Raw genomic sequence first — 47,143 nt, 5'->3', positions numbered from 1 at the left:
TACACACGCCCCGGGGGGCGGCGGGTGCGCCCGGGGGCGGGCGGGCTCCCTGATTCGCCGCTGCGGGGCCGGGGGGGGGGGGGGGGGGGCCCCCCCCCCCCCCGCGACCTGTGCCACGGACCTCTCAGGCGTCGAGGCCGATGTTGAAGGCGGCCTCCAGGTCGTGCTGGGAGTAGGTGCGGAAGGCCACGTGGGTGTCGGTGGCCTCGACGCCGGGAATCTTGCTGATCCGGCCCGGGATGACGTCGGCGAGGTCGTCGTGCCTGGCCACCCGGACCATGGCGATCAGGTCGTACGTACCGGTGACGGAGAAGACCTCGCTGACGCTGTCCAGCGCCGCGATGGCCTCGGCGATCTCGGGAATCCGGTCCACGCTGGTCTTGATGAGCACGATCGCGGTGATCACGGCTGGCTTTCTCCCTCGGTGGCCGCGGCTGGAGCCTTCACTCTATCCGCACGTCGGTAGCGCCCCCAGGCATAGAGGAAGCCGAGGGCGAAGCCGGCCACATGGGCCAGATAGGCGACGCCCGGCCCCCCGTCGCTCGCGCCCCGGACCGCCAGCCACTGCAGGACGAACCAGAAGATCAGCACGATCCAGGCGGGGAAACGCAGCGGCAGGAAGAAGAGGAACGGGAACAGGCTGGTGACCCGGGCCCTCGGGAAGAGGTAGAGGAAGGCTCCCAGCACCGCCGAGATGGCCCCCGACGCGCCGACCAGCGTCTGGTCGGACGTGGCGTGCGCGGCCGCGTAGGCGACCAGCGCGAGGCAGCCGCAGCCGACGTAGAAGAGGAGGAACTCGATGCGGCCCATGCGTTCCTCGGCCATCGCCCCGAACACGTACAGGAACAGCATGTTCCCGAGCAGGTGCAGCCAGCTGCCGTGCACGAAGAGGGCGGTGAGCGGGGTGAGCAGGGCCCGCCCGGAGCCGTCCCACAGCTCTCTCGGGATCACCCCCCAGCGTTCGAAGTACCCGGCCTGGGCGGCGAGCACGGCATCGGCATTCCCGTGCGGCGGGTGGAACCCGGACAGCGGGCCGAGCACGAAGATCAGGCAGCACGAGGCGATCAGGGTGTGGGTGACCAGCGGCCCGCCGGGGGTGACCGTGCGCAGGAGTCCGCCGGTCACCCGGCCCGCCGCGACGCGCAGATCGATCATGAACAGAGCATGACGCACATGGAGGGAACGGGACAGGCCGCCTCGCCGTGTCGGCGGTACACGGCGAGGCCGTAGGGTTGCGGCAGGACATCCGCAGTTCGACGGCGCACCGCGAGATCCTTGAATCAGGCAGCACGTGGCTCGACGAAAGAGGACGCAACGATGACGACGGTTCCGCAGCCGACCGACGGGACCCGCTGGCGCTGCACGCTCTGCGGAAACCTCACGCGCTTCGACGTGACGCGCTCCTCGAAGGTCGTCGAATACGTTCATCTCGACCTGGCCGGGGAGGCAACCGTCGAGGAACGCGAGGTGGTCAGTGAGACCATCGAGTCGGTGCGGTGCCGTTGGTGCAACGCGGTGGATCAGATCGAGCTGGTCGCCAGGCCGGGCGCCGACTCCTGACGGAGCCGTGCGACAGACATGTGATTTGGGGTGACGGATGGTGGAGCAGCCCGCTAGCGGTGCCGAGTCGGCCGAGGCGGCCGACGGCGTCGTCGAGGCGCTCGACCGCCCGCTGCCCGAGGGAGTGCGGCGGCGGGTCGTCGCGCTGGTGTCGGACGCCTTCGGCGGCCTGACGGTCTCCGAACTCCCGGCTCCGCTGAGGCAGTACGCCCGTTTCACCCCGACCCGGCGGGCCAAGTTCGCCGGAAACGCCATGGCGGCTGCCCTGGCGGGCGACGCGTCGTTCCGGCAGCGGATCGGCGAGCTGCTCAAGGAGGAGCAGCCGGAGCTGGCCGCTGCCCTGGAGTCCGGGTCGCCGCCCGCCGCCGCCGACCCGGTGGACGTCGCCGCCGCCGCCTATGTGCTGCGCCCGGCCGGCTGGGTGAAGCTGGTCGCCGCCGCCGGTGAGGAGGCCCAGCGAGCCGACGCCGAGCGCGCCGACGAGGCGGGCCGCCGCGAGCTGGAACGGCTGCGCGAGGAGCTCGTCCAGGCCCGCTCCCAGACGAAGAGCGAGACGGAACGGCTCCGCGCCGAGCTGGATGCCGCCCGCAAGGAGGCCGAGTCCCTCCAGCGTAAGCTGCGCAGCGCGGTCAGCGACGTCAGACGGGGTGAGGCCGCGCTCCGCCGCAGCCGGGCCGAGACCGATGCCGTGCGCGCGGAGTCGGCCGCCCAGGTCTCCGCGGCGGAGAGCGAGACCCGTCGGCTCAAAGTGCGGCTCGGCGAGGCCGAGGCGTCCGTCGAGGCGGCGCGCAGGGCCGCTCGGGAGGGTCGCTCGGTCGAGGACATGCGGCTGCGACTGCTGCTGGACACGGTGCTCGACGCGGCCCGAGGGCTACGCCGGGAACTCGCCCTGCCCCCGGCCTCGATCCGTCCGGCGGACGGTGTCGACGCGGTCGAGCCCGGCCGGATGTCCCCCAAGGACATCGCCGCCAGGGCCCTCTCGGAGACCGATCCGGCCCTGCTCGACCAGTTGCTCGCGCTGCCGCAGGCGCATCTGATCGTGGACGGCTACAACGTCACCAAGACCGGATATCCGCAACTGCCGCTGGAGAAGCAGCGGCTGAGGCTGCTGGGCGGTCTCTCGGTGCTCGCGGCGCAGACCGGCGCCGAGATGACCTGTGTCTTCGACGGGGCCGAACTCGCCGCCCCGGTACTGCTCGCACCGCCGCGCGGCGTCCGGGTGCTGTTCAGCAAGCCGGGCGTGACCGCCGACGAGCTGATCCGTCAACTTGCGCGCGCCGAGCCGTCGGGCCGTCCGGTCGTGGTGGTCTCCACCGACCGCGAGGTCGCCGACGGAGTGGCGAAGGCGGGAGCCAGGCCCGTTGCGTCCGCCTTGCTCCTGAAGCGTCTTTCGCGCGTCTAGTGCCTGATGCGGCACTGGTGAAGTTTGCCGGAACTCGGCGGAAATCGGGCAACGGACCGTCAAATCGCAGCTACGCCCTGTGCGAAGCAGGTAAAGAAGTACCTGATGCAAGGAGTTTTTACCGGCGAGGATTTGAACTGATCACAAGTTGGTCACTAGGGTCAGGCCTCGAACCTTCGCACGGTTGATCACCCACCCGGGGTGACGGCGAAGGAACCGCCGAGTCCGTGACGTGCACGGAGCCGGGGATTCATCTCCCCCACAGCCCGGTAGGCGGCTCGAGGAAGAAGGAGCTCGCCTCCGTGGCGTCCCACCGTCGTCCCAAGAAGCCGAGCCGCGCCCGTGTGACCGTGCTCACCGCGACCGCCGCCGCAGCCGTCGCCCTGACCTCCCAGGCGGCCCAGGCCGACCCCAAGCCCTCCAAGAGCGAGGTCAAGGCGAAGGTCGACAAGCTCAACCACGAGGCCGCGGGCGCCAACGAGCAGTACAACGGGGCCAAGGAGCAGCAGAAGAAGCTGGAGAAGGAAGTCGGCGCGCTCCAGGACAAGGTGGCCCGCGGCCAGCAGGAGATCAACAACCTGCGCAACGGCCTCGGTTCGCTCGCCGCGGCACAGTACCGCTCCGGTGGCCTCGACCCCTCGGTCCAGCTCTTCCTCTCGTCCGACCCGGACAGCTACCTCGACAAGGCGTCGGCGCTCGACCAGCTGACGGCCACGCAGGCCGAGACGCTCAAGAAGATCCAGGAGAAGCAGCGGTCCCTCGCGCAGGAGCGCAAGGAGGCCCAGGGCAAGCTGGGCGACCTCGCGGACATCCGCGAGACGCTCGGGGCGAAGAAGAAGAAGCTCCAGGACAAGCTCGCCGAGGCGCAGCGCCTGTACAACACGCTGACCGCCGCCGAGAAGGCGAAGTTCCGCGACCAGGAGCAGCGCGCCAGCCGCGACTCCGACGACCGGGTCGACCTGGGCAACGAGGCCCCCGCCTCCGCCCGGGGCTCCGCCGCCCTGAGCGCCGCCGGCACCCGGGTGGGCAAGCCGTACGTCCCCTCCGGCACCGGCCCCAACTCCTTCGACTGCTCCGGGCTGACCCAGTGGGCCTACGCCCAGGCCAACGTCCAGATCTCCCGGGTCACGTACACCCAGGTCAACGACGGGGTCCGGATCGGGCGCAGTGCGCTGAAGCCCGGCGACCTGGTCTTCTTCAACAACACCTCGCACGTGGGCCTCTACGCGGGCAACAACACCGTCCTGCACGCCCCGTACCCGGGCGCGTACGTCCGCTACGAGTCGATGAACACCATGGGCAGCTTCCAGTTCGGCGTGCGCGTCGGCTGACGCACGCCCGAACGGGCGAATTCCCACACCCCCGCACCACCGTCCGCCCCGTCGGAGACCACAGGTCACCGGCGGGGCGGAAGCGTCGGCGCGACCCGATCACCCGGCGAGGTCCTTGGTCGCCGCGTGACCGGGCGACTACTGTCTGCCTGCTGTGCGGCTCCGGTCGTCGGTCCGCCCTTCCGGGCGGCAGGGGCCGCGCACATCTGCGTACAGCGGAAGGGAGTGCGGCGTCCTGTGGTGTCCCATCGACGTTCCTCACAGTCCGGCCTCACCCGGGGTGCCCGGGCCACGGTCCTGTCGGCAGCGGCGGCGACCGCGGCAGCCACGCTCGGGGTGGTCGACGCCAACGCCGACCCGCAGGAGACACCAGGGGCGGTGAAGGCCCGGATCGACCGGCTGTACGCCGAGGCCGAGCACGCCACCCAGCAGTACGACCGGGCCGGTGAGAACGCCGAGCGGCTCCGCGGCGAGGCGGACCGGGCGCGGGACCGGGCGGCCCGGGGCCAGGAGGACGTCAACCGCATGCGCACGGCGCTCGGTTCGCTCGCCGCCGCACAGTACCGCTCCGGCGGCCTGGACCCCACCCTCGCCCTGCTGCTCTCCTCCGACCCGGACACCTACCTCGAACGGGCCGCCGCACTGGACCGGCTGACCACCCGTCAAGCTGCCGAACTGCGCGAACTCCGGCAGGCCCGGCGATCGCTCGCCCAGACCCGTGCCGAGGCCGATCGGGCACTCGCCGACCTGGAACGCAACCGGGAGGCGGCGGCCCGGCACAAGCGGACCGTCGAGCGCAAGCTCGCCCTGGCGAAGAAGCTGCTGGCGACGCTGCCCGGGACCGACCGGGCCGAGTTCGAACGGGCCTCGCGCTCGGGCCGTGACGACACGTCCACGGCGGTGGCCGGTCTGCCGGCCGGATCGGCACGGGCGGCCGTCGCCGTCATGGCGGTCCATCAGGCGCTGGGCCGGCCGTACGTCTGGGGGGCCAACGGGCCCAACTCCTTCGACTGCTCCGGGCTGATGCAGTGGGCCTACGCCCGGGCCGGCGTCGGCCTGCCGCGCACCTCGCAGGCCCAGCGGTACGCGGGGCGCATGGTGCCGCTCTCCCAGGCCCGCCCCGGCGACCTGGTCGTCTACCGGGCCGACGCCAGCCATGTCGCCATGTACGTCGGCAACGGCCAGGTCATCCACGCCCCGTACCCGGGTGCCCCGGTGCGCTACGACCCCGTGGGCATGATGCCGGTCTCCTCGGTCACCCGCGTCTGACCGTTCGCCCGCCCCGAGCGGTTCGCCCGTGCCCGGCGCCTCGCCCGCGGACCGTCGGCGGCGTGTCCGGACGTTCACCCGGGACCGTTCACCCGATTCCGGCCCGTACCCTCGTCCGGGTGAATGGGAGCGCCCGGTGGGGCACCTCGCCGGGGGGACGCGGCGCGCGGCGGCGCGCGGCGCGGGTCCTGCTCGCCGGGCTGCTGCTCGTCCCCGGCTGCGCGGCGCCCGGCGACGACCCCGGGCCGGGCTCCGCCGTCCGCGAGGTGGGCGCCGTCCTGGACCGCCGGGCCGCCGCCGTGCGGGCCCACGACCCGGACGCCTACGCGGCCGTGGCGGACCCCCGTGCCACCGGGCTGCGCGCGGCCCAGCGGCGGGAGCTGGACAACCTCGCGGACGTGCCGCTGAGCTCCTGGACGTACCGGATCACGGAACTGACCGCGCAGGGCCCCGACCGGGCGACCGCCGACGTCCGGCTGAGCTACCGGATCACCGGCCACGACTCCGCCCCGGCCACCGCGGACCGGGTGCTCGATCTGCGCCGGGACCGGGACGACGGCCGCTGGTACCTCACCGGCGACCGGCCGGACGGGGACGGCACCGCACAGCTCTGGCAGCAGGGCCGGGTGCGGGTGGTGCGCGGCACGCACAGCCTCGTCCTCGGCGTCGGCCGCCCCGCGCGCGAGCTGCGGGAGATCGCGCGGACCACCGACCGGGCGGTGCCCGCGGTCTCCGGCGCCTGGCCGGAGCGCTGGCCCGGCCGCGCGCTGGTGCTGGCACCGCGCACCGTGGAGGACATGGCGGCCCTGCTGGGCGCACCGGCGGCGGACTACCGCGGCATCGCGGCCGTCACCACCGCGCGCACCGGCGACCCGGACCGGGCCCCCGCGGACCGGGTGATCGTCAACCCGCAGGCTTACGGCACGCTCGCCGCCCTCGGGCAGCGGGTCGTCCTCACCCACGAGATCACCCACGTCGCCACCCGGGCCCGCACCACGGGCGCCACCCCGGTCTGGCTCTCCGAGGGCTTCGCCGACTGGGCGGCCTACCGCGCCGAGCACCGCACCGCCGCGCAGGCCGCGCCCGAACTGGCCGCGGCGGTCCGGCGCGGAGAGCTGCCCGGCGCGCTCCCCGCGGACGAGGACTTCGCCTTCGCGGGCGACGCGGCGCGCCTGGCGAGGGCGTACGAGGGTGGCTGGCTGGCCTGCGGGCTGATCGCCGACCGATGGGGCGAGAAGCGGCTGTACGCCTTCTACCGGGCCGTCGGGGAGCACCGGGGGCGGGACGGGGCGGTGGAGCGGGCCCTGCGCGAGGTGCTCGCCACGACCCCGGGGGAGTTCACCGCGCTCTGGCGGGACCATCTGCGTACCCGGCTCGGCGGAGAGCCTGCCGGGTGACCACCGACACCGCGCCCGGAGCCGGTCTCGACGGTGGGCGCCTTCCTGCGGGACGCCGGACCGGTCAGGAACCGATCGGCGCCCTCTCCCGGCCCGCGCGGTCGCGGCCGACGGCCGGGCGCCCGTCGTCGTCCCGGGTGCCGGGCACCGTCAGCCGCCACAGCCGCCGACAGGCGATCAGCGTCGCCGCCACCAGCAGGCCGTTGCGCAGGAACATCAGCGTCACGCCCGTCGCGTCACTGGCCACCACGTGGCCGAACCCCAACGGGAACTCCGCCTGCGTGACCCCGGTGGCGAGCAGCACCAGCCCGGCGGGCAGCCCCATCCGGCTGCCCGCGAAGACCAGGCAGACCGCCGCCAGACCGACCAGCCACAGCAGGTACTGGGGACTGATCACCCGACTCGTGGTCGTCAGCAGCAGGACCGCCGTGAACGCCGCGTCGGCCGGCGTGTTCACCCGGAAGCGGCGGGCGCGCAGCCGCCACACCACCAGCCAGCCGAGAGCGGCGACGGAGAGGCCGAGGGCGAGCGTGCTCACCAGGGGCACCTGCGGCCCCAGGAATTCCATCGAGCCGTAGTTCAGCTCCACCCGCCCCGGCCAGCCGAACTGGCGCCACACGTGGAACACCAACGCCCCCAGCGACTCGACCTCGGTGCCCCGGTCGCGCTGGAAGTCGAGGAAGGCGAACGCGCCGGGCATCGCCAGCGCGCATCCCAGCAGCAGTCCGGCCGCCGTCATGGCCGCGGTCGTCCATGCCCGGCGCGTCGGGCGGCCGGGCGCGGTGCCCACGAGGATCAGCGCGGGCCACACCTTCAGCAGCGCGCCGACCGCGGCCAGCGCCCCCAGGACCCGGGGATGCCGGACGCCCGCCGGCAGTGCCGCCACCGCCACCGCCGTCACCATGACGTCGTAGCGGGCGTACGCGGTCGTGCCGAGCAGGGGGACTCCCGCCACCCACACCCAGGCCCCCGCCGCCGACCGTCCCTCGCCGCGCCCCGCATGCAGCAGCAGCCCGAGCACCAGCCCGTCGCACAGGAGGGCGAGGACGAAGAAGGCAGTGGCGTAATCCAGGAAGGGCAGCAGGGCGGGGGAGAGCACGGCGAGCGCCGCCAGGGGCGGGTACTGCCAGGTGACGTCGGAGTGCGGGTACGCGCCGCTGCCCAGGACCTCCGACCAGCCGCGGTAGATGACCGAGACATCGCTGGTCACGTCCGGTCCGGGCAGCGCGACCGTCTTCGTGACGCAGAGCAGCAGCACGATCCGGGTGAGGGCCCACACCGCGGGGGCGAGCCGCGCCGCCGTCGATCCCGTCATGTTCGTCCCGTCCGTTCCGTGTGGGTGCGTGCTCGGTCGTACGCCGCAGATCCGAACGGGTACCAGCGGCCATGATGCCCGTCCGCGCCGGGCCGGCCGTCGGGGCCCGCCCGGCGAAGTCGTCGCGGCGGGCCGCCGGGTACTGTCGGCCGGGATGGACAAGACCCTGATCGTGACCAACGACTTCCCGCCGCGCTCCGGCGGTATCCAGGCGTTCCTGCACAACATGGCGCTGCACCTGGACCCCACGCAGGTCGTCGTGTATGCCTCCACGTGGAAGCGGACCCCCGAGGGCCTGGAGGCCACCGCCGCCTTCGACGCGGAGCAGCCGTTCACCGTCCTGCGCGACCCCACCACGATGCTGCTGCCCACCCCCCGGGTGACCCGGCGCGCGGTGCGGCTGCTGCGCGAGCACGACTGCACGTCCGTGTGGTTCGGTGCCGCGGCACCGCTGGGGCTGATGGCGCCCGCCCTGCGGCGCGCGGGTGCCCGGCGCCTGGTCGCCACCACCCACGGGCACGAGGCGGGCTGGGCGCAGCTGCCCGCCGCCCGGCAACTCCTTCGAAGGATCGGTGACGGCACCGACACGATCACCTATCTGGGTGAATACACCCGCTCCCGGATCGCCTCGGCGCTCAGCCCGGCCGCGGCGCGGCGGATGGTCCAGCTGCCGCCGGGGGTCGACGGGAAGACCTTCCGGCCGGACTCCGGCGGGGACCTGGTGCGGGCCCGGCTCGGGCTCGCGGACCGGCCCGTCGTGGTCTGCGTGTCCCGGCTCGTGCCGCGCAAGGGCCAGGACACGCTGATCCGGGCGATGCCCGCGATCCTCGCCCGGGTCCCGGACACCGTGCTGCTGATCGTCGGCGGCGGACCGTACGCCGAGGACCTCAGGAAACTCGCCGTGGAGACGGGCGTCGGCGCATCGGTTCGCTTCACCGGGCCGGTGCCCTGGGAGGAACTGCCCGCCCACTACGGCGCGGGCGACGTCTTCGCCATGCCGTGCCGCACCCGCCGCGGCGGCCTCGACGTCGAGGGACTCGGCATCGTCTTCCTGGAGGCGTCGGCGACCGGTCTGCCGGTGGTGGCGGGCGACTCGGGCGGTGCACCCGACGCCGTGCTCGACGGCGAGACCGGGTGGGTGGTGCGCGGCGGCTCCGAGGAGGACGCCGCCGACCGGATCGTCGCCCTGCTGAACGATCCGGAGCTGCGGCAGCGGATGGGGGAGCGGGGCAGGGCCTGGATCGAGGAGAAGTGGCGCTGGGACCTGCTGGCCGAGCGGCTCGGGGCACTGCTCTGACGCGGTGCGCGAGTCGATACGACGCGCGGTGCGGGGCGACACGGCCCGAGGCGCGCGGCGACACGCGGACGGGGCCGGCGCGATGTGCGCCGACCCCGTCCGAAGGCCCGTACGGCTCGCGGCGGCCGATGCCGGAGAGCCTCCAACAAAATGGCCCGACGGACCGGATCTGCCCGGGTCAGCCCTGGTAGATCGCGTCGATCTCGTCCGCGAAGTCCTTCGCCACCACGTTCCGCTTGAGCTTCAGCGACGGGGTGATGTGGCCCGCCTCCTCGGTGAACTGGGCAGGCAGGACACGGAACTTGCGCACCGACTCCGCCTTGGACACCGCCGCGTTCCCGTCGTCCACCGCCCGCTGCACCTCGGCCAGCAGCTCCGGGTCCTCGCGCAGCGACCGGGCCGTCGAACCGGCCGGCTTGCCGTGCTCCTCGGCCCAGCGGCCCAGGAACTCCTCGTCCAGCGTGACCAGCGCGCCGACGAACGGCCTGCCGTCGCCGACCACCATGCATTCGGCGACCAGGGCGTGCCCGCGGATGCGGTCCTCGATCACCGCGGGGGCGACGTTCTTGCCGCCCGCCGTGACGATGATCTCCTTCTTGCGGCCGGTGATGGCCAGGTAGCCGTCCTCGTCGAGCGTGCCGATGTCGCCGGTGTGGAACCAGCCGTCGGCAAGGGCCTCGGCCGTCGCGGCCTCGTTGTTCCAGTAGCCGGTGAACAGGTGCTCGCCGTGCAGCAGCACCTCGCCGTCGTCGGCGATCCGGACGACCGAGCCGGGCAGCGGCTGGCCCACCGTGCCGATCTTCTGCCGGTCCCACGGGTTGAAGGCGGTGGCCGCGCAGGTCTCGGTGAGGCCGTAACCCTCCAGGACGGTGAAGCCGATCCCGCGGTAGAAGTGGCCCAGCCGCTCGCCCAGCGGGGCGCCGCCGGAGATCGCGTACTCGCCGCGCCCGCCCAGTACCGCGCGCAGCTTGCCGTAGACCAGCTTGTCGAAGAGCCTGTGCTTCAGCCGCAGGCCCAGGGACGGGCCCTGCGGGGTGCCCAGCGCACGGCTGTACGCGATCGCCGTGCTCGCGGCCCGGTCGAAGATTCCGCCCTTGCCGTCGGCCTGCGCCTTGGCCCGCGCCCCGTTGTAGACCTTCTCGAAGACGCGCGGCACACCGAGGATCAACGTTGGCCGGAACGAGGCGAGGTCATCGGTGAGGTGCTTGATGTCCGGTACGCAGCCGAGCTTGATCGGGGCCATCACCGAGGCCACCTCGACCAGCCGCCCGAAGACGTGCGCGGTGGGCAGGAAGAGCAGCACCGAGCACGGACCGGTACGGAACAGCGGCTTCAGCCGCTCCACCACGTTGCCGCACTCGGCGAAGAAGCTGCGGTGCGTGAGCACGCAGCCCTTGGGGCGGCCGGTGGTGCCCGAGGTGTAGACGATGGTGGCCGGGTCGTCCGCCTTGGCGCTCGTCATCCGCCGGTCCACGGTCTCGTCTGGGACGTCCGCGCCCGTCTCCGTCAGCCGCGCGATCGCGTCCGCCTCAAGCTGCCAGACGCCCTTCAGCGCGGGCAGGTCCTCCCGGACCGATTCCACGGAGGCCTGGTGCGCCGCCGACTCCACGACGCACAGGACGGCGCCGGAGTCGCCGAGGATCCACTGGATCTGCTCGGGCGAACTCGTCTCGTACACCGGGACGGTGACCGCCCCCGCGCTCCAGATCGCGAAGTCGAGCAGCACCCACTCGTAGCGGGTGCGGGAGAGCAGCGCCACCCGGTCGCCGGCCTCGACGCCCGCCGCGATCAGCCCTTTGGCCACCCCTCTGACCTCGGCGAGGAACTGGGTGGCGTCGACGTCGGCCCACCCGCCCGCCACCTTGCGGCTCATCACCGCCGCATCGGGATGCTGAGCGGCGTTGCGGCGGATGAGATCCGTCAGGTTGCCGTCCGAGGGAACCTCGTACAGGGCCGGAAGGCTGAACTCGCGCAAGACTGCTGCTCCTCATCGGGCTCCGGTGCCACGGCTCTGTGTGACGCACCGGCTGCGGTCCAAGATAGGCAGATGCTCATCGGTGGAAGTGAGCATGACTGGACTGCCCGGACGTTACCCACCAGTACTCAGTTCCCGATAGAGGGTTCCGGTCAGATGTCTTATGCGTCACATACAACGGTGGTCCTTGGCCGCACAGTAGTCCACCCGCCGCGACCGGCCCCGGTGCCCTCGTCCGCGAGAGCGGCCCGGTTCGGGCGTTCCGCACGGGGTCGGTATCGCGACCGGCGGCACCAAGGGCTGTCCCGTATATCCATGGCGGGCGCGCGACGACAGTTTCGGCACCTCGCCGCGTTGTCGGAACGTCCGCATACATCCAGTATGCGGACGCCCCTCCGCCCTGCGATGCACCACATCTGACGCCGCGCACCGGTCCACCACCGATTGCGGGACAGCCCTTAGGGTGGCCGTCATGCCTGCCGCACCGAGTCTCCGTGAAAGCCCCGACGCCCGGCGCACACGCCTCCACGTGGTCAGCGACGTGCACGGCAACACCGAAGCCCTGGCCCGTGCCGGTGACGGCGCGGACGCCCTGATCTGCCTGGGCGACCTGGTCCTCTACCTCGACTACGCCGATCACTCGCGCGGCATCTTCCCCGACCTCTTCGGCGTGGAGAACGCCGACCGGATCGTCGAACTGCGCACCGCGCGCCGCTTCGAGGAGGCCCGGGAGTTCGGCCGCACGCTGTGGGCCGGCATGGACCGCGACGCCGCGATCGTCTCGGCGGTGCGCAAGCAGTACGCCGAACTCTTCGCGGCCTTCCCCACTCCGACGTACGCCACCTACGGCAACGTCGACCTCCCCCACCTGTGGTCCGAGTACGCCCAACCGGGCACCACCGTCCTGGACGGCGACCGCGTCGAGATCGGCGGCCGGGTGTTCGGCTTCGTCGGCGGCGGCCTGCGGACCCTGATGAACACCCCGTACGAGATCGACGACGAGGAGTACGCGGCCAAGATCGAAGCGGTCGGCCCGGTCGACGTGCTCTGCACCCACATCCCGCCCGACATACCGGAGTTGACCTACGACACGGTCGCCCGCCGCTTCGAACGGGGCAGCCGGGCCCTGCTCGACGCCATCCGCCGCACCCGCCCCCGGTACGCGCTGTTCGGCCACGTCCACCAGCCGCTGGTCCGCCGGATGAGGATCGGCGCCACCGAGTGTGTGAACGTCGGCCACTTCGCGTCCACCGGCAGGCCGTGGGCCCTGGAATGGTGAGGTCCCCGCGCCGGACCCCGGAACGCGGTGCCGTGCGCACGCGATAGCCTTCTGACGGCAGGCATCTGCCGACGCACCGGTCACACCGCACTGGAGGAGCCACAGCGATGGCTGAACACACCAGCTCGACGATCACGATCGAGGCGGCACCGGCCGACGTCATGGGAGTGATCGCCGACTTCGCCCGCTACCCGGAGTGGACCGGCGAGGTCAAGGAGGCCGAGGTGCTCGCCGCCGACGACCGGGGCCGCGCCGAGAAGGTCCGCCTCGTCCTCGACGCGGGTGCCATCAAGGACGACCACACCCTCGCGTACACCTGGACCGGCGACCACGAGGTCAGCTGGACCCTCGTCAAGTCCCAGATGCTGCGCGCCCTCGACGGTTCCTACGTGCTCGCCCCGCTCGGCGGCGACCGCACCGAGGTCACCTACCGGCTCACCGTCGACGTCAAGATCCCCATGCTCGGCATGATCAAGCGCAAGGCCGAGAAGGTCATCATCGACCGCGCCCTCGCCGGTCTGAAGAAGCGCGTCGAGTCCGTCCCGAATGCCTGACCCGGTGCGTACGGTTCTCGTCACCGGCCCCGGCGGCGCAGGCCGTACCACGGTCGCGGCGGCGACCGCACGGGCCGCCGCCCGCACGGGCCGCCGCACCCTGCTGCTCTCCGCCGACGCCATACCCGGCCTGCCCGGACACACCGAACCCACCGAGGCCGCCGACGGCCTGTGGTCCGCCCGCATCGACTCCGGCGAGCACTTCAGGAACGAACTCCTCGCCCTCCAGGACCGGGCCTCCGGCGTGCTGGACCTGCTCGGCGGGAACCGGCTGGACGGCGAGGAGATCACCGAACTCCCCGGCAGCACCCCGCTCGCCCTGCTGCACGCGCTGCGCCGTGCCGCCGTCGGCGACTGGTCGGAGGCGGGGTACGACGTCCTGGTCGTCGACCTGCCGCCGCTGGGCGAGGCGCTCGCCGTGCTCGCCCTGCCCGAACGGCTGCGCCGCTACCTGCGCCGGCTGCTGCCCCCGGAGCGCCAGGCCGCGCGCGCCCTGCGCCCGATGCTCGCCCAGCTCGCCGGCGTGCCCATGCCCGCCCAGTGGCTGTACGAGGGCGCCGCCCGCAAGGACGCCGAGCTCGCCCACGTCCAGGCCCTGATCGAGGACCGCAACACCACGGTGCGGCTGGTCGCCGAACCCGGGCCGGCCGCCGAGGACGCCCTGCGCACCGCCCGCACCGGCCTCGCCCTGCACGGGCTGCGCGTCGACGCCCTCGTGATGAACCGGGTACTGCCCCGGCACTCCACCGACCCCTGGTTCGCGGCCCTCGCCGCCCAGCAGGAGAAGACCGCCGACCACTGGTACGCGCAGTGGGCGCCCACGACGGCCCTGTGCGAGGTGCCGCACCTCGGCCGCGATCCCCGGGGCCCCGAGGACCTCGCACTCCTCGACACCCGGGCCGCCGTCACCGTCCCCGGCACATCCGGTGCCGACGTCCGGCCCGCGGGCGACGGGCTCGCCGCGGGACTGGCCCGGCGGCCGCCGGGCCGGGCCGAGGACCCGTGGTGGATCGAGGACCCGAACGCCCCGGACGGGCTCGACGCGCTGCTGCCCGGCAGCCGGATCGTGGCCGCCCCGCCCACCGACGGCGACGGCTCGGTCCTGGTCTGGTGCCTGCCGCTGCCCGGCGCGGTCAAATCGGACCTCCAACTGGTGCGCCGCGGCAACGAACTGCTGCTCACCGTGGGCCCGTTCCACCGGATCGTCCCCCTGGAGTCGGGGCTCCGCCGCTGCACCGTCTCCGGCGCCGCCCTCACCGACGGAGTGCTCCGGGTCAGGTTCACCCCCGACCCCGGACTGTGGCCCCGGACGGACTGAACGACGCCGCACGGGTCGGGTAACGTCGGTAGTAGCCACCCGTACGGTCCCGTACGCACGACCGCGGGCGAACCACGTCGCAGGAGTCCGCCATGAGCGAAGCCACCGATCGTCCCGTCGACGACGACGCGTGGGCCCGGGCCTGCGCCGAGGACCTCGAAGCGGAGAAGGCCCGCCGCCGCGCCCAGTACGGCCCGCAGCCCGGCACCGCCGCCGAGGAACTGCGCAAGCTGATCGACGCCGTGGCCGACAAGCTCGCCTCCCTGCCGTCGCCGCTGTTCGGCGCGGCGGCCCAGGACACCGTGCAGCAGATCGTCAAGCAGGCCAAGTCCGCCGCGCAGCCCGTCATCGAACGCAACCCGGACGTCTTCGACCACCTCGCCGCGGCCGGCGGCGAACTCCTCGCCGCCTACCGCTCCGCCGTCGAGGGGCAGGAACGGCGCTGGACCCGGCGGGCCGAGGACGCGGACGTCCCGGAGGAGCGGACCGGCACCGAGAAGCGGGCCGGCGACCCCACCGACCCGCGCGACGAGGGACCCGAGACGGGGCAGCACATCGACCTGGACTGACCTGCGCGCCCGGCACCGGCAGGGAAAGGACCGGGCCCCGGCTCGGGTACGGTTGGCCCCAGCGGGGCTCGACCGGAACTGAGGGATTCATGGGACTCACCATCGGCGTCGATATCGGCGGCACGAAGATCGCGGCTGGAGTGGTCGACGAAGAGGGCCGGATCCTCACGACGTTCAAGGTGCCGACCCCGCCGACGGCCGAAGGCATCGTGGACGCGATCGCGTCGGCGGTGTCCGGCGCGAGCGAGGGGCACCGGATCGAGGCCGTCGGCATCGGCGCCGCCGGTTACGTCGACGACAAACGCGCCACCGTGCTGTTCGCACCGAACATCGACTGGCGGCACGAGCCGCTGAAGGACAAGGTCGAACAGCGCGTCGGCCTTCCGGTCGTCGTGGAGAACGACGCCAACGCCGCCGCCTGGGGCGAGTACCGCTTCGGCGCCGGACAGGGCCACGACGACGTCATCTGCATCACGCTGGGCACCGGCCTCGGCGGCGGCATCATCATCGGCAACAAGCTGCGCCGCGGACGCTTCGGGGTGGCCGCCGAGTTCGGCCACATCCGGGTCGTCCCCGACGGCCTGCTCTGCGGCTGCGGCAGCCAGGGCTGCTGGGAGCAGTACGCGTCCGGGCGCGCCCTGGTCCGGTACGCCAGGCAGCGCGCCAACGCCACCCCGGAGAACGCCTCGATCCTGTTGTCGCTCGGCGACGGCACGCCGGGCGGCATCGAGGGCAAGCACATCAGCCAGGCCGCCCGGCGGGGCGACCCGGTGGCGATCGACTCGTTCCGGGAGCTCGCCCGCTGGGCCGGCGCCGGACTCGCCGACCTCGCCTCGCTCTTCGACCCGTCGGCGTTCATCGTCGGCGGCGGGGTCTCGGACGAGGGCGAACTCGTCCTCGACCCGATCCGCAAGTCGTTCCGCCGCTGGCTGATCGGCGGCGAATGGCGCCCGCACGCGCAGGTCCTCGCGGCCCAACTGGGCGGCAAGGCCGGGCTGGTGGGTGCGGCGGACCTGGCCCGTCAGGGCTGACCCGCCGCCACCGTACGAAAGACGGACGCCCGTCGCGCCCCACGGGCCGCGGCGGGCGTCCGCCGTATCGTGAGACGCATGGTTGCGACGCCATTGCCCGACTCCCGTACCGAGCCGGACGGCTCGGCCGTCACCAGAGTGCTCTGCTACAACATCCGGTCGATGCGCGACGACCGCGAGGCCCTGGCACGTGTCATCGGGGCCTGCGCCCCCGACCTCGTGCTCATCCAGGAGGCCCCGCGCTTCTTCCGCTGGCGCAAGCGCGCGGCCTGGCTCGCGGCCCGGACCGGTCTGATCGTGCTCGGCGGCGGCGCGACGGCGTCCGGGCAGCTGCTGCTCTGCTCGCTGCGGGCCGGGGTGGAGCGGACGGAGGACCTCCTGCTGCCGCTCACCCCGGGGCTGCACCGCAGGGGCCTGGCCACCTCGGTGGTACGGATCGCGGGCACCCGGATCGGGCTGCTGAGCTTCCACCTGAGCCTGCGGTCCGACGAACGCCTGGCCCAGGCCGGAATGGTGCTGGAACAGCTCGACGCGATGGGCGTCGAGCACGCAGTGGTGGCCGGAGACCTCAACGAGGTACCGGCCGGGGCCGCGTTCCGGCGACTGGCCGGGCGGCTCCAGGACTGCCGGGCCGTCCGGCCGTGGGGCGACGAGAACACCTTCCCGTCCGACCGCCCCCGGCGGCGCCTGGACGCGGTCTTCGTGACGGAGGGCATCGACGTGCTCGGCTGCGGCGTCCCCACCGGACTGCCCGGCATCGTCGACGCCGACCTGCGGGCGGCGAGCGATCACCTGCCGGTGCTGGCGGCCCTGCGGGTGCCCGCGATCCTGGCCGACCGCCCCACGGACACACCGGAACCCGGCCCGCCGACCCCGTGAGGCGGGCGGGCCGGGTTCCGGTCCGGCTCAGACGACCGCGCCGCGGCCCGGGTCGTCGTCGTCCTCGTCGTCGTCGTTCATCCGCGCCACCAGGGTGACGAAACCGCCCAGGAAGCCGCCGATGCAGACCGTGGTGAGCCACCACGTCATCTCCCACCGCAGCAGCACCGCGACCAGCATCAGCACCGGACCGCCGACGACCGCGAGCCAGGCGAACTTCGCCGTGACGTCGGCCTCCGGCAGCGGCGGCGGCTCCGGAGGAACGAAGTGCCCCTCGTCCGTGTCGTCGAAGTCGTCGTCCTTGGGCTCGGCGACCTCGTAGTCCCGCGGACCGCCGACTCCGGGCGCGAACACGACCGAACTGCCGAGCGGCCGCTCGGGCGGCCTGGGGGACTTCTTGCCGATCCCCTTGTCCGGGTCCAGCACGCCCGACTGATCGTCCTCCAGCAGGGCGAGATCCTCGACCGACCGGAACGGCTTGGCGCCCGGCGGGTCCGGCGGCTCCTCGCCGTAGCCCGCGACGATCGCCTGCCACGCCGCGTCCTCGTCGATCCGCTCGTCGGCAGGCCCGCCGGACCCGCCGGAGTTGTCGTCGTCCGGGGCCTTCCCGGCCGGGTCGGGGGACGGCGTGCCGTCGTCCGGGGCGCCCGTGCCGGTCCCGGACGCGCCCGCCGCCGACGGGCCGACACCCTCCGCCGGACGGGCCGTTCCCCCGGCGGACAGCGGCTCCCGCCCCTCCTCGCTTCCCGTGCGTTCCGCGTCGTGCTCAGCCACCGGACGTGCTCCCCTTCTTCCCGACGCTCGGAGCGAGGCGGCCGACGAACCGGTAGCTCTCGTCGAAGATCCGCTCCGCATCGTGGTCCAACGTCGCCACGTGGTAGCTCTGTTCCAGCAGGATCTCCTCGACGTCCGTCGACGACACCCGGCTGAGGATGCGGGCCGAGTCGGCGGGCGGCACCACATGGTCCTGCGGGCTGTGCAACAGCACTATCGGCTGAGTGACCTGGGGCAGTTCGGCATCGACGAGGCGGAAGAAATTCCGCACCGAATGCGCCGCGTGCAGCGGCACCCGGTCGTAGCCCACCTCCGCGGAGCCCTCCTTCGCGATGTCGCTCGCCAGCCCCTTCGTCGTCCGCACCAGGTGACGGGCGACCGGCAGCGCGTACGCCGACAGGCCGTGCACCTTGTTGGCCGGGTTGACCAGCACCAGCCCGCTGATCGCGTCCCCGTGCTTCGCCGCCAGCCGCAGCGTCAGCGCGCCGCCCATGGAGAGGCCGAAGACGAAGACCTGCGCGCACCGCTCCAGCAGGCCGCGCAGTTCCCGGTCCACCTCCGCGTACCAGTCCTGCCAGCCGGTGACCTGCATGTCCTCCCAGCGGGTGCCGTGTCCGGGCAGCAGCGGCAGCGAGACGGTGAGGCCGCGCTCCGCCAGGTATTCGGCCCAGGGGCGCAGTGACTGCGGCGAACCGGTGAAACCGTGGCAGAGAAGGACGCCGACCTCTCCGCCCTCGTGGCGGAACGGCTCGGCTCCAGGCAGGACCGGCACCGGGGATCTCCTTGTTCGTGAGGCTCGACGGGGAGCGGGAGGGGGAGTACAGAGGATGACTTCACCGTACGCGACCGGGCTGACACCGACCAGGGCCGTCACGGCCCGGTCGTCGCGATGGTCCCGTGCCGGGCGGGAGCACCGGCGGCGGCACGGGTTAAGGTCTGTCGCACAGGACACAGGAGGCACCCGAGTTGATCTACGGCGCGATGAAGCTCTCCATCGGCAATGGGCTGAAGCTCGCCTTCAGGCCCTGGGTGGAGGGTCTGGAGAACATCCCCGCGCGCGGGCCGGCGATTCTGGCGAGCAATCACCTGTCCTTCTCCGACTCGTTCTTCCTGCCCGCCGTCCTGGACCGCAAGGTCACCTTCATCGCCAAGTCCGAGTACTTCACCTCGCCCGGCGTGAAGGGAAAACTGACCGCCGCCTTCTTCAAGGGCGTCGGGCAGCTCCCGGTGGACCGCTCGGGCACCCGTGGTGCCGGTGAGGCAGCCATCAGGGCGGGCATCGAAGTCATCGAGAGCGGCGGGCTGTTCGGCATCTACCCGGAGGGCACCCGCTCGCCCGACGGCCGCCTCTACCGGGGCAAGCCCGGCGGGCTCGCCCGGGTCGCGCTGGCCACCGGGGCGCCCGTCATCCCCGTGGCGATGATCGACACGGAGAAGATCCAGCCGCCCGGCAAGGTGGTCCCCAAGCTGATGCGTCCGGGGATCAGGATCGGCAAGCCCCTCGACTTCAGCCGCTACCACGGCATGGACGGGGACCGCTTCATCCTGCGCTCGGTCACCGACGAGGTGATGTACGAGATCATGAAGCTCTCCGGCCAGGAGTACGTCGACATCTACGCGACCGCCGCCAAGCGGGAGATCGCGGACGAGGCGAAGCGCCGGGCCGAGGAGGAGAAGCGCCGCGCCGAGGAGAAGCGCGCGGGCGGAGAATCCGGAACGCAGGGGTGACGGAACGGTTCGGCACGTAGCCGCGTCGTTCCCGTCCGGGGGGTGGGGAAGTGGCAAGGCGCGAACGCGTCGTGCGGATGTCGGTCGAACAGCCGCTGTGGCGTGCCCTGACGGCCTATCGCATCCTGACGATGCTCTACGCGGTCCTGCTCGCGGTCTTCGGCCGCGAGCGGTACGACAGGCCGTGGGTCGCCATCGCCTTCCTGGCGCTGCTGGCGGCCTGGACGCTCGGCACCCTCCCGAAGGTCTCCGGCGCCGTCGCCTGCACCAAGCGCTTCCTGGGCGCCGACCTGACCGTCGCCCTGGTCGGCATACTCCTCACGCCGCTCGCCGACTTCGAGGCCCAGCGGGTCGACAGCCCCACGCTGCCGTCCATCTGGACCGCGGGGGCGGTGCTCGCCTTCGCCCTCAAGGGCGGCTGGCGCTGGGCCGCCTTCGCCTCCACCCTCGTCGCCGTCGTCAACATCATCGAGCGCGGCGAGCCCAGCCGGGACACGTTCCACAACGTCCTGCTGGTCTGGGTCGCCTCCATCGCCATCGGCTACGTCGTCGAGGTGGCCCGAGCCAGTGAACGCACCCTCGCCCGCGCGCTGGAGATCGAGGCCGCCACCCGCGAACGGGAACGGCTGGCCCGCGACATCCACGACAGCGTCCTCCAGGTCCTGGCGATGGTGCAGCGCCGCGGCACCGCGCTCGGCGGCGAGGCCGCGGAACTGGGCCGGATGGCCGGGGAGCAGGAGATCGCCCTGCGCACCCTGGTCACCAGCGGACTCGTGCCCGCCACCCGGGTCTCCGAGGACGCGGCCGAGGGCGCCGTGGTGCGCAGCGTGGAGGTCGACGACGAGCCGTCCGGGGCGGCCGACTGCGACCTGCGTTCCCTGCTCGCCCCGCACGCGGGTCCCCGGATCAGCTTCGCGGAACCGGGTGCTCCGGTACTGCTCGCCCCCGCCGCCGCGACGGAACTGGCGGCGGCCGTCGGTGCCGCCCTGGACAATGTGCGGGTGCACGCGGGGGAGGACGCCCAGGCGTGGATCCTCGTCGAGGACTGGCCGGACGAGGTGATCGTGACGGTCCGGGACGACGGGCCGGGCATTCCGGAGGGGCGGCTCGCCCAGGCCGAGGGGGAGGGGCGGATGGGGGTCGCCCTGTCGATCCGGGGCAGGCTGCGTGACCTGGGCGGAACGGCGGAGTTGATTTCGGTGCCCGGCCAGGGCACCGAGGTCGAGTTGAAGGTACCGAAGGTTTCACGGGGGAAGGCGGGATCGGGAAGATGAGCACGCAGGGCGCACCGGGCACCGAGGGGCGGACCATCAGGGTGATGGTCGTCGACGACCATCCGATGTGGCGCGACGCCGTCGCCCGCGACCTCTCCGAGTCGGGTTTCGAGGTGGTGGCGACCGCCGGCGACGGGCCGCAGGCCGTCCGCAGGGCGAAGGCGGCGGTTCCCGACGTCCTCGTCCTCGACCTCAACCTGCCCGGCATGCCCGGGGTGCAGGTCTGCAAGGAGCTCGTCGGCTCGCAGCCCGGGCTGCGGGTGCTGGTGCTCTCCGCGAGCGGCGAGCACGCCGACGTGCTGGAGGCGGTCAAGTCCGGAGCCACCGGCTATCTGCTCAAGTCGGCGAGCACCCAGGAGCTGACCGAGGCCGTGCGGTCCACCGCCGTCGGCGACCCGGTCTTCACCCCGGGCCTGGCCGGACTGGTCCTCGGCGAGTACCGCAGGCTCGCCGCGGACCCCGCGCCCGTCGCCGCCGACGAGCCGGGGGCCCCGCGGCTCACCGAGCGCGAGACGGAGGTGCTCCGGCTGGTCGCCAAGGGACTCTCGTACAAGCAGATCGCCGAGCGGCTGGTCATCTCGCACCGCACCGTCCAGAACCACGTCCAGAACACGCTCGGCAAGCTCCAGCTGCACAACCGCGTGGAGCTCGTGCGGTACGCGATCGAGCGCGGTCTCGACGACGCCTGAGGGCCCGCGGGGGCGCCGCCCGTCCCGGGGCGGACCGGGCGGCGCGGCGGCCACGGGCGCCGTATATTCGCGATGACCGGCGCCGTGCCCGCCACGGCCGTCGCATCTCCCCGATCCGCGCGACGAACGGGAGCAGCCGTGGAGATCCTGGCCTTCGGCGTGCAGTCCGACGAGAAGCCGCTGCTCGAACGGGCCTTCGGCGGGCGTCACGAGGTGCGCTGCCTGGACGTCTTCCTCACCGCGGACACCGCCGCCATCGCGGCGGGCCACGAGATCATCTCCACCAGCGTCAACGCGGACCTGGGCAGCGGCATCCTGCAGACGCTCGCCGCCGGGGGCACGCAGATGATCGCCCAGCGCTCCACCGGCTTCAACAACATCGACCTCGACGTCGCCGAACGGCTCGCCCTCACGGTCGCCCGGGTCGCCCACTACTCGCCGTACTCGGTCGCCGAGTTCGCCTGGACCCTCGCGATGGCGGTCAACCGCCGCGTCGTCCGGGCCGCGGGCCGCACCCGCGAATTCGACTTCCGGCTCGACGGCCTGCTCGGCCGGGACATGCACGGGCGCACGGCCGGTGTGATCGGCACGGGCAGGATCGGTGAGGCGTTCACCCGGATCGCCCACGGCTTCGGCATGAGACTCCTGGGCTGGGACGTCGCGGAGAACCCCGCCTGCACCGGCCTCGGCATGGAGTACGTCGACAAGGACCGGCTCCTCGCCGAGTCCGACCTGATCAGCCTGCACGTCCCGCTGCTGCCCTCGACCCACCACCTGATCGGCGCGGACGCCCTGGCCCGGATGAAGGACGACGCGCTCCTGATCAACTCCAGCCGCGGCGGACTCGTCGACACCGGGGCGCTGGTCGCCGAACTCCGCGCCGGACGGTTCCTGGGCGTCGGGCTCGACGTGTACGAGGCGGAGGCCGGGCTCTTCTTCCTCGACAAGTCCCAGCAGGGCATCGACGACGACACGCTCGCCCGGCTCGTCACCTTCCCGAACGTCGTCGTGACCTCGCACCAGGCGTACTACACCCGGGAGGCCGTCGGCCAGATCATCGACGCCACCGTGCGGAACGTCGACGACTACCTGGCCGGCCGCCGCGGCGAGAACGTCCTCGTGCCCGCCCGCCCGTCGGACTGAGGCCCCGGAACCCCGGGGCCCGCCGACCCCGGTCAGCCGCCGACCGGCAGCCCCGCCAGCAGCTCCGTCACGATCGCCGTGCCGCGCAGCGTCAGCACCGACTCCGGATGGAACTGCACCGACGCGAAACCCGGGCCGCGCAGCGCGTGCAGTTCCCCGGTCGCCGCGTCCACGCTCGTCCCGATGCCGTGCGCCGCCAGCTCGGTGACCGCCCCCTCGTCGCAACGGGCCGTGAAGCTGTTGTAGAAGCCGACCGTCTCCTGCCGTCCGAAGAGGTCGATGGCGACCTGCGTGCCCTGGTGCGGCACTGCCTTGCGGACGATGTCCAGCCCCAGCTCCGCCGCGATCAGCTCGTGGCCGAGGCAGACGCCCAGCAGGCCGTGCCGGTGGTCGCGGACCAGTTCCGCGGCGAAGGAGCGCAGCAGCCGCATCTTCGGATCGGCGGTGTCGCCCGGATTCCCGGGCCCGGGGCCCAGCACGACCGGGCCCTCGTGCCCGCGCACCCGGGCGCGCAGCCCCGGCTCGTCGAAGCGGTGCACCGACACCTCCAGACCGGAGGAGCGCAGCAGGTGCGCCAGCATCGCGGTGAAGGTGTCCTCCCCGTCGATCACCAGCGCACGGCCGGACAGTTCCCGGGTGCGCTCCTGCATCCGCAGCCAGAACGGGGCGAGACCGTCCCTGCGGGCGTCCAGCGCCGCCCGTACCCGGGGGTCGTCGGCGAGCCGTGCCGGGCGTGCCGCTTCGGCCCGGGGCCGACCGGGCCGCACCCCCAGCGCGGCCAGCACCCCGGCCGCCTTCGCGTGCGTCTCGGCGACCTCGCCGGCCGGATCGGAGTGGCGCACCAGCGTCGCCCCGACCGGCACCCGCAGCCGTCCGTCGGCCGCGATGTCGGCGGTGCGGATCAGGATCGGCGAGTCCAGGGTCTGCGCCCCGCCCGGTTCCTGCCGCAGCAGTGCCAGCGCGCCCGCGTAGTAGCCGCGCCCGCCGGACTCGTGGCGCTCGATCACCCGGCAGGCGTTCTGCACGGGGGAGCCGGTGACCGTCGCCGCGAACATGGTTTCCCTCAGTACCTCCCGCACGTCCAGCGAGGAGCGCCCGCGCAGTTCGTACTCGGTGTGCGCGAGGTGGGCCATCTCCTTCAGCCGCGGCCCGATCACCACCCCGCCCATGTCGCCGACCGTGCACATCATCTTGAGCTCCTCGTCGACGACCATGGAGAGCTCGTCCCGCTCCTTGCGGTCGGCGAGGAAGTCCAGCAGGTTCTCGACGGTCGGCCCCTCGGCCGGGTAGCGGTAGGTGCCGCTGATCGGGTTCATCACGACCGTCTCGCCGGACATCCGCACATGCACCTCGGGGCTCGCGCCGACCAGGGTCCGCCCCGCCCCGGGGCCTCCCGCGGGTCCGCCGTCGCCGGTGTGCACCACGAACGTCCAGTACGCGCCCCGCTCCCCGGCCAGCAGGCGCCGGAAGAGGGCCAGCGCGTCGGCCCGGCCGAAGCCGGGGATCTCGCCGCGGAAGGTCCGCCGGATGACGAAGTTCGCGCCCTCGCCCTGCCCGATCTCGTCCTCGATCACCCGCCGGACGATCCCGGCGTACTCCTCGTCCGGGACGTCGAAGCCGCCGTCCTCGACCCGCACCTCGTGCGCCGGCAGGTGCTCCAGCACCTCGGCGAGCGGCAGCGCGTACGTCTCCTCGGCGACCAGCACGGACAGCGGCGTCCCGTCGTCGCGCACGTCGAACCCGCGCTCGGCGATCTGACGGAACGGCACCAGGGCGAGCGAGGGCAGCGGCCCGACCGGGAGATCGGCGAGCCGGTCCACCTCCCGCACCCGGCCGATCAGCACCTCGACGACGTCCTGGTCGTGGCCCGGGGTCCGCCTGCGCAGCAGCGCGAACGGCGGGCAGCCGTCGCCGAGCAGCCGCCGGATGACGGGGCCGGTGCGGTGGGTCAGGGACATGGGGGTTCCTTCCAAGAGGAGGAACGGCTCCCGAAACGCGAAGAAGGCCGCCCCTCGGGCGGCCTTCGCGTGGTCTGTCGCGCGATCGATCAGTGGGCCGCCGGATGAGCGGTCCACCACCAGTTCTGGGTCGTCTGCGCGAACATGTCCCGAACCCTAGCGGATGACGGCGTCATCCGAGCGCCCGTCTCAACTATTGAGCTCACGGATGAACGGAGCGCCGGACCCCGTAGTGTTGTCGGTGTGACCGTGAACGCCAATACCTCCGTCGCCGGTGGCCACACCTGGCGAGACCTTCCCGCGGCGCAGCAGCCCGAGTACCCCGATGCCGAGGCTCTGCGCGATGTACTCGCGGAACTCGCGTCGTATCCCCCGCTCGTCTTCGCGGGCGAGTGCGACCAGCTGCGTGCCCGCATGGGAGCCGTCGCCAAGGGCGAGGCGTTCCTGCTCCAGGGGGGTGACTGCGCCGAGGCGTTCGACGCCGTGTCGGCGGAGCACATCCGGGCCAAGCTGAAGACACTTCTCCAGATGAGCGCCGTCCTCACCTACGCGGCGTCCGTCCCGGTCGTCAAGGTGGGCCGGATCGCCGGCCAGTACTCCAAGCCGCGCTCCAAGCCGACCGAGACCCGCGACGGCGTCACCCTGCCGACCTACCGCGGCGACTCCGTCAACGGCTTCGCCTTCACCGAGGAAGCCCGCGTCCCGGACCCGCAGCGGCTGAAGCAGATGTACCACGCGTCCGCCTCCACGCTGAACCTGGTGCGCGCCTTCACTACCGGTGGCTACGCCGACCTGCGCCAGGTGCACGCCTGGAACCAGGACTTCGTGAAGTCGTCGCCGTCCGGCCAGCGCTACGAGGCGCTCGCCCGCGAGATCGACAACGCGCTGAACTTCATGAAGGCGTGCGGCACCGACCCCGCAGAGTTCAAGGCCGTCGAGTTCTACGCCTCGCACGAGGCGCTGCTGCTGGACTACGAGTCGTCGCTGAGCCGAGTCGACTCGCGCACCGGGCAGCTGTACGACGTCTCGGGTCACATGGTGTGGATCGGCGAGCGCACCCGGCAGCTCGACCACGCGCACATCGAGTTCGCCTCGAAGATCCGCAACCCGATCGGCATCAAGCTCGGCCCGAGCACGACGGCCGAGGAGGCGCTGCAGTACATCGAGCGTCTCGACCCCGACCGCGAGCCCGGCCGGCTGACGTTCATCGTCCGCATGGGCGCCGACAAGGTCCGCGACAAGCTCCCCGAGCTCGTCGAGAAGGTCACCGCGTCCGGTGCCACGGTGGCCTGGGTGACCGACCCGATGCACGGCAACACCTTCGAGGCCGCCTCCGGCCACAAGACCCGCCGGTTCGACGACGTCCTGGACGAGGTCAAGGGCTTCTTCGAGGTCCACAAGGGGCTCGGTACGCACCCGGGCGGCATCCACGTCGAGCTCACCGGCGACGACGTCACCGAGTGCGTCGGCGGCGGCCACGAGATCTTCGTGGACGACCTGCACCAGCGCTACGAGACGGCCTGCGACCCGCGGCTCAACCGGAGCCAGTCCCTGGACCTGGCGTTCCTGGTCGCCGAGATGTACCGGGACCAGTAGGCATCACCGCAGGTGACACGCGTACGACGGTGGGGCACGGATCGATGTGATCCGTGCCCCACCGGGCGTTCAGGGGCTTTCGGGAGACGTCGGCACGGGTAAGGTTAGGTTGGCCTCACCAGGAACGGGGTGACGGCGAACGACACCGGCAACCGGACCCGTCGGGAGGTGAACCGCATGTACGTCTGCTCGTGCTTCGGCATCACGGACAAGCAGGTCAAGGAGCATGCGGAGGCCGGGGCGTGCACGCCCCGCCAGATCGCCTCGGTGTGCAAGGCCGGCACGGACTGCGGCGGCTGCGTCCGTGCCATCCAGGCCCTGCTCGGGCGGGGCGCCTGCCCGCGCCGCGAGCTGCTCGACCGGAAGCGGACGTCCACCGTCGCCGAGGACGCCGCCCCCGCACGGCCGGCGCCCGCGGGCAGCGCCTCCGTGCGGGCCGCGTCCGACCCCGGTACGGGGCTCGTTCCCGGCGTGGTCCCGGGTGCGCGGCTGTCCGAGGCAGCCTGACCGCCGCCAGGTCTCAGCTGTCCGGCTGCTCGATCACCTGGGCGATGTACAGCGGCTCGCCGAGCTTCTCGATCAGCTCCAGCTGGGTGTCGAGGTAGTCGATGTGGTGCTCCTCGTCGGCGAGGATCGACTCGAAGATGTTCGCGGACGTGATGTCGCCCTTGCCCCGCATCAGCTCGATCCCGCGCTTGAGGCGGTCGATCGCCTCCACCTCGACCTGTCGGTCGGCCTGGAACATCTCGGTGACCGTCTGGCCCACCCGCACATGGAACAGCCGCTGGTAGTTGGGCAGCCCGTCGAGGAAGAGGATGCGGTCCGTGAGGACCTCCGCGTGCTTCATCTCGTCGAACGACTCGGAGCGGGTGTACTTCGCGAGCTTCGTCCAGCCGAAGTTCTCCTGCATCTTGGCGTGCAGGAAGTACTGGTTGATAGCCGTCAATTCGGCGGTCAGCTGCTCGTTCAGGAACTCGATGACCTCGGGGTCGCCCTGCATCGCCAAGGCTCCTTCCAACCGGTGGACTGGGCACGTTCGCCGCATCCTCGCATCGTGCCCGAAGATCGTCCAGTAAGTGCATGCTTAGTGCGAATTGCCAGAATTACCCCCGCCCTGGTCGAGGCCATCCGTGCCCGTCTGTCACCATGGAGGCATGGGCCAGCCGGAAAGCCGGGAAAACCGCGTGTCAGAGCAGTCCGAGCTTCCGCCGGGACAACGACTCCAACGCGGCTGGCCGGTCACCCACTACGGGCCCGTACCCAAGTTCAAGCCGGACCGCTGGGAGTTCCGGGTCTTCGGCGCCACGGCGGACGGCGAGAAGCACTGCTGGAACCATCAGGAATTCTCGGTGCTGCCGTTCGCCTCGGTCGTCGCCGACCTGCACTGCGTCACCAAATTCAGCATGCTCGGCGCCGAGTGGGGCGGGGTCCTCGCCCGTACGGTCCTGGAACTCGCACCCCCGGCGCCGGACGTCACGCATGTGATGGCCTGGGCAGAGTACGGATTCAGCTCGAACCTGAGGCTCTCCGACTTCGCCTCGGAGCGAACGATTTTCGCCACGCACAAGGACGGCGAACTGCTCACCGCCGAGCACGGCTTCCCGCTCCGGCTCATCGTGCCGCACCGCTACGCCTGGAAGGGGCCCAAGTGGGTGCGCGGCATCGAGTACATGACGGCCGACCGTCGCGGCTTCTGGGAGGAACGCGGCTATCACAACATCGGCGACCCGTGGCGCGAGCAGCGTTATTCGTACCAGGAGGAGCCCGGGGACGGCCCCGAGCTCTGACTCACCGCCGGTCGTCCCGCGGCCGGGCGCTCACCGGCCGCGGAGCGCCTTGAGCCGGGCCACGTCCGCAGCGTGCCCCTCCTTGCCGCCCGGCGTCTCGATGATCAGCGGCACGCCCGCGGTCGCCGGATGGGTGAACAACTCCCGGAACGGCTCCTCGCCGATGTCCCCGGAGCCGATGTTCGCGTGCCGGTCCCGGTGGGCGCCCGCCGCCTCCTCGGAGTCGTTGGCATGGATCAGTTTCAGCCGGCCCGCGCCGATGGTGTCCACCAGCAGGTCCAGCGTCTGCCGCATTCCCGCCGGTCCCGCCAGGTCGTGGCCCGCCGCGTGGATGTGGCAGGTGTCCAGGCAGACCCCGAGCCGGGGGTGGGCGTCGAGCGCCTCGAAGTACGGACCGAAGTCCCATGTCCGGGAGCAGATCGAGGCGCCCTGGCCCGCGGTGGACTCAAGCAGCAGGTACGGGTCGTCGTCGTGCGTCAGCTCGTCCAGCAGGGGCCGCAGGTGCGTACGGACCTGGGCCAGGGCCTCGGTACGGGGCCGGCCGCCGGTCGCCGAGCCGGTGTGCACCACGACGCCCAGCGCGCCGATGGCGCGGGCGCGGCGCAGCGAGTGGCGCAGCGACTCCACCGACTTCTCGACGGTGGCCGCGGTGTGCGAGCCGAAATTGATCAGGTACGGGGCGTGGACGTACACCGGCAGCGACTCGGCGGCGCACTCGGCGCGGAACTGCTCGTCCTGAGCCGGGTTGCCGACCGGCGTCGCCCAGCCGCGCGGGTTGGCGACGAAGACCTGCACGGCCTCGGCCCCCATCTCGCGGGCGTAGGGGAGGCCGACCTTGGCGAGGCCGCCGGCCACCGGGACGTGGCCGCCGACCGGATTGCGCATGTGAATGATCTACAGCCCCTTGGTCCTGATGGTGATGGTGCTGCCCTCGGGGGCCTGCTTGCCGCCCGCGACGGACTGGCTGTCGATGGTGTCGCTGAACGAGAGGAACGGGCGTTTGACCTCGACCTCGAAGCCCGCGTCCTCCAGCGTGGCCGTGGCGGTGTCGACGTCCTTGCCGGTGACGTCCGGGACGTCGGCCATCCGCGGCCCCTTGGAGACCGTGAGCGTGATGGTGTCGCCCTCGGCGGCCTGCGCCCCCTCGGCCGGTGACTGATGGGCGATGTCGCCGACGGCCTCCGGCGAGTTGATCCGGTCGGGCAGAACTTCGAGCTTCAGACCCACCTCGTCCAGCGCGGCGGTGGCGTCCTCGACGGACAGCCCGGTGACTCCGGGGACGTCGACCGGTGCGCCCCTGCTGACGACGAGGGCGACCGCCGAGTCCGGATGCCGTTCGGTGCCCGCCTCGGGGTCGGTCGCGATCACGTCGCCCCGCGCCGTGTCCTCGCTGAACTCCTTGGTGACCATGCCGGGCACCAGGCCCGTCTTCTCCAGTTCGCGCCGGGCGTCGGCGAGGGACAGGCCGCCGACATCGGGCACCTGCACGATCTCGGGGCCGCGCGAGACGACCAGCCGTACCCCGTCGTTCCTGCGGATACGGGCTTTGGAGTCGGGCTCGCTGCTGATGACCGTGCCGCGTGCCACGGTGTCGCTGTAGGACCGGTCGACGCCCTTGACGTCGAGACCGGCGTCCGAGAGCCGCTGCCGGGCCTCCTTCTCGGTCTGGCCGAGCAGCGAGGGGACCCGGGTGAACTGCCCGGAGTTGATGTACCAGACGCCCGTGCCGATGCCCAGGGCCAGCAGCACCGCGACGACCACCGCCATGACCGAGCGGCGGGGGCGGCGCAGGCGCGACGCCCGTGGCGCGGGCCCGGCGGGCTCCTGCGGCGGCATCTCCAGACGGCTGGTGTGGTGGGCGACGCCCTGATCGGCCGGGAGCAGCCGCGGGATCACACTGGTGCGGTCCTCGGTGGCGTCGTGCTCCTCGGCACGGGCCTGCGGTGGCGTGGCGTCCAGCTGGGCCTCGGTGAGCTCGGCACGCGCCTCGCGGGTCTCGGCGAGCAGGGCCACCGCGTCGAACGGGCGGACCTCGGGATCGCGGGCCGTGGCACTCGCCACCAGGCCGTCCAGTGCGACCGGGAGGTCCGGGACGAGCGCCGACGGGGCCGGGACGTCCTCGTTGAGGTGCTGGTAGATGACCTGGGCCGGGGTGTCGCCCGTGTGGGGCTTGGAGCCGGTGAGCATCTCGTACAGCACGACGCCGCAGGCGTACACGTCGGTGCGGGTGTCCGCCGTGCCGTGCGCTATCTGCTCGGGGGCGAGGTAGGAGACGGTGCCCAGGACCGACCCGGTGGTGCTGGTGACCGAGCCCACCGCCCGGACCAGGCCGAAGTCGGCGACCTTGACCCGGCCGTCGTCCCCTATCAGGACGTTCTCCGGCTTCATGTCCCGGTGCACGAAGCCCGCCCGGTGCGCGGCGCCGAGCGCGGCGAGCACCGGCTCCAGGATGTCCAGCGCGGCCCGGGGCCGAAGGGCGCCGCGGTCGCGCAGGACGTCGCGCAGCGTGCAGCCCGCGACGTACTCCATCGCGAGGTAGACGTACTGGCCCTGCGCGCCCTGGTCGAAGACCGCGACCACGTTGGGGTGCGCCAGCCGGGCCACGGACTTGGCCTCGCGTATGAAGCGCTCGACGAACGTGGCGTCGGTGGCGAGCGCCGGGTGCATCACCTTCAGGGCGAGCACCCGGTCGAGCCGGGTGTCCACGGCCCGGTAGACCGTGGCCATGCCGCCCACGGCGATGCGGGCATCGACGCGGTAGCGGCCGTCGAGCAGCTGCCCGACGAGCGGGTCCTGGAGGGTCGTATCCACGGATGCGAGTCTACGAGTCGCGACGGTCACTCCGGACGGGCCGGGCGGTCCAGGTGCCGTACTGCAGCCGAGCCGTGACAGGAACACGTCGTCCGGGCGGGCCGACGGGGTCAGAACGCCGGACGCTCCGGGTCCAGCACCGCGCGCCCCTCCACCGGCGACGACGCCTCGGCGAAGTGGCGGCGCGGGATCCGACCGGCCCGGTACGCCAGGCGCCCGCCCGCCACCGCGTGCCGCATCGCGGCGGCCATCAGCTCGGGCTCCTGGGCCCGGGTCACGGCGGACGCCAGCATCACCGCCGCGCACCCCAGCTCCATCGCCAGCGCCGCGTCCGAGGCCGTTCCGGCGCCCGCGTCGAGGATCACCGGAACCCGGGCCTGCTCGACGATCAGCCGGAAGTTGTGCGGATTGCGGATGCCCAGGCCGGAGCCGATGGGGGAGCCGAGCGGCATCACCGCCGCGCAGCCCACATCCTGGAGCCTGCGGGCCAGCACCGGGTCGTCGTTGGTGTACGGCAGCACGGTGAAACCGTCGTCCACCAGGATCTCCGCGGCGTCCAGCAGTTCGACCGGGTCCGGCAGCAGGGTCCGCTCGTCGGCCACCACCTCCAGCTTGATCCAGTCGGTGCCGAGCGCCTCGCGGGCCAGCCGGGCGGTCAGCACGGCCTCGCCCGCGGTGAAGCAGCCCGCCGTGTTCGGCAGCACACGGATGGCGAGCCGCTTCAGGACCGAGAGCACCGAGCCCTGCACGGTCGGGTCGAGGCGGCGCATCGCGACGGTGGTCAGCTCGGTGCCGGAGGCGATCAGGGACCGTTCCAGCACGTCGAGACTGGGGGCGCCGCCCGTGCCCATGATCAGCCGGGAGGCGAAGTCGGTGCCGCCGAGGGTGAGGAGGTCGTCGGACACGGTCGGTCAGCCTCCCTGGACGGCGGTGAGGATCTCGACCCGGTCGCCGTCGCGGAGCGCGGTGGCGGGCCACTGCCCGCGCGGCACCACCGCCTCGTTGACGGCGGCGGCGACGCCGGAGGGCGCGGAGGACAGGGTCGCGACGAGGACGTCCAGGGTGGTGCCCGCGGCGAGCGGCCGGACCTCGCCGTTCACCGCCACGGAGAGCGGCGCGGGTCCGGCGGCGGGCGGTGCGGGGGCACGGGTGGGCTCGGTCATGCGGGCTGCTCCTGACGTGCGGAGTCGGCGGCGGACGGGAAACGGTGCGGGGTGAAGGGGCGGGCCTCCTCGGGCAGCTCGCCGTCGGCCAGCAGCGCCGCCATGGCGTCACCCGTGACGGGGGTGAGCAGCACCCCGTTGCGGTGGTGGCCGGTCGCGAGGTGGAGGCCGGGCAACGCGGTGGGGCCGAGCAGCGGTGCGTTGTCGGGGGAACCGGGGCGCAGGCCGGCCCGGACCTCCGTGAGCGGCAGCTCGGTGATGCCGGGCACCAGCTCGTGGGCGTCCCGCAGCAGCTCGTAGACGCCACCGGCGGTGACGGTGGTGTCCCAGCCCATCTCCTCGCTGGTGGCGCCGAGGACCAGCTCGCCGTTCTCGCGCGGGACGAGGTAGACGTGCCCGCCCCGGACCACGGCCCGCACCGTCCGGCCGAGGAAGGGCGCGTACGGGGCGGGCACGGCAAGCCGCAGCACCTGCCCCTTCACCGGCCGGACCGGCGGCGCGAGCCCGTCCGGCAGCCCCGCGAGCCGGCCGCTGAGACTCCCCGCGGCGAGCACCACCTGGTCGGCGGCGAGGTCCGCGCCCCCGGCGAGCACCACACCCGCGGCCCGGCCGTGCACCACCGCGAGGCGCTCGGCCCGCTCGCGGTGGAGGACCACTCCGGCCCGCTCGCAGGCGGTCAGCAGCGCGGCGGCGAGCCGGCGCGGATCGATCTGGTGGTCGCCGTCCACCCGCAGCCCGCCGCGGACGCCCGGGGCGAGCATCGGTTCCAGACGGCGGCACTCGCGGCCCGTCAGCCATTGCGATTCCAGCCCCGAGCGCTGCTGCAGGGCGTGCAGGTCCCGCAGATGGGCGCGGTCGTCGGAGTCCAGCGCGACGGCGAGCGTGCCGCAGGTGCGAAAGCCGGTCTCCCGGCCGCTCGCCTCCTCCAGCTCCGCCACGAAGTCCGGATAGCGGGCGGCCGAGGCGAGGTTGAGGCCCAGCAGCAGCTCTTCGCCGTAGTGGAGTTCGGTGACGGCGGCCAGCATCCCGGCCGCCACCCGGGCGGCCCCGCCGCCGGGCTCGGGGTCGACGACCGCGACGCGCAGCCCGCGCTGCGCGGTCCGCCAGGCGGTGACCAGGCCGATGATCCCGCCCCCGACGACCAGGACGTCGTACCCGTCCCCGTGGTGAGAAGAACGCATGGGCGTCCAGCCCCTCCCTTCGCCGGCATGACCCGGATCAGGTTCGTACGGTCGGAGGCCGCCCCAGCCTCCCTCTCAGCCCGCTGCGTCCGGGCTCCCGCGAGTGTCTTACCGTGGCCACCCTAAACCCCGGCCCCCGGACCCCGGACCGGACCCAGCAAGGGAGCAGTCACCATGGCCCGTTCGCTCGACGGACTCGTCCTCGCACCGGTCGCCGACGGGGCAGCCGGCCAGGTCGGCACCCTGACCCGCTTCGCCTACCACGAGCGGGACGGCCGGATCTGGGCCGAGTACGCGGGCGGCGACGTGGTCGGCGGCCACCTCGTCGGCACCCGCGTCGGCGACACGCTCGACTTCAGGTACGTCCAGCTCACGCAGGACGGAACGACGTCGTCCGGCCACTGCGTCGCCACCGTCGTCGACCTCCCGGACGGCCGGGTGAGGCTGGAGGAGCGGTGGGAGTGGGAGTCCCGGGAAGGCAGCGGCACCAGTACCGTGGAGGAGCTCCCCCTTTCTTGACGAATCGTCAGGTGTTTAAGGTGTACGCGTGAGCGAGCAGCAGAAGTCAGAGCGGACGGATCCGCCGACGGAGCGCCGGGTGGTCGTCGTCGGCGCGGGCATGGCCGGGGTGCAGACGGCGGTGGCGCTGCGGGAGCAGGGCTTCACCGGCCCGGTCGTCCTGATCGGGGCCGAGCCGCACCAGCCCTACGACCGGCCTCCGCTGTCCAAGGCGGTCCTGCTCGGCAAGGCCGAGGACTCCGCCTTCGACATCGACTTCGAGGCGCTGGACATCGAGTTGCGCCTCGGCCTCGAAGTCACCGGCCTGCGGTCCGCCGCGCACGAACTGGACACCGCGTCCGGCTCCGTCCGCTACGACGTCCTGGTGATCGCCACCGGCGCCGAACCGATGGTCCTGCCCGGCGCCGAGGGCGTGCCCGGCGTCCACCTGCTGCGCACCCTCGACGACGCGGCGCGGCTGCGCCCGGTCCTGGCGGAGCAGCACGACGTCGTGGTGGTCGGTGCGGGCTGGATCGGTGCAGAGTTCGCCACCGCGGCCCGCGCCGCCGGTTGCGCGGTCACCGTCGTGGAGGCCGCCGACCGGCCGCTCGCCGGAGTGGTGCCCGCCGAGGTCGCCGCCCCGATGACCGCCTGGTACGCCGAGAGCGGCGCCGAACTCCTCACCGGCGCCCGGGTCGACCGCGTCGAACCGGGCAGGGTGGTCCTCGCCGACGGCCGCGGGATCCCGGCCGGAGCAGTCGTCGTCGGCATCGGAGCCCGGCCCGCGACCGGCTGGCTGGCCGGCTCCGGCATCGACGTCGGTCCCGACGGATCGGTGACCGCCGACGCCGCGCTGCGCACCTCGCTGCCCGACGTGTACGCGGTCGGCGACTGCGCCTCGTTCCCGTCCGCCCGGTACGGCGAGCGCCTGCTCGTCCACCACTGGGACAACGCCCTCCAGGGCCCGCGCACTGCCGCCGCCAACATCATCGCGGCGGTCGGGGAGGCGGCCGGGGACGTCCCGGCGCCGCCGGCCTACGACCCCGTCCCGTACTTCTGGTCCGAGCAGTTCGACCGGTTCGTGCAGTACGCGGGCCACCACACCGACGCCGACACCCTGCTGTGGCGCGGCGACCCCGCCACGCCCTCCTGGTCGGTGTGCTGGCTGCGCGACGGCGTCCTGGTCGCGGTCCTCGCCGTCGGCCGTCCCCGGGACCTGGCGCAGGGGCGCAGACTCATCGAGGCGGGCGCGCGGCTCGATCCGGCACGCGCCGGCGACCCTGCCGTGCCCCTGAAGTCGTCGACCCTCTGATGGCCTACCCGGCGCCCCGTACGGTCGGCCCGGCTACCGACTGTCGGTCCGGGATGGCACGCTTGTCCCCGTGACCGAGATTGACGCAAAAATTGATGCTCTCGTCCCCGCCTGGCTCCACCTCCCCGACATCGCCGAGATGCTCGGTGTCGAGGTGACCCGTGTGCGGCAGCTGGTCAAGGAGGGCCAGCTGATCGCCGTACGCCGTGGTGAGAACCGGGCTCTCCAGGTGCCGGCGGCCTTCATCGCCGGTGACAAGGTGGTCAAGGGCCTCTCCGGCACCCTGACCCTCCTGCGGGACGACGGCTTCACCGATGAAGAGATGCTGGAATGGCTCTTCACCGCCGACCCGACCCTGCCCGGCACCCCCGCCCAGGCGCTGAGCGAGAACCGTGGCACGGAGGTGAAGCGCCGCGCCCAGGCGCTCGCCGTCTGACGGGCGAGCGCGGATCAGGTGCGGGCCGCACGGCCCGCACCTGAGTGCCTGTTGTTCCCCGGGGCGTCGGGCGAGCCTTGATCGGGCGGCCGCGCCCCGGGGCGCACGCTTCCGGCGCCGCCGAAACGGCCGAGCGGTCCCGTCCCCACGCTCTCGACGGGCAGGGGTGCCCCGTCCGGGCCGTCGTTGGCCCGTCCCAAGCGCCGCGGCGCCCGGGAACCGCACACACCACGCCGGGTCCGGTCCTCCGGTTCCGGTCTCCCGGGTTCCGGTTTCCGGTCAAGAGATCGCCCGCCGGGCTCCGACACCGTTTTGAACCACCGCTCCGAACCACCGTTCCGAACCACCGCTCCGCACACGCTCCACCAGGGGGAGACGCACCATGTCCACGCCTCGCGCGCAGTTGTCCGACGCCCGGCTCTACCTGTGCACGGACGCCCGCAGGCGCCAGGGCGACCTCCCCGCGTTCCTCGACGCCGTCCTCGCCGCCGGGGTGGACATCGTCCAGCTGCGCGACAAGGGCATGGAGGCCGCCGAGGAGCTGGAGCACCTCGCCGTCCTCGCCGACGCCTGCCGACGCCACGGCAAGCTCCTCGCGGTGAACGACCGGGCGGACGTCGCCCACGCCATCGGCTCCGACGTGCTCCACCTGGGCCAGGGCGACCTGCCGGTTCCCGCCGCCCGCGCCATCGTCGGGGACGACGTGCTGATCGGCCGCTCCACCCATGCCGTTTCCGAGGTGGACGCCGCCGTCGCCGAGCCCGGCACGGACTACTTCTGCACCGGTCCGTGCTGGCCCACCCCGACCAAGCCCGGCCGGCCCGCCCCCGGGCTGGACCTGGTGCGGTACGCCGCCTCGCTCGGCACCCGGCGCCCCTGGTTCGCCATCGGCGGGATCGACGCGGACAATCTCGACGAGGTGCTGGACGCCGGTGCGCGCCGCGTCGTCGTCGTACGGGCCGTCACCGAGGCCGACGACCCCGCCGCCGCAGCGGCCGATCTCGCCGGGAGGATCCGGGCGCGTGCAGGGGCCTGATCCGGCCAGATGTCCGAAGTGTGGACACGCTATGGACAAACAAGCGGTCATTCCGGGCAATTGGTGCTGGTCTGGTCCTATGCTCCCTGTGCTCTGGTTAACCTGCCCGTATGGCCCTTGGGACACCTTCCACCAGGACGGATCACGCGCGCACGGTGCGTGATCTCCTCGCGACCGGCAAGACCTCGTACTCCTTCGAGTTCTGGGCGCCCAAGACCGAGAAGGGCGAGCGCAACCTCTGGAACGCGCTGCGCCGCGTCGAGGCGGTACGGCCGAGCTTCGTCTCCGTGACATACGGGGCGGGCGGCTCCACCCGGGCCGGGACGGTGCGGGCCACCCAGCAGATCGCCGCCGACTCCACGCTCACCCCGGTCGCGCACCTCACGGCGGTCAACCACTCCGTCGCCGAACTGCGCAACATGATCGGGCAGTACGCCGACGCCGGGATCCGGAACATTCTCGCCGTGCGCGGTGACCCGCCCGGCGACCCGATGGGCGAATGGGTCGAGCATCCGCAGGGCGTGCGATACGCGGCGGACCTCGTCCGGCTGATCAAGGAATCCGGGGACTTCTGCGTCGGCGTCGCGGCATTTCCCGAGATGCACCCGCGTTCGGCCGACTGGGAAACCGACATCCGGCACTTCGTGGACAAGTGCCGTGCCGGTGCCGACTACGCCATCACCCAGATGTTCTTCGATCCGGACGACTACGTGCGGATGCGTGACCGGGTGGCCGCCGCGGGGTGCGACACCCCGATCATTCCCGAGGTCATGCCGCTGACGAGCGTCAAACAACTCGACCGGTTCGCGCAACTCAGCAATGCCTCTTTCCCGTCCTCCCTGAGGGAACGCATCCTCGCCGTCGGGGACGATCCCGCCGCTGTACGCTCCATTGGTATCGACTTCGCCACGCGGTTCTGCGCGAGGCTGCTGTCCGAGGGTGTGCCCGGACTGCACTTCATCACGCTCAACAACTCGACGGCGACGCTCGAAATCTACGAGAATCTCGGACTGCACAAGCAGTTGTGACCGGCCGTACCCGCCACGACCCGGGGCGGTGGCCGTAGGAGGGGGCGGGCATGGGCTGGACGGTCCTCTACATCGCGTTCGGAATCGTCGCGCTGTGGCTGCTCGGCGAGGTGCTTCTGCAGTACAAGGCGCGCCTGCGCTGGCGTCTGCTGGCCTTCGCGGGATTCCTCTGCGTGGTCGTCGGCGTGCTGATGCCGTCCGTGTTCGTGATCGTCGTCGGCGCCATCGCCTTCGCGACCGGCCAGACCTACGTCACGCTGTCCTTCCGGCGAGGCTTCTCCACCGGCTGGGCCATAGGGGGCAGCCCGGGTGCGAGCCGCCGTCGTCGCGGCGGGAGCGGCCGGGACGGCCGCAGGAAGGCGCCGACGCCCCAGGTCTCGGAGCCGGAGACGGAACACGACGGGCAGCAGGGTCCGGAGCAGGTGAGGCCCGAGCCGTCGGCGGCCTCGGTCTACGAACCGGAGCCGCTTCCCGACGACACCGGCCAGTACGGCGTCTACTCCGCTCATCAGCGGGTGGCCGAGGGCGGCGACGGGGCGCACGGTCAGCCCCAGTACGCCGCGTACGACGCCCACACCGGCCCGGCGGGCTACCCGGCGCAGGACCACGGCCCGTTCGGCGGCCCCGACGCGTTCGCCACCGGCCAGGGCTCGCCGGGCGACTCCCCGGTCGGCCGGAACTCCTTCGCCGGCCCGTACGACTACGGCACCGACGGGCAGCAGTACGCCGCCTACTCCGACCCCTACATCGGGACCGGCCCCGCGGGCGCCGCCGCCCCGTACGACGGCTACGGAAACGGCTACGACGCCTTCGGCGGCCAGCAGTACGCCCCCGCCGACCCGTACGCCCAGCAGCCGTACCACGAGACCCCGCCCGGCGGTGTCTGGGTGCCGCAGCAGCGCGAGGGGGAGCAGTACCCGCCCGCGCCCCCGGAGCAGCCCGTACGGCCCGCCCCGTTCCCGAACGCCTACAACAACGGCAGCGGCTACGACGAACAGCCGTACCACTGACCGACGGCGGCACGGCCGCGGACGACCGGTCCGGCCGACGATGCCTGCGCCCGCCGCCGCCCCGACGTGCGGAGCCGCCGGCCGCGGGTCCGGCACGCGGCTCCGGGGATCACTGCGAGCCCCGGAATCCGTCCCCCTCCACGATCAGCCCCGCCACCAGCGCCCCCGACATCCCCGCATGGGCGAGCCCGCCCCCCGGATGCGACCAGCCGCCCACGGCGTGCAGTCCCGGCAGCCGGGTGCGGTTGCCCGGATGCAGATACGCACCGCCGGCCCCGGCCAGCGCGGGCGCGGGCACCGAACCGCCCTCGGCACCGGTGTCGGCCGCCGTCTCGGCCGGGGTACGCACCGCGGTGTGCAGCAGCCGCTCCCGGACATCGGGCACGACCGCCGCCGCCGCGTCGATCAGGGCGTCGGCGAAGCGCGTGCGCCGCGCCGTGTCCGTCCAGTCGACCGCTCCGTGCGGGGCGACCGTCGCCGTCAGCGTCACCGCCTCGTGCGCGTCGTCGGGGCGGGTCGACGGGTCGTCCGGGCGCAGCACCGTCACCGTGGGGTGCTCGGCGACCCTCCCGGAGAACACCGCCTCCTGCTCCGCCCCGCCGTCCGCCGGGTGCACCACGACCCGGTGCACGGCATCCGCGGACCGGGCGCCGCGCAGCGCCAGCATGACGACGAACCGGCCCGGCACCGCCGTCTGCCCCCGGTCCTGCGCGGGTCTCGGCTGCACCGTCACATCACCGTCGCGCCACAGCTCCCGACCGGGCACCAGACCGGGCCGCGGCCGGATCCCCAGCACCACGTGATCGGCCTCGGCGACCGTCCCGTCCGCCAGCTCGACGCCCGCCGCCCGGCCGTCCTTCTCGACCACGCGGACCACCTCGCCGCCCAGCACGAACTCCACCCGCCGGGCCAGGCAGCGCTCGTGCACCGCCTGCGCCAGGGCCCGGATCCCGCCGCCGACGTACCAGCTGCCGAAGGTCTCCTCCAGGTAGGGCAGCAGTGCGGCCGAGGCCGGTGCGCGCCGGGGGTCGAGCCCGTAGGACAGCGCGTAGCCGTCGAGCAGGGCGGCCAGCCGCGGATCGGGCAGCTCCCAGGCGCCGATCTGGGCCACCGTGCCCGCCTCCCGGGCCGCACGCAGCAGTCGGCGCCGCCGCAGCGAGGGATACGGGTCGCGGCCGAGCACCTGCCAGTCGGCGCGCAACGGCTCCTCCAGGAGCGGGCGTCTCGACCGGTCCCAGGCGTCCCGCGCCCGGTCGAGGAACTCGCCCCAGGCCGCCCCCGCGCCGCCGCCCAGCGCGGCGTCCAGGGCGGCGACCACCCCGGCCCGTGAGGCGTTGGGCAACGAGAGGGCGGTGCCGTCCGCGAAGACATGACGGCTCGCCGGATCGACCTGGGTCAGGGCGACGCACCGCTCCAGCGGCTCCTTGCCCGTCTTCACGAACAGGTCGCGGTAGACCGCGGGCAGGTGCAGCAGCGCGGGCCCCGTGTCGAAGGCGAAACCCTCGTGGGCGTAGCGGCCGACCGAGCCGCCGAAGGTCTCGGACCGCTCGTACACCGTCACCCGGTGGCCTGCCACGGCGAGCCGGGAAGCCGCCGCCATCGCGCCCATCCCGGCGCCGATCACCGCAATACGTGCCATGTCAGTGACCTTAACGGCCGCCTCGGACAGGCGGCCCGGCGGTCGGGATCAAGCGGGCCGCGGCGGACCCGGGGTCACGGCGAGGCGGCCTGGGCCAGGCGTTTCTCCTCGCGGCGCCGGGCCCGGCGCCGCAGGAAGCGGCGGATCCGGGAGACGAGGAAGAGCACGATCACGATGCCGGTCAGCAGCGCCGTCCCGGCGATGACCGCCGCGATCACCGGGTGGAATATCGCGAAGGTGATGATCCCGGCGACGCCCAGGTCCTCGGCGATGCTCACGGCGATGTTGCTGAACGGCTCGGGAGAGGTGTTGACCGCCATTCTGGTGCCGGCCTTCACCAGATGGCTGACCAGCGCGGTGGAGCCGCCGATGGCGCCGGCCGCGACCTGGGGCAGCGAACCGTCGTCGCCGGCCAGCAGGGCCGCCACGACCGCACCGGCGACCGGCCTGACCACGGTGTGCACGGAGTCCCACACCGTGTCCACGTACGGGATCTTGTCCGCCACCACCTCGCACAGGAACAGCACACCGGCCACGACGAGGACGTCGGTGCGTTGCAGCGACGCCGGTACCTCGTCGGAGAGACCGGTCGCGCCGAATATGCCGAGCAGCAGGACCACCGCGTAGGCGTTGACCCCGCTCGCCCAGCCGCTCGTGAACACCAGGGGGAGTACGGACACGGACGCGATCGTAACCAGCCGGGCCGCGATCCCGGGAGGGGGCCGTGCGCGGCCCTGAGTATCCGTACCTAGACGGTGAGATGAGTAGGTACGCGGATGGGTTGCCACCGGCCCGGACGGGAGAGTGGGACGCACGGACAGGGGCGCGGCCCCCGGCACCGCCGACACGGGGCGGCGGAACGGGCGCGGCACTCCTCTCCGGAACGGGGGGAGCACGACGGAGAGCCCGGGGACCACGGGGGACGACGCGGTCACGGAGGAAAGGCTCTCCGGCAGCGTTTCGGACGCCGGTACGGCGCGGGCTCGGGGGACCGAGCCCTGCCGGACCGGCGTCCGGCTTTTTGCCGCACGGGCGGCTCAGCGCCCGCCGACCCGCCCGTGCAGCAGCAGCGACAGCGCGGAGTGCACGTCGTCGATCGACCGTTCCGGCTGGAACGCCTGCCAGTCCAGGGCCGCCACCAGCACCATGCCGACCAGGGCGGCGGCCGTCAGCTGGGTGTCGATCTCCTCGCTGAGCTCGCCGCACTCCACGCCCTCGTGCAGCACGTCCTCGACCACCGTGACGGCCTCCTGACGCACCACCAGCAGGGTCGACTGCCAGGCCCGGTTGGTGCGCCACAGCTCCGCGACGTACAGCTGGGTGAAGGCCGGGTAGCGGTCGATGAAGACCAGACCCGCCCTGATCATCGCGTCCAGGGCCTCGACCTTGGTGCCGCCGTGTTCCCCGGTCCCCTCGGCCGCGGAGCGCAGTGACTCCGTGAGCAGCCCGACGCCGTGCCGCAGGAGTTCCTCGAAGAGTTCGGTCTTGCTCTTGAAGTTGTAGTAGACCGTGCCCTTGGCGACCCCGGCGCGCTCGGCGATCTCGTCCACCGTCGTCGCCGAGAAGCCCTTCTCGGCGATGAGGGTCACGGCTGCTTCGTAGAGCTTCTGCCGGGTGGCCTGGCGGCGCGTGCCGCTACTGCTTTCCATGCCGCTGATTCTCACAGGTTCCACCGTGCTCACAGGCTCAGATCCGGGTGCAGCCGGTTCAGGGTCCACACCTGCTTGCGGCGTGCGGCGACGGCGGTCAGGGCGAGCGAGCCCGCCGTGAAGGCCAGCAGTACCGCGGAGCCCTGCCAGACCGGGCCGAGGTCGCCGCCGGTGATCAGTCGGCGCAGGCCGTCGACGATGTAGCTCATCGGCAGGTACGGGTGGATCGCGTTGAAGAATCCGGGGCTGGTCTGGACCGGGTAGGTGCCCCCGGCCGAGGTCAGCTGGAGCATCAGCACGGCCAGCACGAGGATGCGGCCCGCGGCGCCGAACCGGGCGTTGAGCCACTGCACGATCGCGGCGAAGCAGCAGGTCACCAGCGCGAGGAAGCCGAGCGTCCCGGCCGTCCTGGCCATCTCCAGCCCGAGTCCCCAGTGCAGTACGGCCATCAGGGCACCCACCTGGAGCAGCCCGATCGCTGCCACCGGAAGCCAGCCCGCGAAGGCGATCCGCAGGGCGGAGGCCCCGACGGCGAGCGCCCGTCGGTTGAGCGGCTGGATCAGCATGTACGCCACCATCGCGCCGACCCAGAGGGAGAGCGGGATGAAGTAGGGGGCGAAGCCGGTGCCGTAATTGGGGGCGGCGTGCAGCGACGAGGAGGCGAGCCGCACGGGGTCCGCCATGACCTCGGTGCGCGCGTCGCGGTCCTTCTCGTCGTAGTCGGGGATCTTGCCGACGCCGTCGTTGAGTCCCTGGGCGAGGGTCGTGGAGCCGTCGCCGAGCCGGATCAGGCCGCTGTCCAGGTTGACGGCGCCCTTCCTGAGGTTGCTGACGCCCGTGTTCAGGTCGGCGGAGCCGGTCCTGGCCGTGGTCAGGCCGGCGTGCAGTTCGTTCGCGCCCTTGGCGACCTTGTGGGCACCGGTGTTGAGCGCGTTGACCTTGGCCACGGCGGACTTCAGGTCCTTGTCGAGCTGCGGGGCGCTGTCGGCAAGGTCGTCGGCCTGCTGCTGCAGCGTCGTGAGCTGGGTGCGCAGCTTCTTCAGGACGCCGTGCTGGTTCGTGACCAGCACGTTCACGTCGTCGGCGACCTTCGCGACATCGGCCGCCGCGGTCTTCGCGCGGGCGAGCGGCGGGCAGGTGGTGGGGTCCGCGGGCGACTGCTCGGTGCACGTGGTGCGGTAGACCTCGGCGAGGTCGTCGGAGGCGGTGCGGGCGGCGGTGGCCGCGGTGGGCGCCGTCTTCACCAGCCGGTCGAGGTTGTCCCGCACGGTCTGCGCGTTGCCGGAGACCAGCCGGGCGGTGTCGCCGATCGACTTGCCGTTGTCCTTGAGGAACGGACGCAGGTCGGTCGCCACCCCGTTGACCTTGTCGGCAAGCGCCTGGGTGCCGTCCGCGACCTGCCGGGAGCCGGATTCGAGGTCGCCCGCGCCCTTGTTCAGCCTGACGATCCCGTCGGCGAGGTTGCTGCTGCCGTTCTTGGCGTTCTTCAGCCCGTCGGCGAGGTCCTTCGACCCCTTCTTCGCCTTGCCGATGCCGCCCTTGAGGTCGTCGGCGCCCTTGGCCGCCTTCGCCGTCGCGTCGTGCAGGTCGGAGAAGTTGATGAAGATCCGGTCGAAGAACCCGCGCGACGCGTTGGTCGACGCGGCCGTGCGCACCTCGGAGAACACCGACCGGGAGATCTGCCCGACGATGTAGTTGTTGGCGTCGTTGGTCCGCACCTGGAGCGCGCCGGTCTCGGGGGAGTCGCCCGAGCTGGAAGCGATTTGCTTGCTGAAGTCCGACGGCATGGTGAGGGAGAGGTAGTACGTGCCGTTCTCCACGCCCCGGTGCGCCTCGGCGGAATCGACCTCGTGCCACTCGAAGGTCTTGGAGTCGAGGAGCTTGCCGGTGATCTCGTCGCCGGCGCTGATCCGCTTGCCGTCGACGGTGGCGCCCCTGTCGTCGTTGACCAGGGCGACCGGGATCTTGTCGAGGCGTCCGTACGGGTCCCAGAAGGAGCACAGGTACAGGGCGCCGTAGAGCAGGGGCAGCAGCAGGAGCGCGATCAGCGCGGCGACCGGCAGCTTCCCCCTGCCGAAACGCTTCAGCTCAAGCGCGGCCAGTTTCGGCAGACGCATCGGCCGGTCCTTCCTCGGTCGTGGTCCGCCCGGCCGCGGTGGTCCGCGCGTCCGTCGGCGCGACCGTGGTCCCGGTACGTACGATGACGGCGCCCTCGGGCGCCTGGCTGCACACGGCGAGCACCGTGATGCCGCCGTCGGCGAGCGAGCGCAGCAGCTCCCAGGCCTGGGTGCGCTCGGTGTCGGAGAGCTTGAGGTCGGTGTCGTCCACCGCGAGCAGCCGGGGCCGGCCGATCAGCGCGAGGGCGAGGGACAGCCGCAGCGCCTCCAGCCGTTCGAGGTCCCGCACGGAGGTCCGTTCGCCCTTGGGCAGGGCGGCGGTGTCGAGACCGGCGGCGTCCAGCGCTGCGTCGATCCGTGCCCGGGCGGCGGCGAGGCGCTCGGCGCGCGGGCGGAGCAGGGCGCGGAACGATCCGTCGAAGCGGCGCTGCAACAGGGCGCGCTCGCGCAGGTGCTCGGCGACGGTGAAGGCCGGGTCCAGCTCGTTGACCCCGGCCACCTGGCCCAGCGCGCTGAGGCGGCGGACGGCGGCCATCTTGCGCGGCAGGCGCAGTCCGCCGACCGCCGCGCGGCCCTCGGTGGCGCGCATCCGGCCGGTGAGCGCGAGCAGCAGGCAGGTGCGACCGGAGCCGGACGGGCCCTCGATCGCCACCAGAGATCCGGGCGCGGCCTCGATGTCCACGCCCCGGAAGGCCCAGCCGCGAGGCCCCTTCAGGCCGAAGCCCCGGGCTGCGACGGCTGCCCCGTGCGGGCTGTCCACAGACTCCCCCTCGTTTTGAACTGACCGGTCAGTTCAAAAAGATTAACCCGAACCCGGGATCGAGGCAAAGGTGCAGGTCGAAGGTGCGATCGAGGCGATTGTCAGTGGGGGCCGCCACGATGGACACGTACGGCAACGGAGTCGCCACACGAGACAGGAGGTTTCGTCATGGCCCATTCGTCCGCAGCAGCCGCACCGCGGCGCCGCGCAGACGGCCCTGCCCCCTCGCTGACCGGTCCGGCCCACGATGTCCACCCCGTTCCGCGCCGCACCGCGGCGCCCCGGGCCGCCCTCGACCTGCTCGCCCTGGCCCGCGCCGGTCTCGACGAGGCCGCCGGCCTCGACGTGCCGAACGAGCGCTATGCCACCGCCCACCTCGCCGCACTGCGCACCGCCGCCGCGGTGCTCGCCGCGCGGGCCCGCCCCGAGATCCCGGGGCGCCGCCGTGAGCGGATCCGCAGTGCCTGGGAGGTGCTCCCCGAAATCGCGCCCGAGCTGACCGAATGGAGTGCCCTGTTCGCTTCCGGCGCCGCTCGCAGAGCCCGCGCGGAAGCCGGAATACCGGGCGCGGCCGGTACCCGGGACGCCGACGACCTGCTGCGCGACGCCGCGATGTTCCTGCGTCTGGTCGAGCGGATGCTGGTGCTCCAACCGGTCCTCCCGCAGCCCCGGAGGGACCGGCCCGAGGTGGGATGACGGCGACGGCGGTGCGAGGCAATAGGGTGGGAAGCACCTGTACCACCTGCACTGTTCACGCTCCGCCGTCACCGGCGGCACCGTGCCGAGGAGTCAACTGTCGTGTCGGACCAGCTGCGCCCCCGCGCGTCCCTCCGTACCGCCGTGGTCTGGGAGGTCCTGAAGGGTGCCCTCGACGACAGGGTCGAGGCGACCGGCAGGGACGTCCTGGACGTGCTGGACACCGGCGGCGGCACCGGAAACTTCGCGGTGCCGGTCGCCCGTCTCGGCCACCGCGTCACGGTCGTCGACCCCAGCCCCAACGCGCTCTTCGCGCTGGAGCGCCGTGCCGCCGAGGCCGGGGTCGCCGACCGTGTCCGGGGGGTGCAGGGCGACATCCACGGCCTGTTCGAGGTGGTCGAGCGCGGCGGCTACGACGCGGTCCTGTGCCACGGAGTCCTGGAGTACGTGGACGAGCCGGCCGAGGGCGTGCGCAACGCCGTCGAGGCACTCCGCCCCTCCGGTGCGCTCAGCCTGCTCGCGGCCGGGCTCGGCGGTGCCGTCCTGGCCCGGGCCCTCGCCGGTCACTTCACCGAGGCGAGGCAGGCTCTCGACGACCCGGCGGGCCGCTGGGGCGAGGGGGACCCCGTGCCCCGGCGCTACACCGCGGACCAGCTCACCGAACTGGTCTCCGCGGCGAACGTCGAGGTCGGCGCCGTGCACGGCGTCCGGGTCTTCGCCGACCTGGTGCCCGGCGTCCTGGTGGACACCGAGCCCGGCGCCATGGAGGCCCTGCTCAAGCTGGAGGCGGCGGCGGCCGAGCTGCCCGCGTTCCACTCGGTGGCGACACAGCTGCACGTCCTGGGCACGAAGCGGGTCTGAGCGGGGGCCGGGGCCGAGGGACGTCGGCGACACGGCCGGACCGGTGCCGGACCGGCCGCAGTGCGGTTGATCAGGTACGCAGCCGCAGACGGAGTACGCCCCGAGACCCCCGATCGGGGTCCCCGCCCCGTATGATCGGGGGACAGCATCCGGCATGACGGATCGGAGGTTGGGGAATCAAGGCCTCAATAGCTGATCCATCGTGGCGGCCCGGACTGGCTGTGTGGCAATGAGGGCGGGTTTCATGGGGGCGATTCCCTGCCTATCCTGGAAGGGCCGCAGACCGGCCGCCCCCCGCGGCCGACGACGAGGAGGACTCCGTGCCGCTCTCGGAGCACGAGCAGCGAATGCTCGAGCAGATGGAGCGAGCGCTGTACGCCGAAGATCCCAAGTTCGCGACAGCGCTCGAGGGAAGCGGGCTGCGTACGTATACCCGACGACGGGTCTACCAGGCGGTCGCAGGCTTCCTTGTGGGTATCGCGCTCCTCATGGCCGGAATGGTCGCTCAGCAGATCTGGATCGGCGTGGTGGGATTTCTTGTCATGCTGGGCTGCGCGGTCCTCGCGGTCACCGGTTGGCGCAAGGCGCCCAAACCGGGGGAGCAGCAGGCAGCCGGAGGCAGCGGTGCCGGCCGTCGGCCCAGGCAGCGCCGATCGGTGATGAACCGGATCGAGCAGCGATGGCAGCGTCGCCGCGACGAGCAGGGGCGATAGAGCCCGGACACGTGTGAACAGGGGCGGGGGGGGGGGGGGGGCGGCCCGCCCCGGCGACACGTTTGGGGGGCGGGGGGGGGGGGCGGCCCGCCACCGCAGGGCGGGCGG

The 47,143-nt window shown here is 72.7% G+C and carries 47 protein-coding genes and 1 riboswitch; of the genes, 28 read left to right on the top strand and 19 right to left on the bottom strand.

Features of this window, described 5'->3' with window-relative positions; genetic code table 11:
• Positions 1-124 precede the first annotated feature (124 nt).
• Complete coding sequence (locus ACFC79_RS14360; RefSeq protein WP_376239534.1) at positions 125-406, bottom strand: Lrp/AsnC family transcriptional regulator; 282 nt, start codon at positions 404-406, stop codon at positions 125-127.
• A complete protein-coding gene (locus ACFC79_RS14355) occupies positions 403-1,155 on the bottom strand; it encodes a rhomboid family intramembrane serine protease (RefSeq protein WP_376239532.1) in 753 nt (250 codons plus the stop codon). Before ACFC79_RS14355 ends, ACFC79_RS14360 begins: the two co-directional genes overlap by 4 nt.
• Before the next feature lie 162 nt (positions 1,156-1,317).
• On the opposite strand from ACFC79_RS14355, the gene ACFC79_RS14350 reads away from it, so the two are divergent.
• The 5 genes from ACFC79_RS14350 to ACFC79_RS14330 all read left to right on the top strand — a co-directional run bounded on the left by ACFC79_RS14350 (position 1,318) and on the right by ACFC79_RS14330 (position 6,959).
• Positions 1,318-1,560 carry a hypothetical protein gene (locus ACFC79_RS14350; RefSeq protein ID WP_073782241.1) on the top strand — a complete coding sequence of 81 codons (243 nt, stop codon included), beginning with the start codon at positions 1,318-1,320 and terminating at the stop codon, positions 1,558-1,560.
• A 40-nt stretch (positions 1,561-1,600) separates the two neighbouring features.
• Complete coding sequence (locus ACFC79_RS14345) at positions 1,601-2,962, top strand: NYN domain-containing protein (RefSeq protein WP_376239601.1); 1,362 nt, start codon at positions 1,601-1,603, stop codon at positions 2,960-2,962.
• 302 nt (positions 2,963-3,264) lie between these two features.
• Positions 3,265-4,293, top strand: a complete 1,029-nt coding sequence (locus tag ACFC79_RS14340) for an NlpC/P60 family protein (protein WP_376239529.1) — start codon at positions 3,265-3,267, stop codon at positions 4,291-4,293.
• 237 nt (positions 4,294-4,530) lie between these two features.
• Positions 4,531-5,562, top strand: coding sequence for an NlpC/P60 family protein (locus ACFC79_RS14335; RefSeq protein WP_376239526.1), 1,032 nt, complete (start codon positions 4,531-4,533; stop codon positions 5,560-5,562).
• A 119-nt stretch (positions 5,563-5,681) separates the two neighbouring features.
• Positions 5,682-6,959: a hypothetical protein gene (locus ACFC79_RS14330; protein ID WP_376239524.1), complete on the top strand. Its 1,278-nt coding sequence runs from the start codon at positions 5,682-5,684 to the stop codon at positions 6,957-6,959.
• 64 nt (positions 6,960-7,023) lie between these two features.
• Here ACFC79_RS14330 and ACFC79_RS14325 read toward each other — a convergent pair whose 3' ends face one another.
• Positions 7,024-8,274: a glycosyltransferase 87 family protein gene (locus ACFC79_RS14325; protein WP_376239521.1), complete on the bottom strand. Its 1,251-nt coding sequence runs from the start codon at positions 8,272-8,274 to the stop codon at positions 7,024-7,026.
• A gap of 154 nt (positions 8,275-8,428) precedes the next feature.
• Between ACFC79_RS14325 and ACFC79_RS14320 the strand changes: the two genes are divergently transcribed.
• The gene (locus ACFC79_RS14320) at positions 8,429-9,571 is read left to right on the top strand and encodes a glycosyltransferase family 4 protein (protein ID WP_376239519.1); all 1,143 of its coding nucleotides are present in this window, start codon (positions 8,429-8,431) and stop codon (positions 9,569-9,571) included.
• Between the two features lie 178 nt (positions 9,572-9,749).
• On the opposite strand, the gene ACFC79_RS14315 is transcribed toward ACFC79_RS14320, so the two are convergent.
• The gene (locus ACFC79_RS14315) at positions 9,750-11,546 is read right to left on the bottom strand and encodes an AMP-dependent synthetase/ligase (protein ID WP_376239517.1); all 1,797 of its coding nucleotides are present in this window, start codon (positions 11,544-11,546) and stop codon (positions 9,750-9,752) included.
• Positions 11,547-12,018: 472 nt separating this feature from the next.
• On the opposite strand from ACFC79_RS14315, the gene ACFC79_RS14310 reads away from it, so the two are divergent.
• The 6 genes from ACFC79_RS14310 to ACFC79_RS14285 all read left to right on the top strand — a co-directional run bounded on the left by ACFC79_RS14310 (position 12,019) and on the right by ACFC79_RS14285 (position 17,176).
• Complete coding sequence (locus tag ACFC79_RS14310; protein ID WP_376239515.1) at positions 12,019-12,825, top strand: metallophosphoesterase; 807 nt, start codon at positions 12,019-12,021, stop codon at positions 12,823-12,825.
• 107 nt (positions 12,826-12,932) lie between these two features.
• Positions 12,933-13,379 carry an SRPBCC family protein gene (locus ACFC79_RS14305; protein WP_376239513.1) on the top strand — a complete coding sequence of 149 codons (447 nt, stop codon included), beginning with the start codon at positions 12,933-12,935 and terminating at the stop codon, positions 13,377-13,379.
• A gap of 4 nt (positions 13,380-13,383) precedes the next feature.
• Complete coding sequence (locus ACFC79_RS14300; protein WP_376239599.1) at positions 13,384-14,697, top strand: ArsA family ATPase; 1,314 nt, start codon at positions 13,384-13,386, stop codon at positions 14,695-14,697.
• A gap of 92 nt (positions 14,698-14,789) precedes the next feature.
• Positions 14,790-15,266: a DUF5304 domain-containing protein gene (locus ACFC79_RS14295; protein WP_376239510.1), complete on the top strand. Its 477-nt coding sequence runs from the start codon at positions 14,790-14,792 to the stop codon at positions 15,264-15,266.
• An 89-nt stretch (positions 15,267-15,355) separates the two neighbouring features.
• Positions 15,356-16,297: an ROK family glucokinase gene (locus ACFC79_RS14290; protein ID WP_376239508.1), complete on the top strand. Its 942-nt coding sequence runs from the start codon at positions 15,356-15,358 to the stop codon at positions 16,295-16,297.
• A gap of 78 nt (positions 16,298-16,375) precedes the next feature.
• Positions 16,376-17,176: an endonuclease/exonuclease/phosphatase family protein gene (locus ACFC79_RS14285; protein WP_376239505.1), complete on the top strand. Its 801-nt coding sequence runs from the start codon at positions 16,376-16,378 to the stop codon at positions 17,174-17,176.
• A gap of 27 nt (positions 17,177-17,203) precedes the next feature.
• Here the strand turns inward: ACFC79_RS14285 and ACFC79_RS14280 are convergent, their stop codons facing one another.
• Complete coding sequence (locus tag ACFC79_RS14280; RefSeq protein WP_376239503.1) at positions 17,204-17,950, bottom strand: hypothetical protein; 747 nt, start codon at positions 17,948-17,950, stop codon at positions 17,204-17,206.
• Complete coding sequence (locus ACFC79_RS14275; RefSeq protein ID WP_376239500.1) at positions 17,943-18,722, bottom strand: alpha/beta hydrolase; 780 nt, start codon at positions 18,720-18,722, stop codon at positions 17,943-17,945. Before ACFC79_RS14275 ends, ACFC79_RS14280 begins: the two co-directional genes overlap by 8 nt.
• A 194-nt stretch (positions 18,723-18,916) precedes the next feature.
• Here ACFC79_RS14275 and ACFC79_RS14270 point away from each other — a divergent pair, with 194 nt between their 5' ends.
• The 4 genes from ACFC79_RS14270 to ACFC79_RS14255 all read left to right on the top strand — a co-directional run bounded on the left by ACFC79_RS14270 (position 18,917) and on the right by ACFC79_RS14255 (position 22,784).
• A complete protein-coding gene (locus tag ACFC79_RS14270) occupies positions 18,917-19,678 on the top strand; it encodes a lysophospholipid acyltransferase family protein (protein WP_376239498.1) in 762 nt (253 codons plus the stop codon).
• A gap of 50 nt (positions 19,679-19,728) precedes the next feature.
• Positions 19,729-20,952, top strand: a complete 1,224-nt coding sequence (gene macS / locus ACFC79_RS14265) for a MacS family sensor histidine kinase (RefSeq protein ID WP_376239495.1) — start codon at positions 19,729-19,731, stop codon at positions 20,950-20,952.
• A complete protein-coding gene (locus ACFC79_RS14260; RefSeq protein ID WP_376239492.1) occupies positions 20,949-21,641 on the top strand; it encodes a response regulator in 693 nt (230 codons plus the stop codon). The genes macS and ACFC79_RS14260 overlap by 4 nt, the downstream gene beginning before the upstream one ends.
• A gap of 138 nt (positions 21,642-21,779) precedes the next feature.
• Positions 21,780-22,784, top strand: a complete 1,005-nt coding sequence (locus ACFC79_RS14255) for a 2-hydroxyacid dehydrogenase (protein WP_376239490.1) — start codon at positions 21,780-21,782, stop codon at positions 22,782-22,784.
• Positions 22,785-22,816: 32 nt separating this feature from the next.
• Here the strand turns inward: ACFC79_RS14255 and ACFC79_RS14250 are convergent, their stop codons facing one another.
• Positions 22,817-24,742: an anthranilate synthase family protein gene (locus ACFC79_RS14250; protein WP_376239487.1), complete on the bottom strand. Its 1,926-nt coding sequence runs from the start codon at positions 24,740-24,742 to the stop codon at positions 22,817-22,819.
• Positions 24,743-24,831: 89 nt separating this feature from the next.
• The gene (locus tag ACFC79_RS14245) at positions 24,832-24,888 is read right to left on the bottom strand and encodes a trp operon leader peptide (RefSeq protein ID WP_078513512.1); all 57 of its coding nucleotides are present in this window, start codon (positions 24,886-24,888) and stop codon (positions 24,832-24,834) included.
• 97 nt (positions 24,889-24,985) lie between these two features.
• Here ACFC79_RS14245 and ACFC79_RS14240 point away from each other — a divergent pair, with 97 nt between their 5' ends.
• Positions 24,986-26,338, top strand: coding sequence for a class II 3-deoxy-7-phosphoheptulonate synthase (locus ACFC79_RS14240; RefSeq protein WP_376239484.1), 1,353 nt, complete (start codon positions 24,986-24,988; stop codon positions 26,336-26,338).
• Between the two features lie 177 nt (positions 26,339-26,515).
• On the top strand, positions 26,516-26,845 hold the full coding sequence (locus tag ACFC79_RS14235; protein ID WP_376239596.1) for a bacterioferritin-associated ferredoxin: 330 nt from the start codon (positions 26,516-26,518) through the stop codon (positions 26,843-26,845).
• 13 nt (positions 26,846-26,858) lie between these two features.
• On the opposite strand, the gene bfr is transcribed toward ACFC79_RS14235, so the two are convergent.
• Complete coding sequence (bfr, locus tag ACFC79_RS14230; RefSeq protein ID WP_376239482.1) at positions 26,859-27,338, bottom strand: bacterioferritin; 480 nt, start codon at positions 27,336-27,338, stop codon at positions 26,859-26,861.
• Between the two features lie 154 nt (positions 27,339-27,492).
• Here bfr and ACFC79_RS14225 point away from each other — a divergent pair, with 154 nt between their 5' ends.
• The gene (locus ACFC79_RS14225; protein ID WP_376239479.1) at positions 27,493-28,125 is read left to right on the top strand and encodes a sulfite oxidase-like oxidoreductase; all 633 of its coding nucleotides are present in this window, start codon (positions 27,493-27,495) and stop codon (positions 28,123-28,125) included.
• A gap of 30 nt (positions 28,126-28,155) precedes the next feature.
• On the opposite strand, the gene ACFC79_RS14220 is transcribed toward ACFC79_RS14225, so the two are convergent.
• The 5 genes from ACFC79_RS14220 to thiO all read right to left on the bottom strand — a co-directional run bounded on the left by ACFC79_RS14220 (position 28,156) and on the right by thiO (position 33,280).
• On the bottom strand, positions 28,156-29,010 hold the full coding sequence (locus ACFC79_RS14220) for a deoxyribonuclease IV (protein WP_376239477.1): 855 nt from the start codon (positions 29,008-29,010) through the stop codon (positions 28,156-28,158).
• A 9-nt stretch (positions 29,011-29,019) separates the two neighbouring features.
• Positions 29,020-30,936, bottom strand: coding sequence for a Stk1 family PASTA domain-containing Ser/Thr kinase (gene pknB / locus ACFC79_RS14215; RefSeq protein WP_376239474.1), 1,917 nt, complete (start codon positions 30,934-30,936; stop codon positions 29,020-29,022).
• Positions 30,937-31,046: 110 nt separating this feature from the next.
• A complete protein-coding gene (locus tag ACFC79_RS14210) occupies positions 31,047-31,841 on the bottom strand; it encodes a thiazole synthase (RefSeq protein WP_376239473.1) in 795 nt (264 codons plus the stop codon).
• A gap of 6 nt (positions 31,842-31,847) precedes the next feature.
• Positions 31,848-32,099, bottom strand: coding sequence for a sulfur carrier protein ThiS (gene thiS, locus ACFC79_RS14205; RefSeq protein WP_376239471.1), 252 nt, complete (start codon positions 32,097-32,099; stop codon positions 31,848-31,850).
• Positions 32,096-33,280 carry a glycine oxidase ThiO gene (thiO, locus tag ACFC79_RS14200; protein ID WP_376239469.1) on the bottom strand — a complete coding sequence of 395 codons (1,185 nt, stop codon included), beginning with the start codon at positions 33,278-33,280 and terminating at the stop codon, positions 32,096-32,098. The genes thiS and thiO overlap by 4 nt, the downstream gene beginning before the upstream one ends.
• A riboswitch (TPP riboswitch) is annotated at positions 33,278-33,391 on the bottom strand. Its footprint overlaps the gene before it by 3 nt.
• Positions 33,392-33,454: 63 nt before the next feature.
• Between thiO and ACFC79_RS14195 the strand changes: the two genes are divergently transcribed.
• The 6 genes from ACFC79_RS14195 to ACFC79_RS14170 all read left to right on the top strand — a co-directional run bounded on the left by ACFC79_RS14195 (position 33,455) and on the right by ACFC79_RS14170 (position 38,600).
• A complete protein-coding gene (locus tag ACFC79_RS14195) occupies positions 33,455-33,799 on the top strand; it encodes a hypothetical protein (protein WP_376239466.1) in 345 nt (114 codons plus the stop codon).
• 28 nt (positions 33,800-33,827) lie between these two features.
• Entirely contained in the window at positions 33,828-35,090 is a 1,263-nt protein-coding gene (locus ACFC79_RS14190; RefSeq protein WP_376239463.1) for an NAD(P)/FAD-dependent oxidoreductase, read from the top strand.
• A gap of 70 nt (positions 35,091-35,160) precedes the next feature.
• Complete coding sequence (locus ACFC79_RS14185; protein ID WP_376239461.1) at positions 35,161-35,526, top strand: Rv2175c family DNA-binding protein; 366 nt, start codon at positions 35,161-35,163, stop codon at positions 35,524-35,526.
• Positions 35,527-35,908: 382 nt separating this feature from the next.
• Positions 35,909-36,562, top strand: a complete 654-nt coding sequence (gene thiE, locus ACFC79_RS14180; RefSeq protein WP_376239459.1) for a thiamine phosphate synthase — start codon at positions 35,909-35,911, stop codon at positions 36,560-36,562.
• 110 nt (positions 36,563-36,672) lie between these two features.
• Positions 36,673-37,590, top strand: a complete 918-nt coding sequence (metF, locus tag ACFC79_RS14175) for a methylenetetrahydrofolate reductase [NAD(P)H] (protein ID WP_376239458.1) — start codon at positions 36,673-36,675, stop codon at positions 37,588-37,590.
• 50 nt (positions 37,591-37,640) lie between these two features.
• Entirely contained in the window at positions 37,641-38,600 is a 960-nt protein-coding gene (locus tag ACFC79_RS14170; RefSeq protein ID WP_376239456.1) for a hypothetical protein, read from the top strand.
• A 109-nt stretch (positions 38,601-38,709) separates the two neighbouring features.
• Here ACFC79_RS14170 and ACFC79_RS14165 read toward each other — a convergent pair whose 3' ends face one another.
• The 5 genes from ACFC79_RS14165 to ACFC79_RS14145 form a co-directional block, all read right to left on the bottom strand.
• On the bottom strand, positions 38,710-40,239 hold the full coding sequence (locus ACFC79_RS14165) for a phytoene desaturase family protein (protein ID WP_376239454.1): 1,530 nt from the start codon (positions 40,237-40,239) through the stop codon (positions 38,710-38,712).
• Positions 40,240-40,313: 74 nt separating this feature from the next.
• Complete coding sequence (locus ACFC79_RS14160; protein ID WP_376239451.1) at positions 40,314-40,919, bottom strand: DUF4126 domain-containing protein; 606 nt, start codon at positions 40,917-40,919, stop codon at positions 40,314-40,316.
• A gap of 357 nt (positions 40,920-41,276) precedes the next feature.
• A complete protein-coding gene (locus ACFC79_RS14155; protein WP_376239450.1) occupies positions 41,277-41,888 on the bottom strand; it encodes a TetR/AcrR family transcriptional regulator in 612 nt (203 codons plus the stop codon).
• 29 nt (positions 41,889-41,917) lie between these two features.
• On the bottom strand, positions 41,918-44,005 hold the full coding sequence (locus ACFC79_RS14150; RefSeq protein WP_376239448.1) for a YhgE/Pip family protein: 2,088 nt from the start codon (positions 44,003-44,005) through the stop codon (positions 41,918-41,920).
• On the bottom strand, positions 43,977-44,765 hold the full coding sequence (locus ACFC79_RS14145; protein ID WP_376239445.1) for an ATP-binding cassette domain-containing protein: 789 nt from the start codon (positions 44,763-44,765) through the stop codon (positions 43,977-43,979). The genes ACFC79_RS14150 and ACFC79_RS14145 overlap by 29 nt, the downstream gene beginning before the upstream one ends.
• A gap of 168 nt (positions 44,766-44,933) precedes the next feature.
• Here ACFC79_RS14145 and ACFC79_RS14140 point away from each other — a divergent pair, with 168 nt between their 5' ends.
• The 3 genes from ACFC79_RS14140 to ACFC79_RS14130 all read left to right on the top strand — a co-directional run bounded on the left by ACFC79_RS14140 (position 44,934) and on the right by ACFC79_RS14130 (position 47,035).
• A complete protein-coding gene (locus ACFC79_RS14140; protein WP_376239443.1) occupies positions 44,934-45,461 on the top strand; it encodes an SAV_6107 family HEPN domain-containing protein in 528 nt (175 codons plus the stop codon).
• Between the two features lie 102 nt (positions 45,462-45,563).
• Complete coding sequence (locus ACFC79_RS14135) at positions 45,564-46,322, top strand: class I SAM-dependent methyltransferase (RefSeq protein WP_376239441.1); 759 nt, start codon at positions 45,564-45,566, stop codon at positions 46,320-46,322.
• A 320-nt stretch (positions 46,323-46,642) separates the two neighbouring features.
• Positions 46,643-47,035, top strand: coding sequence for a DUF3040 domain-containing protein (locus ACFC79_RS14130; protein ID WP_376239438.1), 393 nt, complete (start codon positions 46,643-46,645; stop codon positions 47,033-47,035).
• The last annotated feature ends 108 nt before the right edge of the window (positions 47,036-47,143 follow it).

Origin of the sequence: Streptomyces sp. NPDC056061 (assembly GCF_042266885.1) — a bacterium.
Lineage (GTDB): Bacteria > Actinomycetota > Actinomycetes > Streptomycetales > Streptomycetaceae > Streptomyces.
The sequence above is the reverse complement of the archived record's forward strand: the minus strand, read 5'-3'. Positions and strand labels throughout refer to the sequence as shown.

Bases quoted from the DNA above. Each gene is read 5' to 3' on its own strand.
- ACFC79_RS14295 (WP_376239510.1), top strand. From the start codon at position 14,790: ATGAGCGAAGCCACCGATCGTCCCGTCGACGACGACGCGTGGGCCCGG.
- ACFC79_RS14325 (WP_376239521.1), bottom strand. From the start codon at position 8,274: ATGACGGGATCGACGGCGGCGCGGCTCGCCCCCGCGGTGTGGGCCCTC.
- ACFC79_RS14155 (WP_376239450.1), bottom strand. From the start codon at position 41,888: ATGGAAAGCAGTAGCGGCACGCGCCGCCAGGCCACCCGGCAGAAGCTC.
- ACFC79_RS14285 (WP_376239505.1), top strand. From the start codon at position 16,376: ATGGTTGCGACGCCATTGCCCGACTCCCGTACCGAGCCGGACGGCTCG.
- ACFC79_RS14310 (WP_376239515.1), top strand. From the start codon at position 12,019: ATGCCTGCCGCACCGAGTCTCCGTGAAAGCCCCGACGCCCGGCGCACA.
- bfr (WP_376239482.1), bottom strand. From the start codon at position 27,338: ATGCAGGGCGACCCCGAGGTCATCGAGTTCCTGAACGAGCAGCTGACC.
- ACFC79_RS14195 (WP_376239466.1), top strand. From the start codon at position 33,455: ATGGCCCGTTCGCTCGACGGACTCGTCCTCGCACCGGTCGCCGACGGG.
- ACFC79_RS14165 (WP_376239454.1), bottom strand. From the start codon at position 40,239: ATGGCACGTATTGCGGTGATCGGCGCCGGGATGGGCGCGATGGCGGCG.
- ACFC79_RS14350 (WP_073782241.1), top strand. From the start codon at position 1,318: ATGACGACGGTTCCGCAGCCGACCGACGGGACCCGCTGGCGCTGCACG.
- ACFC79_RS14150 (WP_376239448.1), bottom strand. From the start codon at position 44,005: ATGCGTCTGCCGAAACTGGCCGCGCTTGAGCTGAAGCGTTTCGGCAGG.
- ACFC79_RS14235 (WP_376239596.1), top strand. From the start codon at position 26,516: ATGTACGTCTGCTCGTGCTTCGGCATCACGGACAAGCAGGTCAAGGAG.
- thiO (WP_376239469.1), bottom strand. From the start codon at position 33,280: ATGCGTTCTTCTCACCACGGGGACGGGTACGACGTCCTGGTCGTCGGG.
- ACFC79_RS14290 (WP_376239508.1), top strand. From the start codon at position 15,356: ATGGGACTCACCATCGGCGTCGATATCGGCGGCACGAAGATCGCGGCT.
- ACFC79_RS14260 (WP_376239492.1), top strand. From the start codon at position 20,949: ATGAGCACGCAGGGCGCACCGGGCACCGAGGGGCGGACCATCAGGGTG.
- ACFC79_RS14140 (WP_376239443.1), top strand. From the start codon at position 44,934: ATGGCCCATTCGTCCGCAGCAGCCGCACCGCGGCGCCGCGCAGACGGC.
- ACFC79_RS14355 (WP_376239532.1), bottom strand. From the start codon at position 1,155: ATGATCGATCTGCGCGTCGCGGCGGGCCGGGTGACCGGCGGACTCCTG.
- thiS (WP_376239471.1), bottom strand. From the start codon at position 32,099: ATGACCGAGCCCACCCGTGCCCCCGCACCGCCCGCCGCCGGACCCGCG.
- ACFC79_RS14170 (WP_376239456.1), top strand. From the start codon at position 37,641: ATGGGCTGGACGGTCCTCTACATCGCGTTCGGAATCGTCGCGCTGTGG.
- ACFC79_RS14305 (WP_376239513.1), top strand. From the start codon at position 12,933: ATGGCTGAACACACCAGCTCGACGATCACGATCGAGGCGGCACCGGCC.
- ACFC79_RS14225 (WP_376239479.1), top strand. From the start codon at position 27,493: ATGGGCCAGCCGGAAAGCCGGGAAAACCGCGTGTCAGAGCAGTCCGAG.
- metF (WP_376239458.1), top strand. From the start codon at position 36,673: ATGGCCCTTGGGACACCTTCCACCAGGACGGATCACGCGCGCACGGTG.
- ACFC79_RS14250 (WP_376239487.1), bottom strand. From the start codon at position 24,742: ATGTCCCTGACCCACCGCACCGGCCCCGTCATCCGGCGGCTGCTCGGC.
- ACFC79_RS14220 (WP_376239477.1), bottom strand. From the start codon at position 29,010: ATGCGCAATCCGGTCGGCGGCCACGTCCCGGTGGCCGGCGGCCTCGCC.
- ACFC79_RS14320 (WP_376239519.1), top strand. From the start codon at position 8,429: ATGGACAAGACCCTGATCGTGACCAACGACTTCCCGCCGCGCTCCGGC.
- thiE (WP_376239459.1), top strand. From the start codon at position 35,909: ATGTCCACGCCTCGCGCGCAGTTGTCCGACGCCCGGCTCTACCTGTGC.